The sequence below is a fragment of the Plantactinospora sp. B5E13 genome (assembly GCF_039871775.1).
GTDB lineage: Bacteria > Actinomycetota > Actinomycetes > Mycobacteriales > Micromonosporaceae > Plantactinospora.
Genome location: NZ_JBDPLT010000009.1, coordinates 55,858 through 113,528, shown reverse-complemented (window position 1 = coordinate 113,528; position 57,671 = coordinate 55,858). Strand labels below are relative to the sequence as shown.

Genomic DNA, 57,671 nt, shown 5'->3' with positions numbered 1-57,671 from the left:
TGCGCCAGGAGAGGCTGGACGCGTACCGCGAGGCGGACGAACTGTGGGCGCGCGTGCCGCCGGGGCGGGGAAAGCGGGCGCGACAGGCGGGCGCCGAGTTCCAGGTACGGCTCCAGCAGCTGGCGGATGCGGGGAGAACCGCGCAGGAAAGCGCCGACAGGCACTGGAGCGACCTGCTCGGACGTCTTCGTTTCGCGTACGCCACCGTCCCGGTCGGCGTGACGACCGGTGTCGTCCGCGACGGTTCGCGAGAGCCGGATCGCCCCGATGGGCGCGAGGTTCGTCCGCTCAGGTTCGAGGGGAACCGGGCCAGACTCACCGCGCTGCGGAACCTGATCGTGCAGCGGTGGGTTTCTCCGGACGGACCGGGCGTGCTTCCTCGAGGTGACTCTTTTGTGGACGGGATCCAGGCGCCGGATCCGGTCAGCGGCGACGAGCTGTCCGTCATCGTCTACCTCCGGGGGATCCCGAGGCAGTGGTCACGAGTCGCCGGCACCATCAGGGTGATCGAGCAGGACGGCGACGATTCAGACAAACCCCCGCAGGTCCATCTGACATATCCGCCACGAGCGCCAGAGGAGTTCCAGCTCACCATCTCCCGGCACGGCACCGTCGACGAGCTGCACGACCTGCTCCGCGCCGAACTGGTACGGCTTGGCAGGCGGCTCGCCGAGGACGTCGGAACCGTTGCGTGGACGGACGACGGTTCGGCTTCGAACCGGTCGCCGCTGACCAGGCTCGACGACGAGGAACTGCGTACGATCGCGCGCCTGGAAACGCTGGTGCTGCGGCTGGCCACAGAGCCCGATCAGGACACCCGTGATCGCCTCATGCGGACGGTGCCCGAGTTCCTTCGGCAGGTGCACCTCGATCCGGAAACGAAGAGTCGTTCGCTCCGACCGGAATACCGTGGATACGACCGACGATGGCGGCAGGTCAGCAACACAATCCGGACGGATGAGGCGTCTCCGGCGGTCCGCTACTACCTGGCGACGCTGCCCCGGCGTCCACTCACCATCGACGATCAGATCGCGGCCCGTCTGGCCGACATCACCGGGCAGGAGGTGCGGATCCAGGACGGCGGCATCGTCGTCGGCCACCGTGCCAAGGCGGTGGGGTTCGTCCCCGTCGCCGCCGAGTCGGGCGTGCTGCCGCCGGACACGTGGTCGGAGTTCTTGCGCACGGGTGACCGGAAGTTCACGGTCTGGGCCCGGCCAGCGCTGCGGTCGAACGCGAACGCCCTGGCCTGGGCCATCAAGGAGTTCATCGACGAGCGGTATCCGGACCTCGGGTCGGCTCGGCCCGGGACCGACGCCCCAGCGCGGAAGCGGCCAGAACTGTACGACGGCGCGGCTCGCTCGGCCGTGCTCAGGCTCGAATCACTGGCAGGGCCCGACCAGGAGCAGATCAGCGTGCTCCAGGAGCCCATCACCGGACTGACCGCACGCCAGGCGTACGAATCGCTGCGTGGGGAAGTTGCCCCGGTGCGGCGGCAGATCCTCCGGCAGCACATTGCCCTGGCCGTGATGCGAGACGGCCTCGACGTCGTCCACCCGACGCCTGCCGTGCCCAGCGAGCGCTTTGACCACTGGCTTGCCGCCACCCGCTCGGCAACGGAAGTCGAACGCCCGTCCACGTTGGTCCGTACAGTCCATGAACTCGTGCTCGTCGGCGTGGAGCTCGAGACCGTGCGGGTGATGGTCGTCGCCCGACTCGGCGCCGACCGGATGGCTCCGGAGCCGGGCCTGGTGTCGGATCCGTTCGCGAGGCCCGAACCCGCCGGCCCGGATGCGCTACGCGACGCGAACGAGGCGCTGGATCACCTGCTCGCGACCGATGCTTCGGTCAAACTCTGGACGGCCGTGGCACGCGCGCGTGCGGAACTGCCGGCCCAGCTGCCGGATCCGGTCAACGGCCCGACCCCCCTGTGGTGGCTCGAGGAGGGCGACGCCCCGAACGAGCCCGCGAACATCCAGGAGGCCCTGGAACTCCTGCACGAAGGCTCCCGGTTCCGTCACGGGGCCGGGCATCACCGCGGCCACGTACCGCCGGACCTGGCCGCCGAGGACCCGGAGCCAGGCCAGGCGCACGAGCCCGGAGACCGGTACCGGGCGGCGGTGGACGTGCTGCTCGCGCACTATCGCGACGGCGGGTCGGAGCTGGCGAAACGGCTACGGAAAGCGCGGAACCCGGAGCAGCTGCACATGTTGGCTCTCCGGCATGCCGCTCTCCGCGAGGCGGTCGAGGAGCTGGCGGCGATCCACGACCGGGTATGGCAGGGGACGTCCCGCTCGCCGGAGGAGGACGAGCACGATCGGTCCCGGTACGCGGAACTGGTGGAGTTCGTGCGCTCCACCGTCTCCGAGCACCACCGCTACACCGCCACCGTGATCGACGGCACCGACCTGGCGCAGCGTCAGCCGTCGGTGGCCCCTCGGCAGGTGAAGCTGGAGGCGCTGGAGCAGCAGCTGCGGGCCCGCTGGGAGTCGGGCGGATCCGACGGGCAGCTGCCTCGGGGCGACTCCTTCGTCCGGGGCATCGAACCGCTCACCCTGACCGGCGAGAGCCTGCGGGTTCGGATCGACACCCGCGAGGGAGGGTCGTACCACGCGCAGATCCGGGTCGCAGCTCCGGGTGCGAAGGACCGGGCGGGGAACCGGCTGCGGGCGTACAGCTGGATCGTCACCAACCGCAGGTCGGGCGAGACCGAATTCGAGGTGCGCATCCCGGCGGATCATCCGGACAACGCCGACCTGGTGGTCACGCTCGCCCACGAGGTCGCGGAACTCGTCACCGCGGCCGGCCGGCCGAACCGGAAGCTGACCCCGGAGCAGGACCAGGAGAACCGGCTCACCCCGGACGACCTGCCGGTGCGCTGGCTGCGGCGGGTCCGGCTGAGCCCGCACGACGTCGGCGGTATCGCCGACCTGGAGACGAAGGTCCGACAGCTCGCCATCGAGATCGACCCGGAGAAGCGGGCCCGGCGCGCCAGGGACATCGAGGCGATCCGCCGTGCCCTCGGGTTGGACCCGGTCCGGAACGGCCGGTCGGCCCGGCGACGGTGGAAGATCGTCGACCGGCTGGTCCGGACGAGGGACTTCGACCCGGCCGCCCGCCGCTACTGGGACGCGCTCCACCGGCCGGGATGGCGGAACCTCGTGCTGCGGCACGGCATCGCGGCGTACCTGGACGAGTACGCCGGGCAGCGGGTACGGGTGACCGATGACGGAGTGTTCGAGGTGCCCCGAGGGCTGGGTCGGGAGCCGGTACGGCTGCGGCTCGTGTTCGGGTTCCTGCCGCCGGGGACACTCGTGGAAACCCGTCGGCAGCGCGACGGTTCCTTCCTGGTCCGGGTGCCGCGCGCGCTGGGTGACGACGTCCGGGCCGTCGGGCCACGGGTGGCGATGGCCGTGGCCGAGGCGACCAGCCGCGACGTGCGATGGGGCCGCCGGACGGGGCGGCGGCTCGACAGCCTGGCCGAGGGCGTCACAGTGCCGGAGCGGGTCCGGCGGCTGGGTCGGTCGGCGTCGGCGCAGTGGACGGGGGTCACCGCGCAGGCCCGGGCCTACCAGGCGTTGTCGCGTCGGCAGGCACCCGACCCCGAGACCGCCGCCCGACTGCGCCGGGCCCGGCAGGCCGAACACGCCCGGTTGGTCGAGACGCTGCGGTCGATGGCCGTGCTGGAGGGGCAGCAGGAGTTCGCCGAACGGTGGCGCGTGATCAGCGACTCGAAGCAGGCGGTGCCGCGCGATCCGGGGGTCGCCGCTCTGCTGCACCGCTGGGAGCGACCGGAACCCGACCCGGAGATGGTGCTGGACGCGTTGTCGGACGTCGCCTCCGACATGGCCCGCTATGCCGGCGCCCGTGGTGCCGAGTTGCGCGACGGCGGGCGCACGCTGCGGGTGATGCTCGACGACGACCACTTCACCAGCCACGATCTTCCGGTTCGGACGGACCTGCCGGTCGACAGTTCCCGGTTCGTCGAGCTGGCCGGCGATTCGCAGCAGGGTTGGTCACTGCGGCTGCGTCCGGACGCCGGCATGGACGCGGTCGGGTCGGACGGGACGGCCGCGTTGGCCGACCTGGTGCGGCAGGGACTCGGCGAGTTGGATTCCGGCAACCGGACTGTCGAGGCGGTCGCGGCCCAGTTGCGCTATCTGGCGGACCGGCACCGGGTCTCCGACCAGCTTGTCCGGCAGGCGATCCGGGCGAAGGTCGTCGCGCTGGTCGACACCCTGCGGGTCGGTGACCCGGAGACCTGGTCCGACCGGCGGAATCTTGTCGTCTCGGCCGGCGAGCGACTGGCCGGGCGGATGGCGGACCGGCGGGTCGACCGGGCCCGGGAGCACCTGTTGGGCCTGATGATGGGGCAGCCCGAGGCCCGCCGTGCCCTCGACGAGGCCGTTGCACCGCACGTGCCAGACACCGGTGCGCCGCCGTTGCGGAACTACTTCCCTGGCCGGGTCTTCGGTGCCATGGCGTCGATCGCCGCCACCCTCACCTCGGGCACCATGGGCGGGCGGTCGGCAACCCTGATGACCGCCCAGGTGGTTTCCAGCACGGTGGGGGGTGCCCTCGTGCAGCCGCAGCAGGACCACGCGCTGCGCGGCGTCGAGGAGCGGGCGAAGGCGGCGAAGGCGCACCGGGACCGGTTGGCGAGCCGGGTCCGTTCCGCCGGGCCGACGAACGCGAACCCGGCGCAGCCGTCCGGCCCGGACCGGGTGCCTTGGCCGCACTGGTGGCCCTTCTACCGCAAGCGGACGCTGCCCGCGGTGATCGGGGCCTTCGTCCAGGCCGTCATGATGCTCGGCGAGTACGGCGGTCGGGCGGCGGCCGGTGTGGCCCCGCCGTTGCTCGCGGGAGCCGCGTCCGGGGCGAGCGACCATCTCCCCGAGCGCTCGGAGAAACAGGCGCGGGAGGACCGCAAGCACGAGGTGGGTCAGCGGCCCGAGGGCAAACGTGACGCGAAACTGGCGGAGTTGCACCACGTGGCCGCCGAGGCGCGGGAGCGGCTCGCCCGACAGGTCGGGGCCGGCACGCTGACCCCGACCGGTGGGCAGACCGAAATCGACGGCTGGCGGCAGGTCAAGGCGGATCTCGAACGGGCCCGGCAGGAGCTGCGGGCGGACGCCGAGGGCCACCGGGAGGCGCTGCGGAAGCGGCGCCGGCTGCGTCGGATGCTGTGGAAGGGCACGCTGGCGAGCGAGGTGGTCGGGCGACCGGTCCGGGCCGCCGGCCGCGCGGCGGGTTCGCTGGCCCGGCGGGTTACCCGCCGACAGGCTGCGGTGTCGTCCTCGACCGCCGGCACGCCGCTCCCACCCGGGATGGCCCCGGCCAGCCACTACCGGTGGCGGTCGGTGGCACCCACCACGATCAGCGCGGCGGCCACCGTCGGGATGAACTGGCTGCTCACCACGGACCCGTCCAGCTTCCTCTTCGTCATCACCACCGGGGTCGCGTCGGCGCTGGCCGGGCTCGGTCTCGGCCAGGGCTGGGTGTACCACCGCCAGGATGAGATCGAGGACGAGGCGTCCCTCGCGGCGTTGCGCACGCTCCGGCACGTTGAGGACGGGCTCACCGAGGTGGAGCAGGTCCTCGCACTGCTCGGTGACCCGCAGGCCCGGCCGAGCGGGCCGCCGGCACCGGCCGGTGGTCGGAGCCTGCGGTCGAGTTGGCGGCGCAGGTCGGCCGGGGCGGCCGTGGGCCGGACCTCCACCGATCCGCACGACAGCCACTTCCTGTCCGTGTCGCTGATGAAGCATGGGCCGGCGGCGGTGTTGCGGGTCGCGGCGATCGTCGGCGCCGGTAACCTCCTGCTTCCCGAGACCATGACAAACGGCCTGGACAGCGACGTGCTGATCGCGGTCACCGCCGCGCTCGAGGCGGGCAAGGAGGCGGTCTACGGAGTCGGTGAGGCGCTGTACCGCAGGTGGGCCGCGCGGCGGGGCGTGGAGGGCAAGGCGGTCACCGGACAGGACAGGGCCCGGCTTCTGCCGTACACGCGGGCGGAGCTGGCCGAACACGCCCGGAAGCTCGCGGGCGAGGGTGCCGACCTGGCGGCACAGGCGAAGCTTCCGCCCCGCGTGGCGGGGCCGTCGCTGGCCCGGCGGGCAGCCGGTGCGGTCTCCTCGGGAGCGGTCAGGGCGGCCGGGGCGGCGTCCTCGGCGGCCCGGCGCGGCACCGCCGTGGGGTCCTCGGCGGCGCGGCGCGGGGCGGACCTGGCGTCGTCGGTGGCGCAGCACGGGAAGGACGCTGCCTCCGCGGTGGCGCAGCACGGAAAGGACGCTGCCTCCGCGGTGGCCACCCGGGCCCGCAAGATGGCCTCGGTGGCCCGGTGGGGGCTGGCCGACCCCCGGGCCAACGGGATCGAGGCGATCAAGCGACTCGTCCGGTTCGACCCGATCGACGTCGCCTCTGGCGACATGGTGTTGACCCAGACCGACGTGGAGCTGCCCGGCGTACTGCCGCTGCTGCTGAGCCGCACCCACCTGTCGTCGTACCGGGTGGGAGGTTGGTTCGGGCGCTCCTGGGCATCCACGCTGGACCAGCGGCTGGAGGTCGACGAGACCGGGGCGTACTTCGCCACCGCGGACGGCATGATCCTCATCTACCCGGCCGAGAACGGGCACCCGGCGCCGTTGCCGGTCGAGGGTCCGCGTTGGCCACTGAGGCGGGAGCCGGACGGGACGTACGCGGTCACCGACCGGGTCCGGGGCTGGAGCTGGCACTTCGCCCCGGTCACCGACGACGACCCGGTGGCCCCGCTGCCACTGGTGGCGATCACCGACCGGAACGGCCACCGGATCGACCTGGAGTACGACGAAGCTGGCACGCTGACCGGGGTCACCCACTCCGGCGGCTACCGGATCCGGGTGGATGTCGAGCGGGACCGGATCGTCGGGCTGGGGTTGCCGGCCGACGACAACCCGGCCGGGACCACGTTGGTCCGGTTCCGGTACGACGACGGTGGGGACCTGACCGAGGTGGTCAACTCCTCCGGGCTGCCGCTGCGCTTCGACTACGACGCGGACGGGCGGATCGTCCGCTGGACCGACCGGAACCGGACCGAGTACCGCTACACGTACGCGCCCGACGGCCGGTGCGTGGCGACCGGCGGCACCGGCGACTTCCTGGCCGGCCGACTCGACTACGACCCCGAGGCCCGGACCACCACCGTGGTCGACTCGCTCGGCCACCGCACCTGTTACCGGTTCAACGAGCTGGTGCAGGTCGAGTCGGTCATCGACCCGTTGGGCAACGAGACGCGCTTCGTATGGGACCGCTACGACCGCAAACTCGCCGAGACGGACTCGTCGGGCCGGACCACCCGGTACGGGTACGACGAGGCCGGCAACCTGGTCGAGGTCGTCCGTCCGGACGGGTCCCGGGCGACCGTCGGCTACAACGAGTCGCACCGGCCGGTCGTCGTGACCGACTTCGACGGCGCGGTCTGGCGGCGAGGGTACGACGCCCGGGGCAACCTGACCGAGGTCACCGACCCCACCGGGGCGACCACCCGGTACCGGTACGACGGGTCCGGGCACCTGGCCGGGGTCGTCGACCCGCTCGGCGCCTCGCTGCGGGTGCGTACCGATGCGACCGGTCTGGTCAGCGAGGTGGTGGATCCGACCGGTGCGGTGACCGGCTACCGGCGGGATTCGGCTGGTCGGATTGTCGAGGTGACCGATCCGCTCGGCGGTAGCACCCACCTGGGGTGGACGGCGGAGGGGCGCCTGGCGTGGCGGCGGGCACCGGACGGCACCGGCGAGGAGTGGAGCTACGACCCGGAGGGGAACCTGGTCGGTTACACCGATCCGACCGGGGCGACCACCGAGTTCGAGATCGGCCCCTTCGACCTGCCGGTGGCGCGCACCGGTCCGGACGGCGGCCGGCTGACCTTCGGTTACGACACCGAGTTGCGGCTGGTCACGGTCACCAACCCGCAGGGGCTGTGCTGGCGCTACGACTACGACCCGGCCGGGCGGCTGGTCGCCGAGACGGACTTCAACGGCCGGATTCAGACGTACACCCTGGACGCCGCCGGGCAACTGGTGGCCCGGGACAACGGTGCCGGGCAGCGGGTCGGGCTGGTGCGGGACATCCTCGGCCGGGTGGTGGAGAAGGTGACCGCCGAGGGGGTCACCAGCTTCGGGTACGACCCGGTGGGGCGGCTGGTGCACGCCGTCACCGGCGAGGTCGAGCTGCGGCTGGAGCGGGATCCGCTGGGCCGGGTGCTCGCCGAGATCCGTGACGGACAGGTGGTCGCCTCGACGTACGACCAGCTGGGACGGCGGATCAGGCGGCGTACCCCGTCGGGGGTGGAAAGCGTCTGGGAGTACGACGCCGGTCACCGGCCGATGGCGCTGCACACCGGTGGCGAAACGGTCCGGTTCGGTCACGACGCGAATGGGCGGGAGGTCCGGCGTACCGTCGGGGATCTGGTGCTGGCCCAGGCATGGGACGCGAACCACCGGCTGTTGTCGCAGATCCTCACCGCGAACCCGGCGGTTCCCTCCGCGGATCCGACGGGGATGTCGGACCAGTCGACCGGCTCGCCGTGGCTGGTCGCCCAGCGGACCTACCAGTACCGGACCGACGGGCACCTCGTCGGCGTCGCTGACCAGCTCACCGGCGAGCGCCGGCTGGAACTGGACCTCGCCGGACGGATCACCGCCGTCCGGGCCGCCAGCTGGACCGAGCGGTACGCGTACGACGAGGCCGGCAACCTCGCCCGGGCGAGCTGGTCCGGCGTCGAGGCGAGCGGCGATGCGCAGGGGGAGCGGCGGTACACCGGCACCCTGCTACGGCGGGCCGGCGACGTCCGCTACGAGTACGACGGCGCGGGCCGGGTCACGCTGCGGCAACGTAAACAGAACTCGACCAGGCCGCTGACCTGGCGGTACACCTGGGACAGCGAGGACCGGCTGGTGGCGGTCACCACCCCGGACGGCGCCCAGTGGCGTTACCGGTACGACGCGCTCGGCCGCCGGGTGGGCAAGCAGCGGTTGAACGCCGCCGGCGGGGTGGTCGAGCGGATCGACTACCACTGGGACGGCCTGCTGCTGGTCGAGCAGAACCAGAACGGGCCGACCGGATCACGGACCAGCACCTGGGAGTACGTCCCAGGCTCGTTCACCCCGGTGAGCCAGACCGACGCGCTGGCGGATCCGGTCGATGTGGACCGGCGTTTCTACGCGATCGTCGCCGACCTGACCGGCACGCCGACCGAGCTGGTCACGCCCGGCGGTGACGTGGCCTGGCAGCGGCGGACCACCATCTGGGGCGTCCCGACGTACGTCAGCACCACCGGAGCCGACTGCCCGCTGCGTTTTCCGGGTCAGATCCACGATCCGGAAACCGGTATGTCGTACAATTTCCAACGTTACTACGACCCGGACATCGGTAGATACCAGTCGATCGACCCACTCGGCCTGGCCCCCGGGCCGAATCCGCACAGCTACGTCCCGAACCCCACCCATGCGATCGATCCACTCGGCCTCGCCCCGTATGCCAGCCATGGTTGGTCGACGCGTATGGAGAGGGCTGGTGATCTCGCCGGGAAATACCTCCCTGGACAGGCGACCCGGGATCCGGCGTCGCAGTGGTACCACGAGGAACTGAGTGAGAGGGAACTTCTGGACGGGATCAACAAGGCCGCAGAGGGAGACGGCATCGTCGTTTCACTCCGCGGAAAGATCCTTGGAGGTCATCACCGCTGGGACGAACTCCTGAGGAGGGTCAGCGACGGTCGCGTTTCGCCGGACGAGCTGATCCGGATCGACGTCTACGGCGGGGGGTGAGGCTCTCGTGCCTGTGATCCGTTCGACCGACCCCGACTTCCGGGTGTGTCAGATCAGTTTTGACACGCTGCTCCAGATCCAGTTGGAAGCGGAGGAACGAGGCTGGGCCACCAGGTGGACCTCCGTGGATGTCCTTCGTAGTCAGGTCAAGGAGGAAACCGTCCTCCTTCAGTCGCTGATGCGTGAGGAGCGGGGAGGGGCTGTGCGGGCCTACCGATGCCTCCTGCTGTTCTCGACGGTGGACGACGTGGATGCTGGTGGACTCGCCACAATCGATCTTGATCCGGCCAGGTTCGAGTCGCTGGAGCGACTGGATCGGGACCCGGATGTTCGCAGGGCGTTCGCCCGGATGTTCTCCCTCGCGGCGGGCGGGATTTCGATGATCTCCAAGAGGTAGTGGTCCGCAGATCCCCCGGAAGGGCCGAGCGGACCATGAGACCGGCCGGCTACGAGCGCGCCTCGTCGAGATAACCGGCGCTGTTGGCGAGCAGTGCCTGGAGCCCGCCGAGTACGTCACCCAGCACCAGATGCGGATCGCCCGGCCGCCCGCCCGGCTCCGCGTCGATCTCGACGAGCGCCCGGCAGACGTCCCAGATGTTGCCGTGCAGCGGTGCCCACTGCCAGAGTTCGTAGGTCGGCTCGTCGACCACCGCCAGCGGCTGCCCGATCAGACCGAGGAGGAACCGGCCCGGGTCGTCCGGGCTGATCCCCAGCCCGGTCAGCAGCGACCGGAAGCGGTGGGCGCGGGCGAAGGCGACCGCCTCCTCGGTGCCGGGCGTCACCACGGCCAGCGCCCCCTCGGCCAGCAACTCGTGCAGGAGCGGCGTCACGTCGCGCCCGTCGCGCCGGCGTACCGACTCGGCGAGGGCGGAAGGCGTCCACGGCTGGTCGACCGGACGGCCGGGCAGGCCGTGGGCCAGCACCCACAACCCGAACTCCTCCTCGGAGAAGAGCCGGACCACACTGTCCCCGATGCGCAGGCGATGGTGGGCGAGCGGTTCGCCCGGGCCGGGGTACACGGCGCCGAGGTAGTGCCCGACCGGCAACAGCAGCCCGCCCGGTGCGCCCCTACCGGCGGTCGCCACGTCACCCGTATTCATCGCAACCCCTCCAGGACGCTGTTGCCGCGTACCACGTCGAGGTGGGCGGCCTCGGTGGCGAGCAGCCCGGTCAGCGCCCCGAGGAAGCCGGTCAGCACCCGGCGGGGATCACCCAACTCGGGGTCGTCGCCGCCGGCGTCGCGTTCCTGTTCGGCGAACGACTCGCAGGCAGACCAGAGGTTGTCGTCCACCTCGGACCAGGCCCACAACTCGAACACCGGTCGGGTCACCCGGAGCTGTTCGGAGCCGAACAGACCGATCGAGTACAGGTCCGGCTCCTCCGGCGAGTTGCCGAGACCGTACATCGTCGGGACGACCCGGTGCGTGCGGGCGAACTCCACCGCCGCAGCCTCGTCCGCGGGAACCGTCACGAGCAGGCCCCGGTCGAACAGCCCGTCGAGGATCCGCTCCGGGTCGGCGACGTCCCGGTCGCGCAGTTCCCGCTCCAGCAGGTCCCGGCCCGGCGGCCCGCCGTCGGCGGTCCCGTCCGTACCGTGCGCCGCGACCCAGCTGACGAACTCCTCGTCCGAGAGCGCGTGGATGTCGGCGCCGCGCCGGACCTCGTGCCGCAGCTCCGCGTCGTCGTCGACGTCACCGGGAAAGCTGCCGACGAAGAGGCCGATCGGCAGCACGGTCACCGGTTCGTCTGGGCCAGTTGCCACCGGCACATGCTAGTGCCGACCGGTGTTGCCGGACACGTCCGGCCGGGCAGTAGGGTCGAGCCATGACACTGCGGCTGGCCCGGACCAGCGCCGAGGCCTACCTCTACATGGAGTTGCACCCCTGCGACGTGTGCGGCGAGGCCGATTTCGAGCCCGACAACGCGGTGGTCTCGGCCGAGGAGGACCTGGCCAGCCGGTACACCGGTGCCTGCCCGAGCTGCGGCACCGAGCGGGAGTTCATGTTCCGGATTCCGCAGCAGCCGAGCCTGCCCGATCCGGAGGAACCCCAGTTCGGCGCCGACCGCCCGTCAGAACTGCTCGATCCGGGGGAGTGGCTCTGGGTGGCCGACCTGATCGCCCGGAGTGTCCCGGCGGACCCGGCCGGGCTCAGCGTTCAGCAGCGCCGGGACGCGCGGGTCGACCTGCGCGGCGCCGCCGCCGCGGTCGGCGAGGTGCTGAAGTTCGTCCCGCCTGGTGCGGAGGCCGTACCACCGGAGGCGTTCCGCACCGACCGGGGACGGGAGGTCTACCAGGCCGAGCCGGGACGGTTCCGGACGGCCCGGTTGCAGGTGGTCGCGCGGACGTATCGCGAGCTGGCCGAGCGCTTTCCGGGCTGAGTGCCGCCGGCCGGGCGGTACACCCGTTCCGGCGGGACGGCACCGCGGGCTCCGGTTCAACAGGAGGACGGCCGGGACGCGGTGCCGGACTTGGTCAGCGTCCCTCCGTCCTCGAGTCGTACCGTCACGCTCCAGCTCACCGACGGCTGGGTCAGCTCCGGGTTGTCGCCGAGGTTCGGCGGCAGCTCACCGGAGTACGACGTACCTCCGCCGGAGAGCTGGTACGTCCCGGATCCGCCGACGTTCCGGTCGTAGCCGTGGGTGCCGGACGCGGACCTGCCCCGTCCGTTGCGGACGGTCACGTCCACCACGATGGTCCAGCCGTTGCCGGCGTCCCAGCCCGTGCAGTGGCTCCGGCTGGTGGAGACGGTGATCGAGGGCTTCGGTGCCGTGGTCGTACGCGGTGGCGGTGGCGGTGGTGCGGGCTTCGTGTCGCGGGGCGCCGGCTGCCTCGGCTGGCCGGGCTGGCCGGCGCCGCCCCGAGTCGTCGGCGCGGTACGTTTCGGGGTCGTCGTGGTGGGTGCCACCCTCGGAGTGGCCGACGGCGTGCCCGGTAGCAGCGGTACAACCGGCGCCGGAACCATCGCCTGGGTGGGCGGCTGCGCCGGTGGCTCGTCGTCGCCGATGATCCAGGGCACGGCCACGCCGAGGCCGGCCACCAGGGCCAGCGCCGCCGCGGCCGGCAACCAGCGGGCGCCATTGCCGGGAGCCGGCGCCGCGGACCCGTCCGCGGCGTCGGTGGCGGGCTGTTCCGGCCGCCGGTCGCCGGAGCGGGACTCGCGGGCAGGCGTCGCCCGGACGGATCGGAGCCGGGACGGCAGAGAGCGGACCGCGGCGAAACCGCCGGCCACCGCGCCGAGGACCGTCGTCGGCGCCGCGCCGCCGGCGACCGTCGTTCCCGTACCGGATGCCGCAGGTGGCGCGGCAGGCGCCGCGGTACCGCCCGGTGACGCGATACCGCCCGGTGCCGCGGCGGCGATGCCGGAACCGGCCGCTGCGCCGTCCACCGCGGGCGCCTCTGCACCGCGCGCTGTCACCGACCCGGCCGATCCCTCGTCGGCCTCCCCGGTGCGCGGTGTCGTGCCGGTCGCCTTGTCGGCTTTACCGGCTCGCGGCGTTGTGCCGGTCGTCCCAGCGGGCTTCCGGGGTTCTGCCGGCGTGCCGGTCGCCCCGGCCGACTCCCCGGGGTCCGGCGCCGTGTCCGCGGGTGTGCCGGCCGACTCCCCGGGGTCCGGCGCCGTGTCCGCGGGTGTGCCGGCCGACTCCCCGGCCTTCACCGCGGCCGACTCTCCGGCCCGGGGCGCGCTGGTTGCGGTCTGGCCGGCTGCCGGTGTGGCCGTCGGTTCGGCCGTGCCGTCGTTCGGTGTAAGGGTCTCGGCGGTCGCTGCCGCTGCCGCGCCGGCGGCAGTGGCCGCGACGTCGGTATCGGAGTCGGGCGTCCCGGTCGCCTCCTCCTCGGCAACCGTGGCCAACCGGGCGCCGCAGCCGGGATTGAGGCAGTACGGGCTGTCGCTGTCGTCCTCGGTACCGCACGACCGGCAGGTCACCGTCACGCGATCTCCCTCTGGTTGGGATCGGCAATGATCCGCGATCGTACTCGCGTATGGTCGCTCCACACGGTACGTCGGGTGCGGCCGACGTGACCGGCAGCCTCTTCCGCAGGGCTTGAGCCGAACGGGCAGCCGCAGACGTATTAGGTAAACCACGTCTGTCGTGCACCGGCATCGACCGGTGCAGGTTCGTTGCCTGGAGGAGACGCCGATGGCCCCCCGCGCCGCTCGACGTAGGGCCGTGGTCGGGACGGATGGGATCGTATCTCCGCTCGCCGGCTTCTCGGTGGCGGTGGCGACCGAACGGCGTCAGCACCCGTTGCTGCCCGTGCTCGAGGAGGCCGGTGCCCGGATCGTCCAGGCGCAGGCGCTCCGGGTCGCCCCCCAGCCCGACCGGGACGTGCTGACCGAGGCGACGGTCCGCTGTCTGTCGGCCCCGCTTGACGAGGTCGTGGTCTCCTCGGCCTTCGGGTTCCGTGCCTGGATGGCCGCGGCCCAGGCCGCCGGCCTCGGCAAACGGCTCATCTCGGCACTGTCCGAGGGGCGCCTGCTCGCGCGGGACGCCGCGGCTGCGGACGCGATGCGGGAATTCGGTCTCACCGAGATCTGGTCCACCGCGGCAGCGTCCACCGAGGAACTGTTCCGCTACCTGCTGGCCCATCCGACACCCGGGGGCCGGGTAGCGGTGGAGATCGGTACTCCGGCCCTGTCGGAGCTGTGCGACGCGTTGACCGAGCACGGCGTCGAGGCGGTGGAGCTGCGGACGTACCGCACCTTTCCCGCGCATCCCGAGCCGCTACGCAGGTTGGTCGACCAGGTCATCCGCCGGCTGGTCGACGCGTTGGTGCTGACCAACCCGGTGGCCACCGGGCAGTTGACGGCCGCGGCGACCCGGGACGGCAGACTGGACGACCTGCTCAATGCGTTGTGTGACGACGTCGCGGCGGTCTGTCTGGGCAGGCGGACCGCCGAACCGCTGCGGGCGCTCGGAGTTCCGGCCCTGGCCGGGGCCAACGGCTTCGTCGAGGAGCTCGCCGCCGGCGTGCACAGCCAGGTGCGGGCCCGGGCTCTCCGGTTCACCAGGGCGGCCCGCTCGGTGGAGGTGCGGGGACACGGTGTCGTGATCGACGGGCGGTTTCGCCCGGTCCCGCCGGGGCCGATCGCCGTGCTGCGCGTGCTCGCCGCCCGCCCCGGGCAGGTGGTCTCGTACGACGAGATCCGCCGTGCCTCACCCGGATGGTCCGAGGTAGACAACCACGCGCTCGAGATGGCGGTGTTCCGGCTCCGCCGGCACCTCGACGACATGGACGTGGTCCAGACCATCACCAGGCGCGGCTACCGGCTCGCCGCCGACAACCGCTGAACCCTGCCGGTCGGCCGGCCCGGGGCGTACGTCCCGGCGTCCAGGGTGCCGACAACCGGGGTCGGGCGTCCGGCTCGGGTGGGTGACGTCGCCGTCGAGTCCGCGACCGGCTCTCCGATGCCGGCTCTCCGATTCCGGTCGCCTGACGCGTGGAATCCGTCGACGGTTGTCACGATTGAATAAAGTTCCGCTCACCACTTTGCCCGCCCGGTCAGGTGGATGGGCACAATGAGTCTGCTGCGGATTGGCAGTCGGTGTTCTGCATCCTCGTGTGGGCAGAATTGGCCGGGCAGACCATCCGCAAACGGGCATTCCTCCGCGTGTCGCAGCTTACGTACGCGCGCTTTTTGTGAGCGAGGTTTCGGCTTCGTTTCGTAACCGCGGCGGCCATGGAAATCGCGTCCCTCAATCGACAAACATCTCAGGGACCAGCGGTGGAGAACGGGCCCGCCAAGCCGACCGGCACGGTCGGTTCGTCAATGCGGGGCCTGCCGACAGATCCGGGAGATGCGTCGTGGCCGAGGTCGTGCTCGACAAGGTGGGAAAGCTCTACGCAGATGGCACGAGGGCGGTCGACAGCCTGAGCCTCAACATCGCCGAGGGGGAGTTCCTCGTGCTCGTCGGGCCGTCCGGCTGTGGCAAGACGACCGCGCTCCGCATGATCGCCGGCCTCGAGGAGATCAGCGAGGGCACGGTCAGGATCGGCAACCGGGTGGTGAACAACGTACCGGCCCGGGACCGGGACCTGGCGATGGTGTTCCAGAGCTACGCCCTCTACCCGCACCTCGACGTGTACGACAACATCGCGTTCGGACTGCGGTTGCGCAAGGTCGACCGAACCCGGGTCGAGGAGCGGGTCACCAGCGCCGCCGCCTCGCTCGGGTTGCGGGAGCACCTGCGGCGCAGGCCGGGAGCGCTGTCCGGTGGCCAGCGGCAGCGAGTGGCGATGGGCCGGGCCATCGTCCGCAACCCCTCCGCCTTCCTGATGGACGAGCCGCTGTCCAACCTCGACGCCAAGCTTCGGGTGCAGATGCGGACCGAGATCGCCCGGACCACCCGGCAGATGGGAGTCACGACGGTCTACGTGACGCACGACCAGACCGAGGCGATGACCCTCGGCAACCGGGTCGCCGTGATGCGCAAGGGCATCCTCAACCAGGTCGCGCCACCCCAGGAGCTCTACGACCGGCCGGCCAACCTCTTCGTCGCCGGCTTCATCGGCTCACCGGCGATGAATCTGGTCGAGGGAACCTTCCACCTCGAGGGCGACGACCTCGTACTCCAGCTCGGCGACCAGCGGCTGCCGGTCTCCCGGGAGGTGCTGGCGGCCCGACCCGGGCTTCGCGGGTACCTCGGCCGCCCGGTGGCGGTGGGAATCCGTCCCGAGGACATGGAGGACCGGCAGCTGCTGTCCGACGAGGACCGGGCGGAACTGCACGCCGTCGCCGACCTCGTCGAGTCGCTCGGTTCCGACGTACTGGTGCACTTCACGATCCAGGCGGACCCGGTGATCACGGACGACACCCGCGAACTCGCCGAGGACGCGGGCGGGCCGGCCCCCGAGACGCCGACGACCCGGTCCTGCCTGATGGTGGCCCGGTGCGGCTCGCGGAGCCGGATCAGCGCCGGCGAGGGGGTGGTCATCGCGGTGGACACCCGCCGACTACACGTCTTCGACCTCGAGACCGGCCAATCGATCTGGTGACCGGTGACCGTCACCGGCGGGCCGGCGACGACAACCTTCTCCCGGACCGCCCGGTATTCACACCCAGTAACCCCACCCGTCCCACCGTACGAAGGAGTGACATGTCACGTGTATTGAGATCCGGTGCGGCCGCGCTGGCCACCGCCGTCGCGCTCGGTGCGGCCGGCTGCGGCGGCGGCACCGAGGTTCCGGGGTCGGGGTCTGCCGCCGGCTCGTCAACGAGCCTCTCCGGGCAGACCGTCGAGGTCGCCGCGACCTGGTCCGGCACCGAGCAGGCGAACTTCCAGGCGGTGCTGGACGCCTTCGCCAAGAAGACCGGCGCCACGGTGAAGTACACCTCCGGCGGTGACGACATGGCCGCGCTGATCAACAGCCGACTGGCCGGTGGCGCACCGCCGGACGTCGCCCTGATCGCCCAGCCGGGCGTGATCGCCGAGTTCGCCCGCAAGGGTGCGATCAAGCCGGTGACCGGCGCGGCGGCCACCGCCATGGACGCCAACTACTCGCCCGCGTGGAAGCAGCTGGGCATGGTGGACGGCCAGCTCTACGGCATCCCGTTCAAGGTCGCGAACAAGTCGGTGGTCTGGTACCGCACGGAGCAGTTCGCACAGGCCGGAGTGCAGCCGCCGACAACCTGGGAGGAGTTCGTCACGGTGACGAGGACGCTCGCTGACGCGGGCATCAACCCGATGGCGGTCCCGGGGGGCGACGGCTGGACGCTGACCGACTGGTTCGAGAACGTCTACCTGCGGGTCGCCGGCCCGGAGAAGTACGCCCAACTGGCCGCGCACAAACTGCCGTGGACCGACCCGACGGTGGTCGAGGCGCTGAAGATCCTCGGTGAGTACTGGGCCATGCCACGGACCGTGCAGGGCGGCAGCAGCGGCGCGTTGCAGCTCGGCTTCACCCAGTCGGTCGCGGACGTCTTCGGAGAGAAGCCGAAGTCGGCCATGCTCTTCGAGGGCGACTTCGTCGGCGCCGAGATCACCAAACTCGGCAAGGTGAAGGTGGGCGAGACCGCGAAGTTCTTCGACTGGCCGTCGATCAAGGGCTCCGGACCGGCCGTGGTGACCGCCGGGGACCAGGCTGTCGCGTTCAAGGACACCCCCGGCGCCGTCGCGCTGATGGAGTTCCTCGCGTCGCCCGAAGCAGCCGCGCAGATGGCCGCCAAGGGTGGCTTCCTCTCCGCCAACAAGAACCTGGACCTGGCGCAGTACCCGGACGACACCATCCGGGCGCTCGCCACCTCGGTGGTCAAGGCCGACCTGCTCCAGTTCGACCTCTCCGACCTGACCCCGCAGGCGTTCGGCGGAGGAACCAGCGCCAGTATGTGGAAGCTGCTGCAGGACTTCCTCGCCGCGCCGACGGACGCGGCCGGTATCGCGCAGAAGCTGGAAGACGCCGCCAAGCGGGACTTCGGGAGCAAGTGATGACGCGCACGTCCGAACCGGTCGACGGCGAGCGTACCGCCGCCACCACGACCGCCGACCCTCAGCCGGCGGAAGCGCCGGCCGCGCGGTCGGAGACGGCTGCCGCCGACCGGTCGGGCGTGCCCGGCGCGGCCCGCGGCGGCCGGCCCCGGTGGGAGGGGCGGACCATCGCCGTCCTCTTCCTCGCCCCGGCGCTGCTCACCCTCGCCGCCCTGGTGGTCTACCCGATCCTCTACACGATCTGGTTGAGCCTGCACAATGCGGACGGATCGCGGTTTGTCGGGCTCGACAACTACGTCACGATGTTCACCGCCGCCGACGTCCGCAAGGCGATCACGAACAACGTGATCTGGGTGGTGGTGGCGCCGAGTCTGGTCACCATCATCGGGCTCATCCTGGCCGTGCTGACCGAACGGGTCCGGATGGCCACCGCGTTCAAGACCATCCTCTTCATGCCGATGGCGATCTCGTTCCTCGCGGCCGGGGTGACCTTCCGGATGGTGTACGACGAGAGCCCGGACCGGGGTGCGGCCAACGCCTTCGCGGTCGCGGTGCACGACATGTTCCGGTCGCCGTCGCCGTACCACGGGACGTCGGTCCGGGAGGGCTCGCTCCTGGTCGCCGACGCGGACGGCGCGCTGCGTACCGCCGGCAACGTCGACGCCAACCAGCCCGTGCTGCTCCCGCTGGTCGGTCTGCCGGAGGACCGGATCCCCTCCGCTGCCGCCCCCGCCGCGGCGACCGACGCCGGCCAGGGGCTGCGCGGGGTGGTGTGGCTCGACTTCACCCGGGGCGGCGGCGGCACCGCCGGAGTCGTCGACCCCACCGAACGGGGACTGCCGGCGATGGCGGTGGAGGCGCTGCGCGACGGCGCGGTGGTCGGACGTACGACAACCGCTGCCGACGGTCGGTTCAGCTTCCCGGACCTCACCGGCGACGGCTACCAGATCCGGCTCGCCGGGTCGAACTTCACCGAACCGTTCGCCGGGGTTACCTGGCTCGGTCCGTCGCTGGTCACGCCGGCGATCATCGGGGCGTACATCTGGATCTGGGCGGGTTTCGCCATGGTGCTCATCTCGGCCGGGCTGGCCGCGATCCCACGGGACGCACTGGAGGCGGCCAGGATGGACGGCGCGACCGAGTGGCAGGTCTTCCGGCTGGTCACCGCGCCGCTGGTCCGGCCGGTTCTGACCGTCGTGTTCGTCACACTGGTCATCAACGTACTGAAGATCTTCGACCTGATCCTGGTCATCGCCCCAGAGTCGTCTCAGGACGACGCGAACGTGGTCGCGCTGGAGATGTACCGGGTCTCCTTCGGCGGAGGGCTCGACTTCGGGCTCGGCAGCGCCCTCGGCGTGCTGCTGTTCCTGCTGGTGCTGCCGGCGATGCTGCTGCGGATCAGGTCGATGCGAAAGGGAGTCTCGTGAGCATCAGTGTCCCGATGCGGGTGCCGGAACTCGAACCGGCGGGCACGGTCGTCGTCGGACCGCCCAGACGCAGCCTGCTCTCCCGGGTGGTCGGTCGGACCGGCGGTGTGCTGGTGCAGGTCGCGGTGGTGGCGATCGCACTGTTCTGGCTCTTTCCGACGGTCGGCCTGGCGGTGGCCAGCCTCCGAGACACCGCCGACAACAGCGCGAGCGGGTGGTGGACCGTCTTCACCGCCCCCTCCCAGCTCACCCTCGACAACTACGCCAGCCTCCTGCAGAACGAGACGATCCTGCGGTCGTTGTGGAACACCATACTGATCACGGTTCCGTCCACCCTGCTCGTGGTGATCATCGGGGCGTTCGGCGCGTACGCCCTGGCCTGGCTGGAATTCCCTGGCCGGGACTGGGTGTTCGTCATCGTCGTCGCGCTGATCGTGGTGCCGGTGCAGGTGGCGATCATCCCGGACGCCAGGCTTTTCGGCGCTCTCGGCATGTACGGCACGATCCCCGCCGTGGTTGCCTTCCACGTCGCCTTCGGGCTGCCGTTCGCGATCTTCCTGCTCCGCAACTTCTTCGCCGCCATCCCGCGTGACCTGCTGGAGGCTGCCCGGATGGACGGCGGCAGCGAATTCACCATCTTCCGGAAGGTGGTGCTGCCGATCGGCTGGCCGGCCGTGGCGTCGCTGGGCATCTTCCAGTTCCTCTGGGTCTGGAACGACCTGCTCGTCGCGCTGGTCTTCGCGACCTCCGACAACGCGCCGATCACGTACGCCCTGCGCGAGCAGATGCGGGCCTTCTCGTCCAACGTGGATGTGATCGGCCCCGGCGCGTTCGTCTCCATGGCGGTTCCGTTGATCGTCTTCTTCGCCTTCCAACGCTACTTCGTGCAGGGCGTGCTGGCGGGGTCGGTGAAATGACGACGGCGACCCGGGTCCGGCCCGGTGCCGGCACCGGGAACACCGGTACCGACGCGGACGCCGGTGCCGATGCCGCCGGCACGCAGACCGCGGACGACCTGCTGCGCACGCTCTTCGCCGAGTACGGCCAGGCGCTGCTCGGGTACGTCACCGGGCTGACCGGCGACTGGTTCCGGGCCGAGGACATCGTCCAGGAAACGCTGCTGCGCGCCTGGCGCAACGCGGACCAGCTCCGACGGCAACCACCGGCGCTGCGGGCGTGGTTGTTCCGGGTGGCCCGCAACCTGGTCGTCGACCATGCGCGGGCCCGGCGGGCGCGGCCGCAGGAAGTCAGCGCCGGCGCCTGCCAGGTGCCGGCCGTGGACGACCACGCCGACGACGTGCTCACCGCGGTCGAGGTGAACCGTGCGCTGGAACTGCTGACGCCGTCGCACCGGCTCATCCTGATCGAGGTCTACCTGCGCGGACACTCGGTCAACGAGGCCGCCCGGTCGCTCCGCATCCCGGTTGGCACGGCCAAGTCCCGGCTCTACTACGCCGCGCGCTGCTTTCGGCACTCGGTGCGACTGGACCGGCCACGGCGTCCGATCGAGGATTGCGAAGCTGAGATGACCTGACGGGAGAATTCGGTCCGATGCGGAAAGGGGGTGGACCAGTTCCCGGGTACCCTCCGGCTCGGCTCGCCGGACCTGGCGGGTGGTCTTATTGCGCGAGTCGGGCCGGAAAACCGCCGGTGGCGATCGGGCCCCAGCTGTCGATGGTGACCCGGATCAGGGACTTGCCCTGCCGGACCATCGCCTCCCGGTACTCGTCCCAGTTCGGGTGCTCGCCGGAGATGCAGCGGAAGTACTCCACCAGCGGCTCCAGTGCCTCGGGCAGGTCGAGCACCTCGGCGGTGCCGTCGATCTGCACCCAGGGACCGTTCCAGTCGTCGGAGAGCACGCACGCCGACAGCCGCGGATCGCGCCGGATGTTGACCACCTTGGCCCGCTCCGGGTAGGTCGAGACGACAAGTCGGCCGCCGGTGTCGATCCCGCAGGCCACCGGGGAGGACTGCGGTCGGCCGTCCGCCCGGGTGGTCAGCAGGACGGCGCGGTGTCGGGGGCGCAGGAACTCCAGTAGCTCCGACCGGTCGACACGGGTGTTGGTCGCGATGGTGCGGCTCATCCGTTGTTTGTACCAGGTGCGGGTGTCGCGGCGGTGGTGGAGGTCGCTCCGCACAACGCTGCTGGCGCCCCCCATCAGGTCGGGGCCGGGTCGGTGGGGGAACGGCACATCGAGGGCCGTTGTCGACCCGGGTCGCCGGGGTTACCGTGAAGGAGGAATTTCATCGCCTGTTGAATAAGGAGGCGTGATGGCCGAGCGTACGACCTGCGTCGTCATCGGCGGTGGCCCGGCCGGTCTGGTGCTGGGGCTGCTGCTGGCCCGGGCCGGTGTCGCGGTCACCGTGCTGGAGAAACACGGTGACTTCCTGCGTGACTTCCGGGGTGACACGGTGCACCCGTCGACCCTGCGGCTGCTCGACGAACTCGGTCTGGGGGAGCAGTTCGCCCAACTGCCGCAGAGCCGGGTGGACGAGGTTGCCTTCCCGCTCGACGGCGGTCGACGGATCGTCGTCGCGGACTTCCGCCGGCTGCGCACCGCGTACCCGTACATCGCGATGGTGCCGCAGTGGGACCTGCTCGACCTGCTCGCCCGGGCCGGCGCCGAGGAGCCCACGTTCACCCTGCGGATGCGCACCGAGGTGACCGGGCTGATCCGCGAGGACGGACGCGTCCGGGGCGTCCGCTACCGGGGGCCGGAGGGCGGGACCGGCGAGATCCGCGCCGACCTGACCGTTGCCTGCGACGGGCGCTGGTCGATCGCCCGCCAGCAGGCCGACCTGGTGCCCCGGGAGTATCCGGTGCCGATCGACGCCTGGTGGTTCCGGCTGCCCCGCGACCCGTCGGACGACCCGGCCGGGCTGACCCCCCGGGTCGGCAAGGGCCGGTTCGCGGTGGTCATCCCCCGGGAGGGCTACCTGCAGGTCGCCTACATCGCGGCCAAGGGCGGCGACGCCCGGCTGCGGGCCCGGGGGGTGGAGGCCTTCCGCCGGGACATCGCGGAGCTGGGGCCCGGGTTCGCCGACCGGGTCGACACCATCGCCTCGATGGACGACGTCAAGCACCTCGACGTACGCCTGAACCGGCTCGACCGCTGGCACGTCGACGGCCTGCTCTGCCTCGGCGACGCCGCACACGCGATGTCCCCGGTCGGCGGGGTCGGCATCAACCTCGCGGTGCAGGACGCGGTGGCCGCCGCGACCCTGCTCGCCGGGCCGTTGCGGCGCGGCGGAGTCACCCCGGCCGAACTGGCTGCGGTCCGGGCCCGCCGCCTGTTGCCGACGGTGCTGACCCAGCTGCTGCAGCGGCTGCTGCACCGCAACCTGGTCGAGCCGATCCTGCGGGGTCGCCGGGCCGGACCACCCGGGCCGGTGCTCGCCGTGCTGCGCCGCCTGCCGTTGCTCGCCGTGGTCCCGGCCCGCGTCATCGGCGTCGGCGTACGCCCCGAGCACGCCCCACCCTTCGCTCGGCGGACTCCGGCCACTCCCTGACCTGACGGTTGCCGTCGCTGGCGGCGTCGAACGGCAGCGCCGCCGGACCGGCCTCGGCCCTAGAAACCGCCCGTTCCGGCGTACCGCACGAGCCCGCCGGCGAGCAGGTCGAACGCGTGCCGGGCGGCGGCGACCGCCGCTGGGTGCAGGTCGTCCGCCTTCCGTCCGCCGGTTAACTGGCGCCAGTTCTCCCTGGCCAGGACACGGTGTACCGCGATGATCTGGCTCGCGGCGAGCCGGGCGGTGAGGTCCGTGGGTGCCGGTGAGCCGCCGGGCGCCGGCGAGGAGTCGTCCGGCGACGGCCGGGTCGGCGACGCCTCGGCGAGCGTCTCGGCGAGAGCGGTCTCGTCGTGCGCGGCGTACTGGGCGAGGCGGGCCGCCAGGCTGGGCGTCCCGAAGACCATGCCGTGGTAGGCGAGGACCTCCCGGTCGTCGTTGAGCCCGGTCACCGGGTCCCGACGGTCGAGGCCGGCCACGAAGTGTCGGCACAACGCGGTGAGCGGAGCCTCGTCCGGCGCCCGCTCCCGGACCACCCGGGCGGCCTCGCCCCGGTGGTCGAGGATCCGGTGCAGGACCAGGTCCTCCTTGCTCGCGAAGTACTTGAAGAGCGTGGGCTTGGAGACCTCGGCGGCGGCGGCCACGTCGGCGACGGAGACGCGGTCGTAACCACGCTCCAGGAAGAGCGCGACGGCGGCGGCGGAGAGTGCGTCGTGGGTGCGCTGCCGCTTGCGCTCCCGCAGCCCGGGCCGTTCGGTCATGTGGTCGATCCTAGCATTTCCCTGACTTGGTCAATTCTTTTCCTCAGTTGTAATCTTTACCAAGTTAAGTCAACTGTCAGAGAGGGGCACCATGGTTCCGCCCGAACTCGCCGAGGAGCGGGCCCGGTTGGCTGTCGTCCGCGCCGCGCTCGCCGGCATGCTGGCCACCGCCCGGATGCGGGTGGCCACCGGAGAGGACGTCGCCGGGGACCGGTACACCGCCGAGACCCTCGGTCGGACACTCAAGACCCACGCCAAGGAACTTGCCGAGGATCCCGACGGGCCGCTGTACTTCGGGCGGCTCTGGTTCGGCACCGCCCCGGCCGCCGGAGAGCACCAGGGTCAGTGTTACTACCTCGGCCGTCGGCAGGTCACCGACGAGTCCGGACATCCGTTGGTGATCGACTGGCGGGCCCCCCTCTCCCGAACCTTCTACCGGGCCAGCGTGCGGGAGCCACTCGGCGTACGGGAGCGCCGGCGGTACGGCTGGACCGGCAGCCAGCCCGCCGAACTGAGCGGCTTCGAGGACGAGCGGTTCGAGGCCGGTGCGACGGCGCAGAACCCGAGCCTGCTCGTCGCCGCCGAGATCGAACGGCCCCGGGTCGGACCGATGCGGGACATCGTCGCGACCATCCAGCCGGAGCAGGACGAACTCGTCCGCCTCGACCTCGACCGGACGGTCTGCGTACAGGGCGGGCCGGGCAGCGGCAAGACTGCCGTCGGCCTGCACCGGGCCGCCTACCTCTTCTACGCCCACCGGCGCCGGCTACGGCGTGACGGCGTCCTGGTGGTCGGACCGAACCCGGCCTTCCTGCGGTACATCGCGGCGGTGCTGCCCGCGCTCGGCGAGGTCGAGGTGGAGCAGCGCACCCTGGCGGAGTTGCTCGGCGCACACCCGGTCACCTCCGTGGACAGCGAGGCCGCCGCCCTGGTCAAGCATGATCCACGGATGGCCACCGTGCTGCGCCGGGCCGTGTGGGACCGGGTCCGCGAACCGACCGAACCGCTTGTCGTGCCGGATGGTTCGTACCGTTGGCGGCTGCCGGTCGAGTCGCTGCGCCGGCTGGTCGACGCCGTACGCCGGGAGGACCTGCCGTACGGCATCGCGCGGGAGCGGCTCCGGGCCCGCGTCGTCGACCGGTTGCAACGTCAGGCCGAGAGTCGGGCGGAAACCCCGTCCGCCGCCTGGCTACGGCGGACGGCCCGCTGTCGACCCGTCGCCACGTTCGTCGACACCGTCTGGCCGGTCATCCGCCCCGAGGAGTTACTGACCCAACTCCTCGACGGTCCCGCCACCCTGGCCCGGGCCGCGGACGGCATTCTCGACCCCACCGAGCAGACGGCGATCATCCGGTCCCCGACCGCGCCGGGCGGTGGCGGCCGGTCATCCCGGAGTACCAGCGGCCGGACGACCCGGGGTGCGCACTGGTCCGAAGCGGACCTGGTGCTTCTCGACGAGATCGCCGGACTGCTCGACCACCCGTCCGGATACGGGCACATCGTCGTCGACGAGGCCCAGGATCTCTCCCCGATGCAGTGTCGGGCCATCGCCCGCCGCTGCCGGCACGGCTCCCTGACGGTGCTCGGCGACCTCGCCCAGGGCACCACCGGTTGGGCCGCCTCCGACTGGCGGCAGCAGTTGGCGTACCTCGGCCGGCCGGACGCGACGGTGATGCCACTGACCGCCGGTTTCCGGGTACCGGCGGCCATCCTCGACCTGGCCAACCGGCTCCTGCCCGAACTGGGGGCCGAGGTTCCGGTCACCCGCTCGGTCCGTACCGACGGAGAACTGCGGATCCGGGCGGCGACCGACCTGGCCGCGGCGACCGCCACGGCGGTCCGGACCGCGCTCGTCCGGGAGGGCTCCGTCGCGGTCATCGCCACCGACCGGCGGCTCGCCTCGCTGGCGGCGGCCCTGGCCGACGCCGGAATCACCGCGACCGAAGTAGCCGAGGAGGTCGACGGCGTCCGGGTGACGCTGCTGCCGACCACCCTGGCCAAGGGCCTGGAGTACGACCACGTGGTCGTCGTGGAGCCGGCCGAGATCGTCGAGGCGGAACCGCGCGGCCTCCATCGCCTCTACGTCGTGCTGACCCGGGCGGTCTCCCGCCTCGACGTCCTGCACCACCGTCCACTCCCGGCAGCTCTGGTACCGCCCGCAGGCTGGAACGACGACGGGTCCGGTCAGGTCGATCCGGGACGGTGACGGTCCCGGTCAGGCCATCCCGCCGGGGCGCCCGGCCGGGGCGACGGCGGCCGGACACAACCAGGGACCCAGCCGCGGTGCGGTGAGGACGGCGCCGACCGCGGCCAGCGTGATGACCGCGTGCCCCACCCGGGACAGCGCCGAACCGGCGGGCAGCAGGTAGTTCGCGTACCCGTTCGCGATGGCGTCGGTGACCAGGACCAGGCAGCCGAGGTAGAGGCCGGACCGGCGCCGGAACGCGAGCAGGGTAGCGGCGAGCGGATCCCACAGGGTCAGCGAGGCGAAGTAGAGCGCGAGCCAGGTCGGCGCCCACGGGTACGGGTCCCCGGATGCCGACGCCAACTGGACGACGTGGACGACGGTGCCGTACCCGAACAGGATGACGTACCCAACAGAACGTCCGGCCGCCCCTCGCGAAGAAGACGGCGCAGCCAGACCACGTCATCCGGTACGCATCCGCTGTGGACGAAGGCGGACTTGTCCCACTTTCTGCGTCGTATTGCATCGCATCGACCAACCGGACTACGGTCGACCCGGCTTGTGGCGAACTGGACGAAGACGACGGACGGGATGATGGTGAACCTTCTCGACCAATGGCGTACCCGAACTGTTGGCGCGCTGGCCCTGGCGGGCGTGGTTGTCCTGCCGTCCCTGGCCGGCTGCGGCGGTGACGGTGGTACCGGTACCGGGGCACCACGCTGGGAGGACGGGCTGACGGCCTCGGCCGCCCCCATCCCGTCCGCGACGCAGACCGGGCCGGAACCGACCCCGACCGTGAGCTCTGCCGGCCCGACCCGGAGCACCCGGCCGCCGGCCACCACCTCCGCCCCGGCCAACCGACCTCGCACCATGGCCCAGCGGTCGACGGTGACGGTCAGCCTGACCGGCGGGTTGGGACAGTCCCAGGACTCGGCCGGCCTGCAACAGGACGGCTGCGGAGAACCGAGCTGGGCGCTGGTCACCATCCGGGTGGGCGGCTCCGGTGACGTCCGGACGGTGGAGTTCCACTACGAGGTACGTACCCCGGTGCCGTTGAGCGGTACCCGACCGGCCCGCAGCCTCGGCGGAGACGGCGAATCCTGGCTCGGCAGCCTCGGACCGTTCCGCGCCGAACCGCGCAACGCGGCCGGCGGTCAGATCGTCGTCACCGCCGAGGTCGGCTTCCGGGACGGCTCCGAGCGCACCGCCCGTACCACCAGCACGCTCCTGCCCTGTCGGCGCTGAGCACCGACGGTCCACCGGACTCGGTAGGGTACCCGCGGCGGGCGGCTCGTTCCGGATACCGCTCCGGGTGCGCCGGGCGCCGACACCGTCGACGCCCGGGCCGGTCGGAGCGACGGTTCAGGGTGCGCTGCCGAAAGGAGTGCACGTGATGGACGATCCGACGTGGACCGGACCGGGATCGACGGCGGCGGCGGCGCGGCGGCCGGCCGGGCGGTGGGTGACCAGTTGGGCGGCGATGCCGCAGCTGACCGAGCCGGCCAACCTGCCACCGCCGCCGTTTGCCGGCGAAAACCTGGTGATGGTGGACAGCACGCTGCGTCAGACGGTACGGGTCTCGGTCGGCGGCGAGCGCCTGCGGCTCCGACTGTCCAACACCTTCGGCCGGGCGCCGCTGGTGATCGCGGCGACCGCGGTGGCGTTGCCCGCCGGCGGCCGGGCCGGAGCCAGCGGCACCGAACCCGGCACCACCCGACCGGTCACGTTCGGCGGCCGGCGCTGCGCCACCGTCCCGGCCGGCGCGCAGCTGGTCTCGGATCCGGTCGACCTGCCGATCCCCGCCCGGTCGAACCTGACCGTCACCCTCCACCTGGCGCAGGGGCACCCGGCGACCGAGGTGACCTCACACCCGGGCTCCCGGACCACCTCGCATCTGCTCGGCGGCCACCACGTCGAGGAGACCGACCTGCCCGGGGCCACTCCGGTCGAACACTGGTACTTCCTCGGCGGCCTGGAGGTGTCCGGGTCGCCAGCCACCGCCGTCGTGATGCTCGGTGACTCGCTGACCGACGGCCGGGGATCCACGACCAACGGCAACGACCGCTGGCCGGACCAGCTGCTCGACCGGCTGCAGGCGTACCACGGCACCGCCGACGTCGCGGTGGTCAACCAGGGCGCCGGCGGCAACCGGATCCTCAACGACGGCCTGGGCCCGAACGCCCTGGCCCGGCTCGACCGGGACGTGCTGGCGCAGACCGGGGTGCGGTGGCTGGTCGTCTTCGAGGGGATCAACGACATCGGCACCGCCGCCGCCACCGAGGCCGCGCAGAAGGCGGTCACCGACGACCTGATCTGCGCGTACGACCAGATCGTCACCCGGGCTCACGCGCAGGGGATCCGGGTCTACGGCGGCACCCTGGCCCCGTTCGGCGGCCACGGTGACTACGACGACCCGACCGGCCTCCGGGAGGCATCCCGACAGGCGGTCAACGGCTGGATCCGGACCAGCGGCCGGTTCGACGAGGTGCTCGACTTCGACGTGGCCGTCCGGGATCCCGGCCACCCCGGTCGACTGCGCGCCGCCGTCGACACCGGTGACCACCTGCACCTCAATCCCACCGGTTACCGGCTGCTCGCCGAAGCGGTACCGGTGGAACTGTTCCGGGGATGATCCCGGCCGGCTGTTGTCGACCTCGCTCGGGGGCTGGCTGTTGACGGTCAACCGCCGGGTCGGATCCGGCGGAGGATGGACGGGCCGGCGGCGATCGAGGTGACCCCGACCAAGCGGCGGATGGCGCTACTTTTTGTCCTTGTCCTTGTCCTTGTCCTTGTCCTTGTCCTTGTCCTTCGGTTTGCCGTTGCCGTTGCCGTTGCCGTTGCCCGTGTCACTGTCGAGAAGCTCACGGCAGTACGCGCCGACCCGCTCGGGTCCGCCGGCGGCGGCGACCAGTTCGGTTACCGGCGGCTTGCCGCTTGCCGCGCCATCCCGGGCGAGGTAACTGCGGCACTTTCCCCGGATCGAGGGCGGCGGCTGGCCGGCGGGGTTCGGGGCGGTCCCGGGCGTTCCGGTCGGCCCGGTCCGGGCCGCGGTGGACGGGGTGCTGGCGGGCGTTGTCGGGACCGGAGCCGAGGTGTCCGCCGAGGCGGTGACCGGCGCCGGACCGGCAGGCGGAGTACTGGCAGGTATCCCGAGGTCGGCCGCGAGCGCCACTCCCATCGTCACCGTGACGACGGCGGCGGCGGCCCAGGCCGTCGCGCCGAGGGTCGGTCGGCGGCGTGGCCGGGGACCGCTCCACCACCCTCGCCAGGCGGCGCCGCCGTCGGCCGTCAGGCGGTCGGGGACCGGCGACACGGTTGGCGCCCCCGTCGCGCGGCGGTCCGGTCGTGCGGCCCGGAAGGCGGCGAGCGCCGCGTCCTCGCCGCCGAGTTCACCAGGCCGGGCCGGCGCCGCCGCGGCCGAGAGCAGAGCGGTCAGCGGGCTCGCCGGCTCGTCGCCCGGCCGGCGGTCCGGGGCGTCGCCGGCAGACGGGCGGACGGTCCGCGAGGCGCCGGCAGCGGCGTCCAACAGGCGTTCCGCCGTCTCTTCCCCGAGCCGACCGCGTCGGCGGAACCCCATTCCCATCCCTCTCAGCGCCATGCCGGTCCGGCCTCGACATCCTCGCGCGAGCGTACGTCAGTGGGCGTGCCGGCCATCCCGTCGACCGGCTCGGCCGGCGGGGCGCCGCCGACGGGGACGCCGGCCTGGGCGTCCTGTTCCAGGAGGCGGGCCAGTCGGCGCAGGCCACGGTGGGCGGCCGTACGGACGGCTCCGGGGCGCTTGCCCAGCACACGGGCCGTACTCTCGGCGTCTAGGCCGATGACGGCGCGTAACAGGACTGCCTCAGCCTCGGTCTGGGGGAGGGTGGCGATCAGCGCGATGGCGGCGTCGGTGCCTAGCCCCTCACTGGCCCGTTCGGCGGTGTCCTCGACGGAGGGCAGGTCGGCGAGCGCCTCGACCGGCACCGACAGGGTCGGACGACGTCGCTGGTGCCGTAGGTGGTCCAGCGCCCGGTTACGGGCGATCCGGGTCGCCCAGGCCCGGAAGCCCGGGCCGCCGACAAAGGTGCCGAGGTCTCGGGCGATCTGTAGCCAGGTCTCGGAGGCCACGTCCTCGGCGTCGGCGCCGACCAGCACGGTCAGATACCGTAGTAATCCCGGCTGGAGAGTGCGGTAGAGCAGGCGGAAGGCATCCTCGTCGCCGTCCTGCGCCGACCGGACCGTCTCGGCCAGGTCGTTCGGGACGATCGGCACCGGTTGCTTCCTTGTCTATGGTGATGGCGATCCTACGCTAGGTGCCGACCGCTCATCCAGGCAAGTCGCCGGCCCTCCAGCCGTTCAGTGACAAATCTCCACACGTCAAATCGGCGGGTTCGTGTAACACGATCCAGCCCGCTGCCGCTCCCCCGCTGGCCAGCGGAAACCCGGGGTCGCGGCAGAGTCGATCACCCGCTAGCCTCGGCACCCGTCATCAACGGGGAGGAGATGCTGATGTGGCCGTTCCGCAGGAGGCGGGCGGAGGCGGGCGCCACCAGCGCCGCCACCGGCGCCGCCGCCACGCCGCCCGCGCCGCCGATCGACAAGGACCGGGGGGATCCGGCCGCTCGGCACCTGCGTACGGCGCTGGAGCGGCGGGACTGGGTGACTGCCCGTGATTTCCTGAACACCGTCACACATCCGGACGACCGGGCGTTCTACCTGGGCATCTGCGCCGGCGTCGATGACGTACAGGACTGGATCGAGGAGTGGATCAAGGCCGAGCCGCACTCCACGTTGCCGCTGCTGGTCCGGGGTTGCCACGCCGTCTACTGGGCCTGGGAGGCCCGGGGTGGTGCCACGGCGAGCAACACCAGCCAGCGCCAGTTCGAGGGCTTCTTCGATCGGCTGCGGTTGGCGGAGAACTGTCTCGACGAGGTGGTGGAGCGGGATCCGGACGACACGACGGCGTGGACATTCCTGGTGACCTCGGCCCGAGGCCGGCAGGTCGGCCGGGACGAGGCAATGCACCGGTTCGACCAGGTGGTGCGCCGACACCCGACGCACCAGGTCGCCCACCAGCAGATGTTGCAGTTCCTCTGCCGGAAGTGGTCCGGCAGCACCGAGGAGATGTTCGACTTCGCCCGTACGGCGGCCGAGAAGGCGCCGGTCGGGAGCCTACTGCCCGAACTCGTCGTGGTGGCGCACATCGAACACTGGCTGGACCTACCCAGCGAGGAGAAGGACCCGTACATCATGAGCCCGCAGGTGCGGGCCGAGCTGCGGGCGGCGGCCGGAAAGTCGATCTGGCACCCCGACTACCGGCGCCGCCCGGGCTGGCCCAGCCCGTTCAACTCGTTCGCGCTCGCGTTCTCCTTCGCTGAGGACTACCCGGCGGCGGCTGCCGTCTTCGACGTCATCGGGGACAGGGTGACGGACTGGCCCTGGTACTACTCCAGCGGCCGCGACCCGGCCGGGCGGTTCGCTACCTGGCGGGACATCGCGATCGCGAACCGACACGAAGAACCACAGTAACCCCTCTTTCAACCCGTACCGGTCCGGCCGCCTCCCGGCCGGCCCGATCGATCCTGACGGAGTCACACACAGATGTCCGAGTTCTCCGGGCCGCCCCAGCAACAGAAGAAGTCGTTCGGCACCTGGTTCCGTAACCTTCGGCCGGTCAGCAAGTTCCGGGTGATCCTCTTCGGGATCGCCATCCTGGTGGCACCGTTCGCCATCTACTTCGGACTGGACGAGCCCAACCAGGCCAAGGTCGGTGACTGCATGGCGGGCGAGACGGCCGAGACCCTGCACACCGTCGAGTGCACCGACGCCGCCGCGCAGTGGAAGGTGCTGGCCCGGCTGGGGGACAAGACCGAGGCCGACTACACCGAGGACTCCTGCGCCGACCACCCCACCGCCGAGATGTCCTTCTTCCAGGACGGCCGGCGGTTCAGCAAGGGCTTCATCCTGTGCCTGGGCCCGGCCGCGGGGTGACACCGACTCGGGCGGGCCACCGGTCAGTCGTCCTGGGCGGATTGACCGGCGGTCTGGCGGTGGCGCTGCTCGTCGCCGGCTGCGGCGGCGACGGCACCCCGGCCGGGCCGTCCTGGGTGGCTGCCGCGCCGTCGGCCACCCCGGAGTCGGGTCCTACCAGCGCTCCGGTCGCGCTCAGCCTGGGCCGGGCCAGGGCCCGTTACCTCGAAATCGTGCGGCCGTACAACACCGCGTTGGAGGCGTTCGAGTCGGCGGCCCAGGCCGGTCGGGCCTGGACGGCGTTGCGCCCGTTGGCGGCGAAGGTGGCGGCGGCGAACAGGACGCACGGCCGGGCGCTGCGGGACACCACCTGGCCGGCCCGGGTCCGGGAACCGGTGACGGCGCTGCTGCGGGAAACCGACGCGGCCCAACGTGAGTGGGAACGAGCGGCCCGGGCGGAAACCGCGGCCGAGTTGCTCGACGCGGTCAACGCCGCGATCCGGCACAGCGGAGCGAAGCAGGCCGGCGCGGTCCGCTCCGCGCTCGGCCTGGCCGCGTACACCGAGTCCTGACCGGGGTTCCTGGCCGCGCGGCTATCCCCGGGCGAGCAGCGCCTTCTGGGCGGCCTCGAGTGGTCCCTGGGCGAAGCGGCGCAGCCATAGCCGGGCGGTGCCGACGAGCCCGGCGCAGACCGCCGCCCACAGTCCCAGGACCCACCACGGGCCGGCGTCGGAGAAGGTCGCGGCGAGCCCGAGACCCCAGCCGTAGCAGAGGACCGCGCAGACCAGGTTCTGCAGGACGTAGCAGGAGAGGGCGGTACGCCCGACCGCGGTGAGTCCGGTGGCAACCGGCCCGGGGCGGGTCGCCCGGTCCAGCAGGGTGCCCACCAGCCCCAGGTAGCCGAGGGTGACCAGGGGTGGCAGGACGTACCGGTCGATCAGGAACAGGTCCGGTCCGGCGAGGGTGGTCGCGAGGTTCAGCGGCAGGCCGAGACCGAGCCCGTACCAGGCCAGCCGGCGGCGGATCCGGCGCCCGGCCTCGTCGGTGCCGAACGCGCCGGCCCGGAACAGGCGTACGCCGAGCAGGAAGAGGAAGAGCAGCAGACCGAAGGTGATGATCGGCTCGATCCGCAGCGCGAGCATGTTGTCCAGTCGGAATCTGACCTGGTCGGGGTAGCTTCCGGAGCTGAACAACGTGGCCAGCCTGCCGTCCGTCGTCGGTGTCGAGGTCGGGGCGGTGATCAGTGCGACGGTGCCGAGCAGCATCAGCGCCAGGTGCAGTCCGCCGGCGACCCACATCGCCGCCGCCTGGATCCGTGCGGAGCGGGCCAGCAACCGGGCCACCACGAGCGCGGCGACGGCGTACCCCATCAGCACGTCGAAGGCGAAGACCAGCAGGAAGTGCAGGGTCCCCTCGAGGAAGAGTAGCCCGGCCCGGAGCGGATAGCGGCCGGGCCAGCGGTCGCCGCGGCGTGCCGCCGAGTCGTACTGGATTGCCAGCCCGACCCCGAACAGGATCGTCAGCATCGCCAGGAACTTGCCGTTGGCGAGGAACCGGAACGCCGTCTCGACCGGATTGTCGGCCAGCGTCGCCACGCTGCCGGTGTCGACGAGTACGCCGTACTCGCCGGCCGGATGCGTGAAGATCCAGACGTTCGTGCCGAGCGTGCCGAGGATGGCCACCCCGCGCAGGACGTCCAACAGCACCAGCCGGCTGGTGCCTGACCGCTCGTGGCGGGTGGTCGGCAGGGTGGCTTCCATCGTCACACTCCCCGTTGGTTACGTCCGCCCAGCGTCGCCTGCCGATCGGTCCGGTACGTCGTCCGGAGCACCGAATCCGACGTACCGCTTTCGACGGATGTCCGGCGGGCGTCGGGTGCCTGGGGTGGAGGACGGAAGTGTGGGGTGGGGCCCTTCCCGGAAACGACGGGAAGGGCCCCCACCGGTCAGTTGACGGTGATGGTGAAGGTGGACGTCGTGTTGCGGATGTTCTGGTGGTTGTTGCTCATCCGCAGGTTGTTGAAGACCGCGGTGCCGACCGCCGGGCCCTGGCCCGGCTCGGGCATCTCGTTGGCCCAGATCCCGAAGCCGGACTTGGCGTCGTACGCGTCCCCGCTGCGTTGCGCCCCGCTGATCGAGATGTTGGTGAAGATGGTGTCGGTGACCGCGTTCTCCGGCTGGCTGCCGTTGTACTTGGTCTGGAACATGATGCCGTGGTACGTCGGGTCGACGATGTCCACGTCGGTGACCCGGATGCCGCGCATCTCCTTCGAGGCGGCGAAGACCCAGATCGCCGGGAAGGTCTGCGCTCCCCAGAAGTGACCGCCGGCCCGGACGATCGAGGCGTTCTCGACCCGGGTCAGCCCCGGCCCGAACCCGATGAACGGATATCCGAAGTCCAGCGAGCTGATGGTGATGCCGGAGTAGGTGAGCTGGTCGGCGATGTACATGTTGCGGAAGATGTTGTTCTGGCCGCCGTACACCGCCACTCCGGCCGCCCGCCAGGTCAGCGTCGCGGTCAGGTTCTCGAAGACGTTGCCGGTGTTGGCCCCGCCGCCGGAGTCGGTGGCCGAGAACAGCGCGAAGGCGTCGTCGCCGTTGCCCCGCCCCTCGACGTTGCTGACCAGGTTGTTCGTGCTGCCGTTGGTCATGTTGATCGCGTCGGCGAAGGTGTTGCGGATCCGCGAGTTGGTGATCGTGATGTTGCTGACGTGCACACCCCAGAACATGCAGACGGTGTGCTCGACCCAGACGTTGTCGAAGGTCAGGTCCGAGACGTTGGTCAGCTCGCCCCAGACCTTGCCGGGGCCGTCGATCCGGCTCACGTAGTTGCCGAAGAAGGCGAGGTGTTCGAAGGAGGAGCCGTTCGCCGAGCCCTCCACCCGGAAGCCGGCGTCGGTGTTCTCCTGCCCGGACGGGGTGGTGAAGCGGGTGTACCAGATGCCCGCGCCGACCACCTTGACCGCCTTGCCGTACACCTGGAACTTCTGGGCGGTGCTGTAGGTGCCCGCCGGCAGGTAGACGCCGACCAGGTTGCCGGTGGTGTCCATCCGTACCCGGTCCAGGGCGTTCTGCACGTCCTGGTGGCCGAAACCGGTCGGCGTGACGTAGCGGGCCGGGTCCGGGTTGGCGCGCGGCGAGACCTGCTCGGTGTTGATGAAGTCGATCGCGTACGTGGTGGTGTTCGCCGGGTCCTTCTGCAGTCGGATCCGACTGCCGGCCGGGACCGACGAGTCGAGCATGATGTTCGCCTCGTCGTAGATGTGCCGGGGCCCGCCGGAACCGGGCGAGTTGTTCGGGCTCGCCTCGTTGCCGTAGAGCCAGGCGTACCGGGAGGTCAGCGGCAGGGCCTTGTGGAAGGCGCCGTCGACGTAGATGTTGATCGTCGAGTTCTGCCCGCCGCCACCCGGGGCGTCCGGGATGGAGAAGCGGGTGACCAGGGTGTTCGTCGCCGCCCGGGTGGTCCACTCGACGTACGCGCCGGTGGTGTTGAGGGTTACCGCCCGCCGGCCGGACGCCTCACCGGCGAGGTCGCCGATGGTCCGGTTCGGTCCGACGACCGCCGCCCCGCCGCCGAGTACGCCGTCCTCGGCCTCGTACATCTCGTACGGCAGGTTGGCGCCCCGGCCGACGAAGAACGGGCTCTCGCTTGTGTTGTTGCCCTGCTTGACCGGCAGTTCGTTGCCGTCGGCGGCGAGTACGGTCCGGACGGTGTACCGGCCGTTCGCGGCGGTCCAGGTGCCGAGGTTGACCGGGGTGCTGCCGCCCCCGGCCGCGATCGCCCCGGTGTACGACCCGGTCAGGGTGCGTACCGTGCCGCCGGTGGCGTTGAGCAGGGTGACGGTGATGCCGTGCGCCCCGCCGGCCGAGGCGACGGTGCCCTGGTTGCGGATGGTCACCGAGAAGGTCACCGTGGCGCCGGGTGACGGATTGCTCGGCGTCCAGCTGACCGTGCCGACCAGGTCGGAGCTGGCGACCGGGTTCACCGTCAGGCTCGACGGGTTGGTGTAGCCGTTGTTGCTGTCGTTCAGTTCGACGACGGTGTTGTCCTCGTCGACCCGGGCGGTGAGCTGGTGGGCGCCGGCGGTGCGGGGGCCGATGTTCGCGGTGACGGTGCTGGTCGCCCCGGCCGCCAGGCCGCCGACGGTGGCGGTGCCGACCCGGGTCGTACCCAGGTAGAAGTTGACGTTGCTGGCGGCGGACGCGGCGCTGCCGGCGTTGCGGACCGTCGCCGACACGGTGATGTTGTCGGTCTCGACCGGGGTCGCCGGGCTCCAGGTGGCGGCGGTGACGGTCAGGTCCGGGTTCGGTGCCGGGGTGCCGAGGACGACGAACTCGGCGACCTGTCCGGCCGGCGCGCCCGAGTTCGAGGTGATCGAGAGCCGGACGTCGGCGGCGGTGGCGCTGACCGGGATGGTCACGCTGTTGCCGCTGGCCGGGTCGAAGTTGTAGAGGGTGGCGGGGGAGAGGCTGGTGAGGCTGCTGGCGTTCTGCTCCCGGCCGAGCACCTGGATGGTCTGGCTCCGTGGGCCCCAGGACGCGTCGGGGTTCAGCCGGACCTGGACCGAGGTGATCGAGGCGTTCGCGCCGAGTTGCACGGTGAGCTGGCTCGGGTATGCCCCGCCGGCCCCCTCCCAGTACGTCGAGACGCTGTTGTCGTTGGCGTTCGCCGCGACGAAGGTGTGCACGGTCGACGACGCGGTGATCGGCTTGCCGAGCGCCAGGTTCGTGCCGCCGTCACCGCTGCCGGTCCGGGTGACGGTGTTGCTCGGCGGCGAGAGGTTGCCGGCCGCGTCCCGGGCCCGGACGTGGTACGAGACCGTGGCGCTCGCCGGCTGGCTGTCGGTGTACGTCAGCACGCTGCCGCCGACGTTGCCGCGCAGCGCCCCGTTGGCGTAGACGTCGTAACCGACGACGCCGACGTTGTCGCTTGACGCGTTCCAGCTGAGCCGGATCTGCCCGCTGGCCGGCTGGGTGTAGGCGAGGTTCGTCGGCTGACTGGGCGGCTGGGTGTCGGTGCCGCCGGTCGGGCCGTGCACCTCGAACTCGGCGAGCTGCGCGGCCGGCCAGCCGGTGTTGGCGGTGATCTGCAGCCGCAGGTAGCGGGTGGTGGTCGTGGGCAGCGTGATGCTGACCGTGTTGCCGCTGTCCGGGTTGAAGGTGTAGCCGGCGGCGGCGACCAGGGTGGCGAGGTTGTTGGGGTTGTCGCCGGACTGGACGGAGAGGGTCTGGGTCCGGGTGCCCCAGTTGGCGGCCGGCAGCTTGAGCACGATGCGGTTCGCGGTGCTCGGCGCACCGAGGTCGGCCTGGATCCAGTGCGGGAAGTTGCCGCCGCCGCTCTCCCAGTAGCTGGCCTGGTTGCCGTCAGCCGCGTTGCTCACCGGGTATTCGGGGTGCGAGCTGCTGGCGGTGAGGGTGGCGGCGACCGCGATCTGGGCCCGCTGCGGTGAGCCGTTGCCGGGGTCGGGGCGGGCGGAGGCCGGGCTGGCGGTGAGGACCCCGGCCAGCATCGTCACCGCCGCGAGGGGGGCGGCGAGCAGGCGTGGCCGGATCCGTGGCCGGCTCGTTCGGTGGGGCGGACGGGGCTGCGGTGGTGGTTGGTGGCTCATGGCCTTCCTTCGGCGCTGGTCGGAACCGACGCGGGGTGGTGCGCGGGGACCGGACCTGGTCGGCGTCTGGTCCGGTCGCCGCTCGCCGCCCGGGGGGCCGGCGAGGGCGCCGCCCGTCCGCCTGTCCACCGCCGCCGCGGCCCCGCGAGGCCAGGTCCTCCCGCGCGGCCAGGGAAGGCGTACGGAGCGACTGTACGAGAATTACGGAGGTTGAAGCGTTATGGAGCAGCCCTGTGTCTGGAACTTGCGTGGGCTCGTTCAAATGTTGCAGACATGCTATCGATGAGTCAACAGTGGAGACACCTGCATTCATCAATCCCGGACGGACGTCGGTCCTTGCCTCCGGCCGTGCCGGGCGCGCCCCGCTACGCGCTGGTCGCGAAGGTCATCCAGGGCGCGATGTGGCTGCAGCGGACCGGGGCGACGTACGGCCCCGGCCGCTGGTTCCCGATCGGCGCCGAGAGCGGGTGCATGCTCTTCCTCGGCTCGGCCGACCTCGACGCCGACCTGGTCTTCTCGTTCAACGACGGGAGTCTCGGCGACAACGGTGGCGGGGCGACGGTCCAGGTCCGGCAGTGGTTCTGACCGACCACCGACCTGGGGAGGGAGCCGATCCCTACGCCCGTGCCCGGCGGGACTCGGCCAGGCGGCCGGCGGTGAGCAGGAGCGCCGCCCAGGCCGCGCCGCTGACCAGCATCGTGATGACGAACGCCCCGCCGTGATCACCGAGGGAGGAGCGGATCACCGCGGGGATGACCGGCGCCGGCGGCAGGAGCGCGAGCGCGCCGAACAGCGCGACGGGCTCGTCGTCCTCGGTCGCGGCGACGATACCGAAGATCAGGGTGAGCACGCTGTACGGTGTCACGGTGACGATGGCGAGCAGGGTCGTGGCGACTGCCGGCCCGCGGAGCAGTGGGGCGGCCAGTGTGCCGAGGCCCACGCCGGCGACCGCCGCGAGCGGGTAGCCGGCCAGCGTGGCGGTCAACATGTGCGGAAAGCCGTTGTCGGCGAGCGGATCCGCGGAGAGTCCCCAGGCCGGGACGTTCTCCGCGTACCAGGCGAGTGAGTCCCGGGTGTCGGAGGCGGTCCACCAAGCGACCACGAGGTTCGCCGCGGCGAGCAGTACACCGGCCGGCACAGCCGCCGCCAACGCCCGGGACGTGCCGGGCAGGCGTGCCGCGAGGAACACACCGAGGAACAGTGCGACGAACTGACCCCAGAAGAAGCCGGACGTGTGGGCCATGAACAGACCCATCTTCAGGTCCTTGTACCTTTCCTCGTCGGTCTGCAGGTCGCTGTAGGACATGAGCGGATAGAAGTTGGCGTTCGGTGACGCCAGGGTCGCCGCGACGACCGCGACCAGGATGACCGCGCCGAGCACCACCAGCCACGGTGCGGACAACCGCCACCGGCGGGAGGTCCGGACGGGGCTCGGCGGCAGCGGACCGGTCGCCTGCTCGGACATGGTCCCCCCCGGTCTGTTGTGGTCGTCGGTAACCGATACGCCGCCGTCCGGGGCGCGAGCTCGAACCGTTCCGGAATCAGGATACGAAGGACCGTCCATCGACTCGCGCCACTGAGGCACAAGATTCACTCAAGGTTGCCGTCGGGCCGGAGACATTCGCTCGGGCAGATGGTTCAGTGTGTTCCACGCCGACGCGGCCGCGTCGGCGACGTGGTCCAGCCCGTGGCTGCGACACTCTACATCGGAGTCCTATCGTGCCTGCCACCTGGAAGTTTCTGCGCCCGAGTCCCAGAACCGCCGCCCTGCTCACCACCCCGCTGCTGGCCCTGTCGGCGGTCGCCGCCACCGCCACTCCGGCCGCCGCCGCACCGACGACACGGTGTTCCGCGTACCAGTACCAGACAGCGCCGGTGGTCACCAACGTCGCGATGAAGACGTGTGTGGTGAAGAACGGCAACTCGCGTTACGCGTACGTGCTCATCGAGCAGGCCAGTGCGTACAAGGGATCCACCTGGGACCTGTTCAAGGTGCACGCCCGACTGGAAAAGAACGACGCCAACAAGGCCACCAGGTGGTGCGACTTCACGGACACCATGAACCGCTACCAGAACCCCCGGGTCACCTGCACCACCGCGACGGTGACGTCGTCCTCGACCGGGGGCTGGACCAGCGACGCGGTGGTCATCTTCAACTTCAACCTGGACGGCAAGGGTGACAAGTCCCGGGCCCTGACCGGATCGCCCGCGGTGAGTTGAGCCTGTCCGCGTGGCGTGCCGGCGGTTGTCCGGGACGTCACGGCCCGGCGGTCGGACCGGCGGATGGCGACCGGTTCGACCGCCGACATCACCGTTCCGAGACATCACGCCGGGCCGGCGTCCGGCCACGCCGATTCACACTGACCACACATCCCTTTCCGACTGGAGGGAGTCCCCGATGTGGCACCTCTCGATTCCGATGTTCGTCTGGGCGTACCTCGGGGTCGCCGGTGCGGTCTTCGCCGCCGGGCTGGCCCACCGCCGGCGAACGGTCAGCCGGCCGGTCCGGCTGGATGTCGACCAGCTACGGCCCGAGCAGGTCGGCTATCTCAACGCCGGTGAGCAGCTCGCCATCTACACCTCGCTCGCCGGGTTGCGGGCAGCCGGGGTGGTCCGGCTCGGCGACGACCGGCGTACGTTGGTGACGGCCCGGCCACTGCCGTACGACGCGACCCGACTCGACGCGGCGGTATACGAGGCGGCGGAGACCGCCACGGCGTCGCGGTCGCTGGCGACGCACCTCAAGGCACGGACGGCGGCCCGCGAGATCCACGACGAGCTCGAGGCGGCCGGCCTGCTGTTGGACCCGAAGACGCGACGCTCCGCCGGTCGGGGCGCCTGGGTGATGCTGGCCGTGCTGGCGGTCGGCATCGGCCGGCTCGCGATCGGCATCGGCAACGGCCTGCCGGTCGGCTACCTCTTCCTCGCGTCGCTGCTGGTCGCGGCCGGGTACTGCGTACTCGTCGCCCGGATGCCCGCGAAGAACGGCGCGGTCGGGGCACTGGTGGACCAGTTGCGCGAGCGTCACCGGCATCTGCGGCCCGACCAGCGCCCGGCGTTGGGGACCTACGGTCCGGCGGCGGCAGCGATGGGAGTGGCGCTCTTCGGCGCCGGTCTGCTCCAGCACCTCGACCCGGAGTTGGCGGCCGAGGTGTACGCCAGCCAGCAGGCCGCCGCTGCCACGTCGACCGGCAGTTCCGGGGTCTGGGGTGGCGGTGACGCCGGCAGCGGCGGCGCGGACCACGGGAGCCTCGGTGGCGGCTGCGGCGGTGGCAGCAGCGGCGGTGGCGGCGGTGGCTGTGGTGGTGGCGGAGGAGGAGGCTGACCCCACACGCCGGCATGATCGGATTAGACTCCGCCCCCATGCGACCCGCGAAAGTCCATCCGGTCTTCATCGTGCTGATGCTGCTGGCGTTCCTCGGCCCACCGATCGGATTCGCCATGACGGTTGCCGCGGCCGACAGCTGTGACAACTTCGGACCGCAGTCCCACCCGTTCGCCGGGGTCGCCTGCGAGCGCGAGGGGCAGGCGTTGGAGACCGGGGCGCTGGTGCTGGCGCTCGGCGGACTGACCACGATGGTCGCGGCGGTCGGTTTCCAGGTGACCCGGGCCGGGGTACGGTTCGACGGCACCGCGCCGATGCCGCCGGCCGTGCCGGGAGCCGGTGTGCCGGGCGCGGGTGTGCCGGGCGCGGGTGTGCCGGGGCACGCTGCACCCGGACATGGTGCGCCCGCGCAGATTCCGCCGGTCGGGCCCGGCGGGTACGCACCGGGCTATCCGCCCCCGGCGCATCCCACCTCGGGCGCGGGCCAGCCGCCGTACGCGTGATCGATGCGTACCGTGGCGGGACCGGACGGCGGGACGAGCCACGTGATCATCCGGGTGCACGACCGCCTCCACGAGACCCGGCCCGGCTCCCGTTAGCATTGCCGGGTCCCGAGGCGGCTGCGGAAACGAGGCGACATGCGGTGGCTCCAGCGTCTGCTGGGTGGTAAGAAGCAGGTCGAGTTTGACCCGGCCCGGCAGGAGGCGCTGCTCCAGGACGTCCGGCAGCGGTTCGGCGCGCGGGCCCAGGTGCGGTTTCCCGACCAGGTCGACACGGTCACCCGGTTGCTCGGCGACGACGGCGACGACGGCCTGCTCGTGGCGGCCAGGGTCGTCCGCGAGTTCGCCGACGAGGCGCACACGGACCTGCTCGGCCAAGCCGCCGAACTGTACCGGCGTACCGGTTACCGGTTGGTGGTCGACCGGCGGAACTACCGGCCGCTGGGACGGGAGGCGGGAGCGCACCTGCGCTGGCCGCTGTTCGGGCTGCGCTGCGGTCTCCACCCGTACGCGCAGGTCGCGGCGGCGGTCACGGTGCTCGGCCAACGGGCGGAGCGGCTGGTCAAGGTGACCGACCCGTTCCCGCCGCTGGCCCAGGTCTTCGAGGTGCTCGACCTGAACACGAACGGCTGGGAACACGGCCGGGTACGGGTGGACACCGACGCCGCCGGCCTGGCGCACCGGCTGATCGCGGCCGCCCGGGACATCCGGGCGGCGATGGACGACCCGCCGCCGATCCCGCCCTCGGCCCGGGAGATGATGCGCCGCAACAACAGCGTGCACGTCTTCGACCCGCAGGCCGACCGGGTGGTCGGTGCGATCAACCTGGGCGGTGAGCTGCGACCGGCCCTGCTGACCTGAGCCGGGACGGGAGACAACGCGTGGACGGGGCGCTTCCCCGGGTGGTGGGAACGGCGGAGCTGACCGTTTTCACCGCCGCCCAGTTGCTGGACGTGACGTCAGCGATCATGGCGATCCTGGCGCTGCCGCGCTCGGTCAACAAACTCGACGCGGTGGTGGTGCCGACCGGGCAGGGCGAACAGTGGCGGTTGACCCATGCCATCGACCGCTGGGAGACCGACCCTGACCTCCGCTGCCTGCTGGTGGCGAACGGGAACCCGGCGGAGCGGACCTATCAGGAAATCACCATGTCCTACCTGGGCGGTCTCGGGCTGCGTCGGCTCGACGGGGTGCACGTCCAGGCCGAACCGGCACCGAACACCGGCCTGCAGGCCGAGTGGATCGCCGACCGGGCCAGGGCCCTGGGCATCACCAGCCTCGCGATCTCGGTGTCGGCGTACCACCTGCCCCGGGTCTACCTGACCGTCCTCAGCGCACTCGAGCGGCGTGACCTGCGCGTACGCCTGATCCCGGACCCGGTGCCGGTCCCAGCCGACGCGGCCGCACCGGAGACCGGGGCGACCGGCTACGCCCTGCTGCCCGGCGAAATCGAGCGCATCCTCACCTATGCCGGCAAGGGCTGGCTGGCCACGCCCGAGCAGTTGCGGCACTATCTGCGCTGGTGGTGGGCCGAATACAGCGGCCAGGCCGACCGGATCGCGACACTGACACCGGCGAATGGTGGCGAGGAAACCTTCCTGTCATCGTGACCGGATGCTGCTCTACAAGATCCTGCTGCCCGCCGAGTGGGACGAGTTCCAGTCCGCCGGGCTGTTCGGGGAGACGCTGCGGTGGGAGCCCGCACCCAACGGCGGCCCGTTCCCCCACGTCTACGCGTCACTGCCGCTGCGCGCGGTGGTCAGCGTCCACCAGGTCGCCGGTGCCGCGCAGGTGGACAGCGCCCTGCCGTCCGACTGACCGGACCGGCGGGCGGTGACGATCCGGTCAGGCTCAGTGGTCGGCGAGGTCGCGGACGAAGACCCGCCAGGCGTACGGCGTGAAGCGCAGCAGCCCACCGGCCCGGTCCTTGCTGTCCCGGACCAGCACCACCCCGGGCAGGTTGTCGGCGACCTCGACGCAGTCGTTGCCGCTGGATCCGCTGCGGCTCGACGTGCGCCACCGGGCTCCGGTCACGGTGTCCACGGTTTCATCACATCCTTGATCAGTTGGATCGACTGCCAGGTGGGCAGGGCGACGCTCCGGACACTCTCCCATCTAACCAGCAGGGTCTCCACCTCCACGGTCCGCTCCGCCACCGTGCCGCCGAGCTGGTTGTCCTGGAAGCCGACCCAGCCGCCCTCCTCCGACCAGGCGAGCACGAACGGGCCCTCCAGGCCGACGTGCAGGCCGACCTGGCGTGGGATCACGTGCACGTTCACGTTCGGCTGTCGGGCCCGGTCGATCAGGTGGGTGAGCTGCTCGACCATCATCGCGGCGTGCTCCTCGGTGAACCGGTGCAGCGCCGCCTCGTCGATCACGGCGGTGAACTGCGGCGGCTGCTCCCGGTCCAGGATCGCCTGCCGGGCCAGCCGGGCGGCGACCAGGGTCTCCACCTGCTCGTCGGTGAGCGTGACGTCGCCCCGGATCACCGCACGGGCGTACGCCTCGGTCTGCAACAGCCCGGGGATCAGGTTCGGCTGGAACGAGCGGAGTTGGGTCGCGGCGCGTTCCGCGTCCAACCAGGGCCGGAACCAGATCGGTTCGCCGTCCCGGGCGGCCAGCCGCAGCAGCGAGACGAAGAGGTCTCCGGTGCCGAGCACCATGTCGGCCCGGGTCAGATAGAGCTCCTCCAGTGGCCGGGTGCCCAACTCGACCGCCGACACCGTCGAGGGTGCGTAGTTGGCCCGCCGGCCGTACTCCTCCTGGGTCAGCCCGGCGGCGGTACGCATCCGGCGGAGCTGCTCACGGATCAGGTCTGACGTGGGTTTCGGGTCGGTCGCCACAGTTCCTCCACAGTCTTCCGATGGTCACCACCAGGAACACGCCGTGATCACGCCGCTGACACCGGTACGCCGTGAGCACGGTCGATGCCTTCCGACCGTAGGGCACCGGACAGCAGAGTGTCACCAAGCGGGACCGTTCGGATCCAGTACCGGCACGAGGACGGGCGGGACCGCGCGGGGGCCGTCGGAGACCCTTCCCCACACCCGAGGCGGCCCCCGCCCCCACCCACAGCAGTCGAACAGTCAGGAGGTCGGCCATGCCGGACAGCGCACCGGAGGAGCGGCACCGCGTCGACCCGGCCCGGGACCGGAGCCGACACCAGGGCCGGTGGGCGGACCAGGTGGGGCGGGCCGGTCGACGTACCCCGGAGGTGGTCGAGTCGGGCGGAGCCCGCCACCAGCCGCGCAGGCCGACCTGGTTGTGCCGGGTCTGCGGCACCGACTGGCCGTGCCTGACCGCGCGGACCCTGCTGCCGCTCGACTACGTCGCCGACCCGGTCGGACTGTCGGTACTGCTCGCCACCATGCTCCAGGAGGCAATGGCCGACCTGCGCGAACTCAACCCGGACCCCGGACCGGACCCGGCCGTGCTGCACGCCCGCTTCCTCGGCTGGGTCCGGCCCCGACCGCGCATCGCCCAGCATCGACGTGGCCTAGGCTGGGCGGCCGGAGAGAGGAGACCGGTGGAACGCAGCACAGTGGATCTATGGTTCGACCCGTCCTGCCCGTACACCTGGACCACCTCACGCTGGCTGCTGGAGGTGGCGAAGGTCCGACCGGTCGAACTGCGGTGGCACCTGATGAGCCTCTCCGTGCTCAACGAGGGCCGCGACGACGACCCGGAGGGTGACCCCGAGGGCTACCTCTGGGTGCCGGTACGGATCTGCGCGGCGGTCGCCGACCGGTACGGCCAGGAGGCGCTCGCCCGGTTCTACACCGCACTCTGGACCGTGGGTCGGGACGCCGGACAGGACTGGCTTGGCGACCTGCACGCCGCGCTGGCTTCCGCCGGCCTGCCGACCGACCTCGCCGACCTCGGCCAGACCACCGAGTACGACGACGCCGTCCGCGCCTCGCACGCCGAGGCGATCGCCCTGGTCGGCGAGCACGTCGGCACCCCGATCGTCGCCGCGACCGGCCCGGACGGGCGGCGGGTGGCGTTCTTTGGCCCGGTGATCTCCCGGATCCCGGTGGGGGAGGAGGCCGGCCGACTCTGGGACGGCACGCTGCTGGTGGCCGGGGTGCCCGGCTTTCACGAGCTGAAGGGCCCACCACACGCCCCGCCGCAGCTCGACCTGCCCGGCTGACTCAGTTACGTCCCGCCGGGTAGGCGCGGGTCTCGGTGGCCTTGACGGCGGCCCAGACCGGCTGCCCGGGACCGATCCGGAGCTGGGCGGCGGCGGCCGGGGTGATGTCCGCGGCCACCTCGACCGGACCGGTGAGCTGGACCCGCAGGTTGTCGCCCTGCCGTTGGATGCCGGAGATCGTCGCCGGCCAGGTGTTGCGCGGGCTGCCGTCCGGGCGGTCCGGGTGCAGCGCGACCGCCGACGGCGGGAACGCCACAAAAACCGCACCCTGCGGTGCCTCGGCGACGGTGAGCGCGAAGTCGTCGGTGATCCGGACCAGGGAGCCGTCGGCCCGGCCCCGATAGAGGTTGAGCCCGACCAGCCGGGCCACGTAGTCGGTACGCGGCTGGGCGGTGATGCTCGCCGCGTCACCCTCCTGCACCAGTCGACCGTCCTCGACGATGACCAGCCGGTCGGCCAGCACCAGCGCGTCCAACGGATCGTGGGTGACCAGCAGCGTCGCCCCCGGGTGGGCGGTCAGGTGCCGCTGGAGCTCGGCCCGGGTCTCCAGCCGGGTCCGGGCGTCGAGCGCGGCGAGCGGTTCGTCGAGCAGCAGCAGCGCTGGCTCGACCGCCAGCGCCCGGGCCAGCGCCACCCGCTGCGCCTGCCCACCGGAGAGCTGCCGGGGCTTGCGCCGGGCCTGGTCGGCCAGCCCCATCCGGTCCAGCCAGCCGGCGGCGAGTTCACGGGCCCGCCGCCGGTCGACGCCGTGCCGCCGGGGCCCGAACCCCACGTTGTCGAGTGCGGTGAGGTGTGGAAAGAGCAGGTAGTCCTGGAACACCACGCCGATCGGGCGACGTTCGGTCGGCGTCCAGTGTCGGGCGTCCGGCCGGTCGAGATCCTGGCCGGCGAGGGTGACGTGCCCGGCGTGCAACGGGGTGAGGCCGGCGAGGGTCCGCAGCGCGGTGCTCTTGCCCGCCCCGTTCGGCCCGAGCAGCGCCACCACCTCACCCGGGTTGATGGTCAACCGCAGGTCGAGCCGGAACGTTCCCCGGTCCACCACCAGGTGGGCGTCGAGCAGCGGCGTATCCGCCTCGGCCTCGGCGCGGCGTACCGTCAGCTCGGTGGTCACGGGCCGCTGACCCATCGGTCACGCAGGCTCGCCAGGATCACCACCGAGACGGTGAGCAGCACCAGACTGAGCACGATCGCCGCCTCCAGGTCGGTCTCCAGGGCCAGGTAGACGGCGAGCGGCATGGTCTGGGTGCGCCCCGGGAAATTGCCGGCGAAGGTGATGGTGGCGCCGAACTCGCCGAGCGCCCGGGCCCAGCAGAGCACCGTACCGGCGGCGATGCCCGGGGCGACCAGCGGCAGTGTGACGTGGGTGAAGGTGGTCCACCGGCTCGCGCCCAGCGTCGCCGCCGCCTCCTCGTACCGGACGTCGGCGCCGCGTAGCGCCCCCTCCACCGCGATGACCAGGAACGGCATCGCCACGAACGCCTCGGCGAGCACCACCCCGGCGGTGGTGAACGGCAGGGTCACCCCGAACGTCGAGTCGAGCCACGAGCCGACCAGCCCCCGACGGCCGAAGACCAGCAGCAGCGCCACACCACCGACCACCGGCGGCAGCACCAGCGGCACGGTGACCAGCGCGCGGACGATCCGGCGGCCGGGAAACTCGACCCGGGCCAGCAGCCAGGACAGCGGTACCCCGAGGACGAGGCAGAGCAGCGTGGCCAGGGTCGCGCTCTGCACCGACAGTCGCAGCGCGGTGAGCACGGCCGGTTCGGCGAGCCGCTGCGGCAGCGTGGTCCAGGGGGTCCGGAGCAGCAGCCCGGCGACCGGCAGGACGAGGAGGACCAGCCCGAGTACGGCCGGGACGAGCAGCGCGACCGGGATCCGGCCGGTACGGCGGCGGGGTCGCCGTGACCCGGCCGGCGCCGGCCGGGTCACCTCGACATCGGGTACGGCCACCGGCTACGGCACCTGGAACCCGGCGGCGGTGAGCACGCCACGACCGGAGTCGGAGAGCACGTGGTCGACAAACGCCCGGGCGGCCGCCCTGTTGGGGGCGTCCCTCAGTACGACGATCGGATAGTCGTTGACCGCGCCGGCCGACTCGGGAAACTCGACGCCGTCCACGTCGGTGGTGGCCGCCCGCGCGTCGGTGCGGTAGACCAGCGCGGCGTCGACCTCCCCGAGTCGCACCTTCGACAGGGCCGCCCTGACGTCCTGCTCCAGGGTCACCGGGGTCAGCTTCACCCCGGCGCTGTCGAGGGCCTTTTCCGCGGCCGCCCCGCACGGCACCTGCGTGGCGCAGAGCGCGACCTTCGTCTCCGGCTTCGTCAGGTCGGCAAGCCCGGTCACCCCGGCGGGGTTCCCCTTCGGTACGGCGATGACCAGTTGATTGCGGACGAAGGTGGTCGGCGTCCCGTCGCCGTGGCCGGCGTCGGTGACCGTCTGCATGGTGGCGGGGGCGGCGGAGGCGAAGACGTCGGCGGGTGCGCCCTGGTTGATCTGGGTGGCCAACGCGGAACTGCCGGCGAAGCTGAACGTCACCTCGACCCCGGGATTGGCCGCCTCGAAGTCCTTGCCGAGCTGGGTGAACGTCTCGGTCAGCGAGGCGGCGGCGAAGACGGTCAGCGGGCCGGTGACCGTCGCGCCGCCGCCACCCGGTGCGGGACCGCCGGTGCTGTCCCCGGTACCGCAGCCGACGAGGCCGGCGAAGACGGCCAGCGCGGTGAACACGGTCAGGGTGGTGCGTACCCGTCGTACCCTCACGAGCTGGTCCTCCCTCGGACAGCCACCGGTGCCGGGGGTTTCTCCACGACAACCGTGGTCGACTTGATCACCGCGACCGCCACCGAACCGACCTCCAGACCGAGGTCGTCGACGGCTTCTCGACTCATCAGCGACACCAGTCGGAACGGCCCGGCCTGGATGTCCACCTGTGCCATCACCGCGTCCTTGACCACGGCGGTGACGATGCCGCGCAGTCGGTTGCGTGCCGACGACTCGTCGGCGCGATTCTCCGGGTCGGCGGCCTGGGCCCGGGCGAACGCGGCCAGCGCGACGCCCTCGACGACCCGGTGGCCCTGCCCGTCCCGGACTGCCGTCAGACGCCCGGCGTCGACCCAGCGCCGCACGGTGTCGACGCTGACCCCGAGCAGTTCCGCCGCCTCACCCATCCGAAACATCGTCACGAGGGCACCATAGTCCGCCGCAACTGCAAGCGCTAATGGCTACTTCGGGCCGAAGGTTCGACCCGGGTTCCCATACTGGTGCCGCATCTGCATGATGAGCTGATGACTGTCGACGCCACCTCGTTTCCCGACCGGCCGGACCTGACCGACGCGCAGCGCCGGCGTTGGACGCAGGTCCTCGACCGGATCGTCGAGGTGTTGCCGGCGGGCGCGGTCGCGGTCGTGGTCGACAGCGGTGCGTCGCCGGTGGCCGACGACGGTCCGGCCCCGGCCGCCGCCAACGGCCCGTCTCCGGCGAGCCTCGTCGCCGACCGGCTGGCCGAGGTACTGCGGGCCGTCGGCCGGCCGTGTGTCCGGCTCACCGACGGGGCGCCGCTGGCCGACGAGGACCGGTGGCGGGCGGAGCGGACCGCGCATACGGTGGCGCTCGCCGACGGGCCGCGGTGGCGCCGGCACCCACCCGGCCGGCACTGGGACGTGGTCGTCCGGCTGCGTATTCCGGCCGACCGGGGCGGCGGTGACCGGGGCCGCGACGGGCGCGGCGCCGTCCCGCCTGCCAGCGCCGGGGACCGTAGCCGGGACGGCGACATCGTCGTCGACCTGCACGAGGCGAACTGGCCGGTGATCCGGCACATCGCCGACCGGCTCGCTCCCGGCGAATCCTGGCACCTGCGCGAGTCGCAGGCGTTCTTCGCCGTCCGGGCGCCACGCTGGGACAGCAGGTTCGGCGGCGACCTACCGGTCTACGCCCAGGCGGTCGCGGACACGGACCTGCCGACCGGCGGCACGGTGGTCGACGTCGGCTGCGGCACCGGCCGGGCACTGCCCGCCCTGCGGGACGCGGTCGGGCCGGACGGCACGGTCGTCGGCCTCGACGTCACCCCGGAGATGCTCGCGGTCGCCCGGGCGCCCGCCGCACGGGCGAACGCCACCCTGCTGCTGGCCGACGCCCGGCACCTGCCGTTCCCCGACGCCCGGGTCGACGCCGTCCTCGCCGCCGGCCTGCTCACCCACCTCCCGGACAGCGACGTCGGCCTCCGGGAACTCGCCCGGATCACCCGTCCCGGCGGCCGGCTGGTGCTGTTCCACCCCTCCGGACGGGCCGCGCTCGCCGCCCGGCACGGCCGCCGGCTGCGCCCCGACGAACCGCTCGCCGAGACACCGCTGCGCGAGGCGACCGCCCGGACCGGCTGGCGGCTCGACCGGTACGACGACGCGCCGCACCGCTTCCTCGCCATCGCGGTCCGGATGCCCGCCGTTGCCGGATGACCTCCGGCCAGCAGCGCGGATAACAGGGTCAGGGGCGTGTTTCCGACTCCTCGGTGCGCCGCGCGCGCATCCGGTGGTACGCCTCCAGCCCGTCCGGCACCCACGTCCACTCGGACAGCCGTTGTGTCAACTCCGCCTCGGTGAGGAAGGCGTGCCAGGCGACCTCCTCCGGCTGCGGATTCACCGGCCCGTCCCAGCGCACCTCGTAGACCGCCGACCACCAGGTGTGTTCCGGTGTCTCGTAGAGGAACCGGAACAGCGGCGTCGGGGCGGGCAGTCCGGAGACACCCAGTTCCTCCTCGGCCTCGCGCAGCGCCGCGTCGTCGTACGTCTCGCCGGCGCCGAGCACCCCGCCGACGAACATGTCGTACGCCGAGGGGAAGACCAGTTTCTGTGCGGTGCGCCGGTGCACCAGGATCCGGTCCTGTGCGTCCCGGACCAGGACAAACGCGGCCCGGTGCCGCAGCCGGCGGGCGTACACGTCGGCGCGCCGCGCCTGCCCGACCACCCGGTCCTGCTCGTCGACGATGTCCAGGATCTCGTCCGCGGAACGCGGGGTCTGCTCGGTCACCAGCTCATCAAAGCAGAGCGACGGACCGGCCCGGTCGTGGCCGGCCCGGCGGACGCTCGCCACCGGCGCACAGTCACGGCAGGATCGGCCCTTGCGGCTCAGGTAGCTTGAGGATGCAGAGTGTCGACATGCGTCGAGACGGGCTCTACCCCATCGGGGACGTGGCGCGCCGGACCGGGTTGACGGTCAGCGCCATCCGCTTCTATTCCGACGAGGGCATCGTGCGACCGGCGGGTGCGACCGACGCCGGCCACCGACTGTACGACCTGCGGGGCATCGCCCGGTTGGAACTCATCCGTACGCTCCGGGACCTCGGCACCGGGTTGGACGACATCCGTCGGCTGCTCGAGGGTGAGATGACCCTGCCGGATCTCCTCGCCGAGCACCTGGCGGCCGTCGAGCGTCAGGAGCGCGAACTGCGGGCCCGGCGGGCCGTGCTCAGAGCCCTGAACCGGCAGGACGGTCCCGCCGCCCGGGCCGCCCTGATGCACCGACTCGTCGCGATGGCCGACGGCGAGCGGGAGCGGCTCGTCGACGAGTTCTGGACCGACGTCGGTGCCGACCTGCCCGACGACTTCGTCGAGCGGCTCCGGACCATGCGGCCGCGGCTGCCGGACGATCCCACCACCGCCCAGTTGGAGGCGTGGATCGAGTTGGCCGACCTGCTGCGGGACCCGGAGTTCCGCGACGCCGTCCGCTCGTACCTCCGCGACACGTACGCCGGTGACCCGGGGCAGCGGCTGACCGTCGCGCCGGTGCAGGACTTCATTCACGGGACCGGGTCGCGGATCATGGAGGAGATCGTCGCGGCGCACCGGTGCGGGCTGCCGCCGGAGACGCCACATGCCCAACAACTCGCCGCCCGCCTCGCGGCCGGAGCCGCCGAGGCCGCCGGCGTACCGGCCAGCGCGGCACTCCGGGACCGGCTGGCCGCCGGTTACCTCGTCATCGGCGAGGGGTACGAGGAGGTGGGGGCCGATCCGCGATACGAGGCGACGCACGGCCGGTACCTGTCTCTGGTCGCGGTGATCAACGGGTCGCCGCCGGAGTCCCGGGTCTGTTTCGACGTCGACCTCGGCGAACTGGGCGGCTGGCTCGCGGCGGCGCTCCGTGCGTCGGCCACGGCGACGCCGTAGGACGGCCGGACGGTGCGGCCCAGGTCCGCCGTTCCCGGGTTCCCGGCGCGCTGACCCGCCGGCCGGACCACGGCCCGTGCGGTGGCCGGTTCACAGCGGCCGTGACCAGACCTGTTCGACCACCTCGAAGCCGAAGCTGTCGTGCCGGTTCTGCTCACGCAGTTCGAAGCCGGCCTTCTCGTAGATCCGTCGGGCGTCGGTCAGCACGTCGTTGGTCCAGAGCATGATCTCGCGGTAGCCGGCCCGCCGGGCGAACCGCAGGCACTCGTCGACCAGTCGGCCGCCGATGCCCAGGCCGCGGGCGCCCGGCTCCACCAGCAGCAGCCGGAGCTGCGCCACCTCCTCGTCCCGGCGTACGCAGAAGATGCTGCCCACCGGCTGGCCGTCGACCTCGGCGATCCAGGCGTTCTCCCGGCGGCTGTCGGGTCCGTCGAGGTAGTCGGCGACGATCCGGGCCACGAACGCCTCGAACCGCAGGTCGTAGCCGTACTCCGCGGCGTACCGTACGCCGTGCCGGTGGACGACCCAGCCGGCGTCACCCGGTCGGAGCTCGCGGAGCAGGTAGCCGCGCGGCGGTGGCGGCGGGCCGAGTACCGTCCGGATGGTCCGCATCGCCTCGACCAGTCGCCGGACGTCCTCGTCGGACAGCCCGGAGAGCAGCGAGCCGACCTGCTCGTCGGACCGCTCGTTGAGCATCGTGTACACCGCGCGGCCGGCCTCGGTCAGTTCGACCACCTGACGCCGGCCGTCGGTCACCGACGGAGTCCGGGTGACCAGGCCGTCGGCGGTGAACCGGGCGAGGATGCGGCTGAGGTAGCCGGGGTCGAGGGCGAGGTCACGGCGGAGGTCCGGCACCTCGGTCGGACCCCGGCCGGCCAGTTCGACGATCACCCTGGCTTCGGTCAGCGAGTACGACGTGCGCAGTAGTCCCTCGTCGAGGAGCCCGACGACCCGGGTGTAGAAGCGGTTGAAGTCTCGGACGGCACCGACGGGAGTGGACGTGTTCATGTGACCACCTCAACTGAATCATTGACTCAGTCAAAGATGTCTGTGGGTGGCCGGGATTGTCAAGGTCTGGTCGTGGCGCGCGCTGACCCGCCGGCGCCGCTGCCGAAACTCCGGCGGTCACCGCTCGGCTTCGGTGACCGCCGGAAGTCGCGCACACCGCCTCGGAAGCGGGTCGCGCACACCGCTTCGGAAGCAGGTCGCGTACGCCGCCCCGGGGGGCGGGTTGCTCACACCGTCGGGATCAGGGGGTGTTGACGCCGATGGTGTAGGTGCCGCTGCCCCGGTTGGCCACGGCCGTGACCCGGTAGGCGCTGAGGCCCGGTCCGGCGTACGTGAGGGTCTTGTCGGCCCCCGGCGTCGGGCTGGTGACGACCTCCGGGCCGTTCTCGATGAACCGCCACAGGATCAGGTCGACCTCGGCGCCGTCCGGGCCGTCCAGACACACCTCCACCGGGCCGGGCCCGAAGGCGAAGAAGTACGACCACGGGATGGCGGGGTGGCCTTCGAACAGGTGCCCGGTGTGGGTGAGCTCGTAGCCTGCGCAGCCGGGCGTGGCTGCGGCGGCCGGTGACCCGACGGACGTCAGACCGGCGGCCAGTACGGCGACGCCGGCGGTGGCGAGCAGTCGATGACGCCTCAACATATTTCCACCTTTCGATAGTTGAGCGTTCATCTTCTACTACGTGCGGAACGGCGGCAACCGTCGCGCCGGTCTTCACCGCTGGCGCCAGTCGGCGACCATCGGGTGGTCCTCGCCGTACGTGCGGGTGTGGTCGCGGCATTCCTGCCGGGCGTCGACCATCGCCTGCCGAAGGTGCGCGGCGGTGGCACCGAGCTGCGGGACCCGGTCGATGACGTCGATGACGAGGTGGAAACGGTCGAGGTCGTTGAGCATGACCATGTCGAAGGGCGTGGTGGTGGTGCCCTCCTCCTTGTAGCCCCGGACGTGCAGGTTGGGGTGGTTGGTGCGACGGTAGGTGAGCCGGTGGATGAGCCACGGGTAGCCGTGGTACGCGAAGATGATCGGCTTGTCGGTGGTGAAGATCGTGTTGAACTCGGAGTCGGGCAGCCCGTGCGGATGCTCGGCCTCCGGTTGCAGGCGCATCAGGTCGACCACGTTGACCACCCGGACCCGGAGCTCGGGCAGGTGGTGACGGAGCAGTTCGGCGGCGGCGAGCGTCTCCAGGGTGGGTACGTCACCCGCGCAGGCGAGGACAACGTCCGGTTCGCTGCCGGTGTCGGTGCTGGCCCAGTCCCAGATGCCCAGTCCCCGGCGGCAGTGCATGACCGCGTCCGCCATGCTCAGCCAGGTCGGCGCGCCCTGTTTGCCGGCGATGACCACGTTGATGTAGTGCCGGCTGCGCAGGCAGTGGTCCATCGTGCAGAGCAGCGTGTTGGCGTCCGGCGGCAGATAGACCCGGACGACCTCGGCCTTCTTGTTGACGACGTGGTCGATGAAACCGGGGTCCTGGTGCGAGAAGCCGTTGTGGTCCTGCCGCCAGACGTGGCTGGAGAGCAGGTAGTTCAGCGAGGCGATCGGGCGGCGCCAGGGGATGTCCCGGGTCACCTTCAGCCACTTCGCGTGCTGGTTCAGCATCGAGTCGACGATGTGGATGAAGGCCTCGTAGCTGGTGAAGATGCCGTGCCGGCCGGTCAGCAGGTAACCCTCCAGCCAGCCCTGGCACAGGTGCTCGGAGAGCACCTCCATGACCCGGCCCTGCGGCGCCAGGTGTTCGTCACCGGGCTCGATGGCCCCGAGAAAGACCCGGTCGGTCACCTCGAACGCGGCGGACAGCCCGTTCGACTCGACCTCGTCCGGGCCGAGCAGCCGGAACCGGTCCGGGTTCGCCCGGATCACGTCCCGCACCCAGGGGCCGAGCACCCCGGTCGCGCCGATTACCGGTTCACCGCGCTCGCCGACCGGTACGCCGTACGTCCGGTAGTCGGGGAGTACCAGGTCGCGGAGGAGTTCACCACCGTTGGTGTGCGGGTTGGCGCCCATCCGCCGGTGGCCGCGGGGGACCAGGTCGGCGAGCGCCGGCACCGGGGCGCCGGTCGGGTCGAAGAGTTCCTCCGGCCGGTACGACCGCAGCCAGCGTTCCAGCTCGGCCCGGTGCTGCGGATTCTCCCGCACCTCGGGCAGCGGCACCTGGTGGGAGCGGAAGGTCCCCTCGACCGGTACGCCGTCGACCTCGGCCGGGCCGGTCCAGCCCTTCGGCGTACGGAGCACGATCATCGGCCAGCGGGGGCGTTCCACCCGGCCACCCCGGCGGGCCTGACGTTGGATCTCGGCGATCTCGTCGAGTGCGCGGTCGAGGGTGCCGGCGAGGGCCTGGTGCACCTCCCTCGGCTGGTCACCGGCGACGACGTACGGCTGGTAGCCGTAGCCGTGCAGGATCGACAGCAGGTCGGTCTCGGGGATCCGGGCGTACACCGTCGGGTTTGCGATCTTGAAGCCGTTGAGGTGCAGGATCGGCAGCACCGCGCCGTCGCGGGCGGGGTTGAGGAAGACGTTGGAGAGCCAGCTGCCGGCCAGCGGCCCGGTCTCCGCCTCCCCGTCCCCGACCACACAGGCGACCACCAGGTCGGGGTTGTCGTACGCGGCGCCGTACGCGTGCATCAGCGCGTAGCCGAGCTCGCCGCCCTCGTGGATCGAACCCGGTACGTCCGCCGCCACGTGGCTCGGCACCCCACCCGGGAAGGAGAACTGCCGGAACAGCTCGGCCATCCCGGGCTCGTCCCGGCCCACCGACGGGTACCGCTCGGTGAAGGTCCCCTCCAGCCAGGTGTTCGCGATGATCGCCGGAGCGCCGTGGCCCGGCCCGGTCACCAGCATCATGTCCAGGTCGCGTGCCACGATGGCCCGGTTCAGGTGTACGTACACCAGGTTCAACCCCGGGTCGGTGCCCCAGTGGCCGAGCAGCCGGGGCTTGACGTGTTCCGGCGCCAGCGGCTCGCGCAGCAGCGGGTTCGCCAGCAGGTAGATCTGCCCGACGCTGAGATAGTTGGCCGCCCGCCAGTACGCGTCGATCCGGTCCAGCTCCCCGTCGCTGAGCCGGACCCGTGGGTCCGTCGACGTCTTCACCATCTGCGCCTCCTGACCCTGCGGGGCCGCCTCGTTGCCTGGATGTGTCCGCCCACCGCGGAACGTGCCCCGTCCACGCCCGGTTCACTCCTGGATGTACAGGCCGTGCGAGCTGCGTACGACGATCACCGGTGCCGGGGAGTGGTAGAGCATCGCCTGACTGACCGCGCCGAGCATGCCCCGCCACGGCTCGTCGCCCCGGGCGCTGACCACCACGATCTCGGCCCGGCGTGCCTCCTTCAGCAGAGCCGACTCCGGAGCACCGGTCCGTACCTCCTGCCGGACCGCGACCGACGGGTACTTGCGCTGCCACGGCGCCACCGACTCGGCCAACTGCTCGGCCGCCTCCGGTGGCACCGCACCGGTCCGGACGTCCGGATCCCAGACCTGCACCACCACCAGTTCGGTGGACCGGCGGGTCGCCGTGTCGAAGGCGAAGTCCAGGGCACACAGTGAGCTGGCGGAGCCGTCGACGCCGACCATCACCGGGCCGGGGGCCGGCAGTTCCTCCCGGACGACCAGCACACTGCATCCGGCCCGGGCGGCGAGCTGCACGGCGGTCGCGTCGGAGTCGGCCGGTACGTCCGGGTTCAGGGTCAGCCCGCCGTCGCCGATGACCAGCAGCGCGGCCGAACCGGACTCGCGGAGCAGGGTGGTGAGCACGGGCCCCTCGATCAGCGCCGTGCTGACCGGTACCTCCGGCCGGGTCCGGGTGGCGACGACGATCGCGTGGTCGAGCAGCTCCTCGGCCGGGCGTCGGGGTTCGGCCGGCATCGGCTCGGCGGGGTCGGCGACCCAGTTGAACGCGTGCACGATCCGCAGCGGCCGGGAGTGCCGGGCGGCCTCCTGGGTGGCGAGCCGGACCGCGGACAGGCTCAGCGGCGAGCCGTCGACCCCGACCACGACGAAGGGCGTCTCGGTCGGATCCTGCACGGCGTCCACCGGATCAGCCCGCCGGTCAGCGGTGTCGTGCCGGGGCGGGGTAACCAGTCACAGGCCGAGGATATCGAGGCGGCTTGCCGGATGTGCCCGGTTTTGGTGGGTGGGCTACCGGGCCCGGTGGGGTACCGGCTCAGCCGGACCGGACCCGCAGCACCGCGACGGTGGCGTTGTCCCGACCACCGGCGGCGAGGGTGTCGGCGAGGATGCCCCGGACCGACTCGCCCGGGCTGCCCGCGGTGCCGAGCCGGTTGGCCAGCCGCTGGTAGTCGAGCTGTTCGGCGACCCCGTCGGTGCAGACGCAGTAGATGTCGCCGGGGCGCAGCGAGACGTGCAGCAGGTCCGGTTCCGGGGCGCTCGGATGGCCGACGTACCGGGTGAGCTGGTAGCGGGCCGCGGCGGCCTCCGCCGAGTCGGCCGGGTACCAGCCGTAGACGGCGCCGAGCCAGGCCGCGGTGTGGTCGACGGTGAGCAGTTCGAGCAGCCCGTCCCGGAGTCGGTAGGCGCGTGAGTCGCCGAGCTGCACGATCCAGGCGTACGCCTCGACCGGCCCGCCCCACTCGCCGTACGTCTCCGGCGCCGCGATCAACCCGGTGAAGGTGCACCCGGTCAACTCGCCCAGTTCGCGGCCGGCGGCCCGGACCCGGGTCTGTGCTTCGGCGACCGCGGCGCGCAGTTCGGCGGGGCCGACGTCGGGGCCTGCCGCCCGTACCGCCGCCACGATCGTCTCCATCGTGGTGTCGCCGGCGACGGTGCTGCCCCGGCCGTCCCCCATCCCGTCGGCCACCGCCACGAACGGCAGTTTCGGGTCGACGTGCAGGACGTCGAAGTTCGCCCGGTAG

The 57,671-nt window shown here is 71.8% G+C and carries 49 protein-coding genes (2 of these 49 only partly in view); 26 read left to right on the top strand and 23 right to left on the bottom strand.

Translation table 11 applies throughout. The features are described from left to right. Both ABGB05_RS11190 and ABGB05_RS11185 read left to right on the top strand, forming a co-directional pair. On the top strand, positions 1 to 9,800 hold the 3' end of the coding sequence (locus ABGB05_RS11190; protein WP_347653172.1) for a DUF6531 domain-containing protein. It extends 16,207 nt beyond the left edge of the window; 9,800 of the gene's 26,007 nt are visible here — the last part of the coding sequence; the start codon falls outside the window, past its left edge; it ends in the stop codon at positions 9,798 to 9,800. Positions 9,801 to 9,807: 7 nt separating this feature from the next. Further along, positions 9,808 to 10,197 carry a hypothetical protein gene (locus ABGB05_RS11185; protein WP_347653171.1) on the top strand — a complete coding sequence of 130 codons (390 nt, stop codon included), beginning with the start codon at positions 9,808 to 9,810 and terminating at the stop codon, positions 10,195 to 10,197. Between the two features lie 49 nt (positions 10,198 to 10,246). Here the strand turns inward: ABGB05_RS11185 and ABGB05_RS11180 are convergent, their stop codons facing one another. Together ABGB05_RS11180 and ABGB05_RS11175 are read right to left on the bottom strand one after the other, a co-directional pair. Next, positions 10,247 to 10,900, bottom strand: coding sequence for a hypothetical protein (locus ABGB05_RS11180; RefSeq protein WP_347653170.1), 654 nt, complete (start codon positions 10,898 to 10,900; stop codon positions 10,247 to 10,249). Continuing rightward, a complete protein-coding gene (locus ABGB05_RS11175; protein WP_347653169.1) occupies positions 10,897 to 11,562 on the bottom strand; it encodes a hypothetical protein in 666 nt (221 codons plus the stop codon). Before ABGB05_RS11175 ends, ABGB05_RS11180 begins: the two co-directional genes overlap by 4 nt. A gap of 62 nt (positions 11,563 to 11,624) precedes the next feature. Between ABGB05_RS11175 and ABGB05_RS11170 the strand changes: the two genes are divergently transcribed. Then, a complete protein-coding gene (locus ABGB05_RS11170) occupies positions 11,625 to 12,179 on the top strand; it encodes a hypothetical protein (protein WP_347653168.1) in 555 nt (184 codons plus the stop codon). 56 nt (positions 12,180 to 12,235) lie between these two features. Here the strand turns inward: ABGB05_RS11170 and ABGB05_RS11165 are convergent, their stop codons facing one another. Further along, on the bottom strand, positions 12,236 to 13,186 hold the full coding sequence (locus ABGB05_RS11165; RefSeq protein WP_347653167.1) for a hypothetical protein: 951 nt from the start codon (positions 13,184 to 13,186) through the stop codon (positions 12,236 to 12,238). A gap of 784 nt (positions 13,187 to 13,970) precedes the next feature. On the opposite strand from ABGB05_RS11165, the gene ABGB05_RS11160 reads away from it, so the two are divergent. From ABGB05_RS11160 to ABGB05_RS11135, 6 genes are all read left to right on the top strand, one after another. Beyond that, positions 13,971 to 15,092: a uroporphyrinogen-III synthase gene (locus ABGB05_RS11160; RefSeq protein WP_347653166.1), complete on the top strand. Its 1,122-nt coding sequence runs from the start codon at positions 13,971 to 13,973 to the stop codon at positions 15,090 to 15,092. A 514-nt stretch (positions 15,093 to 15,606) separates the two neighbouring features. Further along, the gene (ugpC, locus tag ABGB05_RS11155) at positions 15,607 to 16,797 is read left to right on the top strand and encodes a sn-glycerol-3-phosphate ABC transporter ATP-binding protein UgpC (RefSeq protein WP_347653165.1); all 1,191 of its coding nucleotides are present in this window, start codon (positions 15,607 to 15,609) and stop codon (positions 16,795 to 16,797) included. Between the two features lie 101 nt (positions 16,798 to 16,898). Further along, a complete protein-coding gene (locus tag ABGB05_RS11150; RefSeq protein WP_347653164.1) occupies positions 16,899 to 18,227 on the top strand; it encodes an extracellular solute-binding protein in 1,329 nt (442 codons plus the stop codon). After that, a complete protein-coding gene (locus ABGB05_RS11145; protein ID WP_347653163.1) occupies positions 18,227 to 19,654 on the top strand; it encodes an ABC transporter permease subunit in 1,428 nt (475 codons plus the stop codon). Before ABGB05_RS11150 ends, ABGB05_RS11145 begins: the two co-directional genes overlap by 1 nt. Next, positions 19,651 to 20,571, top strand: a complete 921-nt coding sequence (locus ABGB05_RS11140; protein WP_347653162.1) for a carbohydrate ABC transporter permease — start codon at positions 19,651 to 19,653, stop codon at positions 20,569 to 20,571. Before ABGB05_RS11145 ends, ABGB05_RS11140 begins: the two co-directional genes overlap by 4 nt. Further along, positions 20,568 to 21,188: a sigma-70 family RNA polymerase sigma factor gene (locus tag ABGB05_RS11135; RefSeq protein ID WP_347653161.1), complete on the top strand. Its 621-nt coding sequence runs from the start codon at positions 20,568 to 20,570 to the stop codon at positions 21,186 to 21,188. Before ABGB05_RS11140 ends, ABGB05_RS11135 begins: the two co-directional genes overlap by 4 nt. A gap of 85 nt (positions 21,189 to 21,273) precedes the next feature. On the opposite strand, the gene ABGB05_RS11130 is transcribed toward ABGB05_RS11135, so the two are convergent. Then, on the bottom strand, positions 21,274 to 21,738 hold the full coding sequence (locus tag ABGB05_RS11130) for a PPOX class F420-dependent oxidoreductase (RefSeq protein WP_347653160.1): 465 nt from the start codon (positions 21,736 to 21,738) through the stop codon (positions 21,274 to 21,276). A gap of 187 nt (positions 21,739 to 21,925) precedes the next feature. On the opposite strand from ABGB05_RS11130, the gene ABGB05_RS11125 reads away from it, so the two are divergent. Next, entirely contained in the window at positions 21,926 to 23,164 is a 1,239-nt protein-coding gene (locus tag ABGB05_RS11125) for an FAD-dependent oxidoreductase (protein WP_347653159.1), read from the top strand. Between the two features lie 59 nt (positions 23,165 to 23,223). On the opposite strand, the gene ABGB05_RS11120 is transcribed toward ABGB05_RS11125, so the two are convergent. Further along, positions 23,224 to 23,922: a TetR/AcrR family transcriptional regulator gene (locus ABGB05_RS11120; protein WP_347653158.1), complete on the bottom strand. Its 699-nt coding sequence runs from the start codon at positions 23,920 to 23,922 to the stop codon at positions 23,224 to 23,226. Positions 23,923 to 24,013: 91 nt separating this feature from the next. On the opposite strand from ABGB05_RS11120, the gene ABGB05_RS11115 reads away from it, so the two are divergent. Further along, positions 24,014 to 26,128, top strand: a complete 2,115-nt coding sequence (locus ABGB05_RS11115) for an AAA family ATPase (RefSeq protein WP_347653157.1) — start codon at positions 24,014 to 24,016, stop codon at positions 26,126 to 26,128. A gap of 9 nt (positions 26,129 to 26,137) precedes the next feature. Here ABGB05_RS11115 and ABGB05_RS11110 read toward each other — a convergent pair whose 3' ends face one another. After that, complete coding sequence (locus ABGB05_RS11110) at positions 26,138 to 26,470, bottom strand: hypothetical protein (RefSeq protein ID WP_347653156.1); 333 nt, start codon at positions 26,468 to 26,470, stop codon at positions 26,138 to 26,140. Between the two features lie 198 nt (positions 26,471 to 26,668). Between ABGB05_RS11110 and ABGB05_RS11105 the strand changes: the two genes are divergently transcribed. Continuing rightward, positions 26,669 to 27,352 (top strand): hypothetical protein, encoded by a 684-nt coding sequence (locus ABGB05_RS11105; protein WP_347653155.1) that lies wholly within the window; start codon positions 26,669 to 26,671, stop codon positions 27,350 to 27,352. Positions 27,353 to 27,500: 148 nt separating this feature from the next. After that, positions 27,501 to 28,739, top strand: coding sequence for an SGNH/GDSL hydrolase family protein (locus ABGB05_RS11100; protein WP_347653154.1), 1,239 nt, complete (start codon positions 27,501 to 27,503; stop codon positions 28,737 to 28,739). Positions 28,740 to 28,865: 126 nt separating this feature from the next. Here the strand turns inward: ABGB05_RS11100 and ABGB05_RS11095 are convergent, their stop codons facing one another. Both ABGB05_RS11095 and ABGB05_RS11090 read right to left on the bottom strand, forming a co-directional pair. After that, positions 28,866 to 29,633 (bottom strand): hypothetical protein, encoded by a 768-nt coding sequence (locus ABGB05_RS11095; protein ID WP_347653153.1) that lies wholly within the window; start codon positions 29,631 to 29,633, stop codon positions 28,866 to 28,868. A 62-nt stretch (positions 29,634 to 29,695) separates the two neighbouring features. Beyond that, positions 29,696 to 30,358 carry an RNA polymerase sigma factor gene (locus tag ABGB05_RS11090; protein ID WP_347653152.1) on the bottom strand — a complete coding sequence of 221 codons (663 nt, stop codon included), beginning with the start codon at positions 30,356 to 30,358 and terminating at the stop codon, positions 29,696 to 29,698. Between the two features lie 237 nt (positions 30,359 to 30,595). On the opposite strand from ABGB05_RS11090, the gene ABGB05_RS11085 reads away from it, so the two are divergent. From ABGB05_RS11085 to ABGB05_RS11075, 3 genes are all read left to right on the top strand, one after another. Next, positions 30,596 to 31,615 (top strand): DUF4034 domain-containing protein, encoded by a 1,020-nt coding sequence (locus ABGB05_RS11085; RefSeq protein WP_347653151.1) that lies wholly within the window; start codon positions 30,596 to 30,598, stop codon positions 31,613 to 31,615. Positions 31,616 to 31,687: 72 nt separating this feature from the next. Then, the gene (locus tag ABGB05_RS11080) at positions 31,688 to 32,077 is read left to right on the top strand and encodes a hypothetical protein (protein WP_347653150.1); all 390 of its coding nucleotides are present in this window, start codon (positions 31,688 to 31,690) and stop codon (positions 32,075 to 32,077) included. 41 nt (positions 32,078 to 32,118) lie between these two features. Beyond that, the gene (locus ABGB05_RS11075; RefSeq protein WP_347653149.1) at positions 32,119 to 32,628 is read left to right on the top strand and encodes a hypothetical protein; all 510 of its coding nucleotides are present in this window, start codon (positions 32,119 to 32,121) and stop codon (positions 32,626 to 32,628) included. A gap of 21 nt (positions 32,629 to 32,649) precedes the next feature. On the opposite strand, the gene ABGB05_RS11070 is transcribed toward ABGB05_RS11075, so the two are convergent. After that, positions 32,650 to 33,816, bottom strand: coding sequence for a DUF418 domain-containing protein (locus ABGB05_RS11070; RefSeq protein WP_347653148.1), 1,167 nt, complete (start codon positions 33,814 to 33,816; stop codon positions 32,650 to 32,652). 185 nt (positions 33,817 to 34,001) lie between these two features. Then, complete coding sequence (locus ABGB05_RS11065; RefSeq protein WP_347653147.1) at positions 34,002 to 37,664, bottom strand: discoidin domain-containing protein; 3,663 nt, start codon at positions 37,662 to 37,664, stop codon at positions 34,002 to 34,004. A gap of 348 nt (positions 37,665 to 38,012) precedes the next feature. Between ABGB05_RS11065 and ABGB05_RS11060 the strand changes: the two genes are divergently transcribed. After that, positions 38,013 to 38,249, top strand: coding sequence for a hypothetical protein (locus tag ABGB05_RS11060; protein ID WP_347653146.1), 237 nt, complete (start codon positions 38,013 to 38,015; stop codon positions 38,247 to 38,249). 31 nt (positions 38,250 to 38,280) lie between these two features. On the opposite strand, the gene ABGB05_RS11055 is transcribed toward ABGB05_RS11060, so the two are convergent. Further along, a complete protein-coding gene (locus ABGB05_RS11055) occupies positions 38,281 to 39,129 on the bottom strand; it encodes a hypothetical protein (protein WP_347653145.1) in 849 nt (282 codons plus the stop codon). Between the two features lie 254 nt (positions 39,130 to 39,383). Between ABGB05_RS11055 and ABGB05_RS11050 the strand changes: the two genes are divergently transcribed. The 6 genes from ABGB05_RS11050 to ABGB05_RS11025 all read left to right on the top strand — a co-directional run bounded on the left by ABGB05_RS11050 (position 39,384) and on the right by ABGB05_RS11025 (position 43,307). Beyond that, entirely contained in the window at positions 39,384 to 39,884 is a 501-nt protein-coding gene (locus ABGB05_RS11050; RefSeq protein ID WP_347653144.1) for a hypothetical protein, read from the top strand. 178 nt (positions 39,885 to 40,062) lie between these two features. Continuing rightward, positions 40,063 to 40,989 carry a TIGR04222 domain-containing membrane protein gene (locus ABGB05_RS11045; RefSeq protein WP_347653143.1) on the top strand — a complete coding sequence of 309 codons (927 nt, stop codon included), beginning with the start codon at positions 40,063 to 40,065 and terminating at the stop codon, positions 40,987 to 40,989. A 38-nt stretch (positions 40,990 to 41,027) separates the two neighbouring features. Continuing rightward, on the top strand, positions 41,028 to 41,492 hold the full coding sequence (locus ABGB05_RS11040; RefSeq protein WP_347653142.1) for a hypothetical protein: 465 nt from the start codon (positions 41,028 to 41,030) through the stop codon (positions 41,490 to 41,492). A gap of 135 nt (positions 41,493 to 41,627) precedes the next feature. Beyond that, positions 41,628 to 42,350 carry a hypothetical protein gene (locus tag ABGB05_RS11035; protein ID WP_347653141.1) on the top strand — a complete coding sequence of 241 codons (723 nt, stop codon included), beginning with the start codon at positions 41,628 to 41,630 and terminating at the stop codon, positions 42,348 to 42,350. Positions 42,351 to 42,370: 20 nt separating this feature from the next. Beyond that, complete coding sequence (locus ABGB05_RS11030) at positions 42,371 to 43,099, top strand: hypothetical protein (RefSeq protein ID WP_347653140.1); 729 nt, start codon at positions 42,371 to 42,373, stop codon at positions 43,097 to 43,099. Positions 43,100 to 43,103: 4 nt separating this feature from the next. Then, positions 43,104 to 43,307, top strand: a complete 204-nt coding sequence (locus ABGB05_RS11025; protein ID WP_347653139.1) for a DUF952 domain-containing protein — start codon at positions 43,104 to 43,106, stop codon at positions 43,305 to 43,307. A 33-nt stretch (positions 43,308 to 43,340) separates the two neighbouring features. Here the strand turns inward: ABGB05_RS11025 and ABGB05_RS11020 are convergent, their stop codons facing one another. Together ABGB05_RS11020 and ABGB05_RS11015 are read right to left on the bottom strand one after the other, a co-directional pair. Then, positions 43,341 to 43,523, bottom strand: coding sequence for a DUF397 domain-containing protein (locus ABGB05_RS11020; protein ID WP_347653246.1), 183 nt, complete (start codon positions 43,521 to 43,523; stop codon positions 43,341 to 43,343). Next, positions 43,520 to 44,332 (bottom strand): helix-turn-helix transcriptional regulator, encoded by an 813-nt coding sequence (locus ABGB05_RS11015; protein WP_347653138.1) that lies wholly within the window; start codon positions 44,330 to 44,332, stop codon positions 43,520 to 43,522. The genes ABGB05_RS11020 and ABGB05_RS11015 overlap by 4 nt, the downstream gene beginning before the upstream one ends. Positions 44,333 to 45,015: 683 nt before the next feature. Here ABGB05_RS11015 and ABGB05_RS11010 point away from each other — a divergent pair. Beyond that, the gene (locus ABGB05_RS11010; RefSeq protein WP_347653245.1) at positions 45,016 to 45,639 is read left to right on the top strand and encodes a disulfide bond formation protein DsbA; all 624 of its coding nucleotides are present in this window, start codon (positions 45,016 to 45,018) and stop codon (positions 45,637 to 45,639) included. 1 nt (position 45,640) lies between these two features. Here the strand turns inward: ABGB05_RS11010 and ABGB05_RS11005 are convergent, their stop codons facing one another. From ABGB05_RS11005 to ABGB05_RS10990, 4 genes are read right to left on the bottom strand one after another with little or no spacing between them, the layout of a single operon-like run. Beyond that, positions 45,641 to 46,750 carry an ABC transporter ATP-binding protein gene (locus ABGB05_RS11005; RefSeq protein WP_347653137.1) on the bottom strand — a complete coding sequence of 370 codons (1,110 nt, stop codon included), beginning with the start codon at positions 46,748 to 46,750 and terminating at the stop codon, positions 45,641 to 45,643. Continuing rightward, a complete protein-coding gene (modB, locus tag ABGB05_RS11000) occupies positions 46,747 to 47,592 on the bottom strand; it encodes a molybdate ABC transporter permease subunit (protein ID WP_347653136.1) in 846 nt (281 codons plus the stop codon). Before modB ends, ABGB05_RS11005 begins: the two co-directional genes overlap by 4 nt. Positions 47,593 to 47,595: 3 nt before the next feature. Beyond that, positions 47,596 to 48,372 (bottom strand): molybdate ABC transporter substrate-binding protein, encoded by a 777-nt coding sequence (gene modA / locus ABGB05_RS10995; RefSeq protein ID WP_347653244.1) that lies wholly within the window; start codon positions 48,370 to 48,372, stop codon positions 47,596 to 47,598. 23 nt (positions 48,373 to 48,395) lie between these two features. Further along, positions 48,396 to 48,821 (bottom strand): TOBE domain-containing protein, encoded by a 426-nt coding sequence (locus tag ABGB05_RS10990; RefSeq protein WP_347653135.1) that lies wholly within the window; start codon positions 48,819 to 48,821, stop codon positions 48,396 to 48,398. A 102-nt stretch (positions 48,822 to 48,923) separates the two neighbouring features. Between ABGB05_RS10990 and ABGB05_RS10985 the strand changes: the two genes are divergently transcribed. Continuing rightward, positions 48,924 to 50,090 (top strand): methyltransferase domain-containing protein, encoded by a 1,167-nt coding sequence (locus ABGB05_RS10985; RefSeq protein ID WP_347653134.1) that lies wholly within the window; start codon positions 48,924 to 48,926, stop codon positions 50,088 to 50,090. Between the two features lie 28 nt (positions 50,091 to 50,118). Here ABGB05_RS10985 and ABGB05_RS10980 read toward each other — a convergent pair whose 3' ends face one another. After that, positions 50,119 to 50,724, bottom strand: a complete 606-nt coding sequence (locus ABGB05_RS10980; RefSeq protein WP_347653133.1) for an NUDIX domain-containing protein — start codon at positions 50,722 to 50,724, stop codon at positions 50,119 to 50,121. Between the two features lie 65 nt (positions 50,725 to 50,789). On the opposite strand from ABGB05_RS10980, the gene ABGB05_RS10975 reads away from it, so the two are divergent. Then, on the top strand, positions 50,790 to 51,797 hold the full coding sequence (locus ABGB05_RS10975) for a MerR family transcriptional regulator (protein ID WP_347653132.1): 1,008 nt from the start codon (positions 50,790 to 50,792) through the stop codon (positions 51,795 to 51,797). A 90-nt stretch (positions 51,798 to 51,887) separates the two neighbouring features. On the opposite strand, the gene ABGB05_RS10970 is transcribed toward ABGB05_RS10975, so the two are convergent. From ABGB05_RS10970 to ABGB05_RS10950, 5 genes are all read right to left on the bottom strand, one after another. Then, positions 51,888 to 52,805 (bottom strand): helix-turn-helix domain-containing GNAT family N-acetyltransferase, encoded by a 918-nt coding sequence (locus ABGB05_RS10970; RefSeq protein ID WP_347653131.1) that lies wholly within the window; start codon positions 52,803 to 52,805, stop codon positions 51,888 to 51,890. A gap of 241 nt (positions 52,806 to 53,046) precedes the next feature. Continuing rightward, positions 53,047 to 53,448, bottom strand: coding sequence for a hypothetical protein (locus tag ABGB05_RS10965; RefSeq protein WP_347653130.1), 402 nt, complete (start codon positions 53,446 to 53,448; stop codon positions 53,047 to 53,049). A 72-nt stretch (positions 53,449 to 53,520) separates the two neighbouring features. Further along, positions 53,521 to 55,893, bottom strand: coding sequence for a phosphoketolase family protein (locus ABGB05_RS10960; RefSeq protein ID WP_347653129.1), 2,373 nt, complete (start codon positions 55,891 to 55,893; stop codon positions 53,521 to 53,523). Between the two features lie 81 nt (positions 55,894 to 55,974). Beyond that, positions 55,975 to 56,823: a universal stress protein gene (locus ABGB05_RS10955; RefSeq protein WP_347653128.1), complete on the bottom strand. Its 849-nt coding sequence runs from the start codon at positions 56,821 to 56,823 to the stop codon at positions 55,975 to 55,977. 139 nt (positions 56,824 to 56,962) lie between these two features. Further along, a protein-coding gene (locus tag ABGB05_RS10950) for a protein phosphatase 2C domain-containing protein (RefSeq protein WP_347653127.1) crosses the window boundary here: on the bottom strand, positions 56,963 to 57,671 show its 3' portion. Its footprint extends 119 nt past the window's final position; only the last 709 of its 828 coding nucleotides appear in the window; its start codon lies beyond the right edge, outside the window — the gene reads right to left on this strand; its stop codon occupies positions 56,963 to 56,965.

What these genes read in the sequence shown, in the direction of transcription:
- ABGB05_RS11145 (WP_347653163.1), top strand. Translation starts at nt 18,227, where the DNA reads ATGACGCGCACGTCCGAACCGGTCGACGGCGAGCGTACCGCCGCCACC.
- ABGB05_RS11055 (WP_347653145.1), bottom strand. Translation starts at nt 39,129, where the DNA reads ATGTCCGAGCAGGCGACCGGTCCGCTGCCGCCGAGCCCCGTCCGGACC.
- ABGB05_RS10975 (WP_347653132.1), top strand. Translation starts at nt 50,790, where the DNA reads ATGCGTCGAGACGGGCTCTACCCCATCGGGGACGTGGCGCGCCGGACC.
- ABGB05_RS11080 (WP_347653150.1), top strand. Translation starts at nt 31,688, where the DNA reads ATGTCCGAGTTCTCCGGGCCGCCCCAGCAACAGAAGAAGTCGTTCGGC.
- ABGB05_RS11040 (WP_347653142.1), top strand. Translation starts at nt 41,028, where the DNA reads ATGCGACCCGCGAAAGTCCATCCGGTCTTCATCGTGCTGATGCTGCTG.
- ABGB05_RS10960 (WP_347653129.1), bottom strand. Translation starts at nt 55,893, where the DNA reads ATGGTGAAGACGTCGACGGACCCACGGGTCCGGCTCAGCGACGGGGAG.
- ABGB05_RS11130 (WP_347653160.1), bottom strand. Translation starts at nt 21,738, where the DNA reads ATGAGCCGCACCATCGCGACCAACACCCGTGTCGACCGGTCGGAGCTA.
- ABGB05_RS11065 (WP_347653147.1), bottom strand. Translation starts at nt 37,664, where the DNA reads ATGAGCCACCAACCACCACCGCAGCCCCGTCCGCCCCACCGAACGAGC.
- ABGB05_RS11070 (WP_347653148.1), bottom strand. Translation starts at nt 33,816, where the DNA reads ATGGAAGCCACCCTGCCGACCACCCGCCACGAGCGGTCAGGCACCAGC.
- ABGB05_RS11025 (WP_347653139.1), top strand. Translation starts at nt 43,104, where the DNA reads ATGCTGCTCTACAAGATCCTGCTGCCCGCCGAGTGGGACGAGTTCCAG.
- ABGB05_RS11150 (WP_347653164.1), top strand. Translation starts at nt 16,899, where the DNA reads ATGTCACGTGTATTGAGATCCGGTGCGGCCGCGCTGGCCACCGCCGTC.
- ABGB05_RS10965 (WP_347653130.1), bottom strand. Translation starts at nt 53,448, where the DNA reads ATGTTGAGGCGTCATCGACTGCTCGCCACCGCCGGCGTCGCCGTACTG.
- ABGB05_RS11100 (WP_347653154.1), top strand. Translation starts at nt 27,501, where the DNA reads ATGGACGATCCGACGTGGACCGGACCGGGATCGACGGCGGCGGCGGCG.
- ABGB05_RS11045 (WP_347653143.1), top strand. Translation starts at nt 40,063, where the DNA reads ATGTGGCACCTCTCGATTCCGATGTTCGTCTGGGCGTACCTCGGGGTC.
- ABGB05_RS10985 (WP_347653134.1), top strand. Translation starts at nt 48,924, where the DNA reads ATGACTGTCGACGCCACCTCGTTTCCCGACCGGCCGGACCTGACCGAC.
- ABGB05_RS11180 (WP_347653170.1), bottom strand. Translation starts at nt 10,900, where the DNA reads ATGAATACGGGTGACGTGGCGACCGCCGGTAGGGGCGCACCGGGCGGG.
- ABGB05_RS11120 (WP_347653158.1), bottom strand. Translation starts at nt 23,922, where the DNA reads ATGACCGAACGGCCCGGGCTGCGGGAGCGCAAGCGGCAGCGCACCCAC.
- ABGB05_RS11135 (WP_347653161.1), top strand. Translation starts at nt 20,568, where the DNA reads ATGACGACGGCGACCCGGGTCCGGCCCGGTGCCGGCACCGGGAACACC.
- ABGB05_RS11085 (WP_347653151.1), top strand. Translation starts at nt 30,596, where the DNA reads ATGTGGCCGTTCCGCAGGAGGCGGGCGGAGGCGGGCGCCACCAGCGCC.
- ABGB05_RS11115 (WP_347653157.1), top strand. Translation starts at nt 24,014, where the DNA reads ATGGTTCCGCCCGAACTCGCCGAGGAGCGGGCCCGGTTGGCTGTCGTC.
- ABGB05_RS11125 (WP_347653159.1), top strand. Translation starts at nt 21,926, where the DNA reads ATGGCCGAGCGTACGACCTGCGTCGTCATCGGCGGTGGCCCGGCCGGT.
- ABGB05_RS10970 (WP_347653131.1), bottom strand. Translation starts at nt 52,805, where the DNA reads ATGAACACGTCCACTCCCGTCGGTGCCGTCCGAGACTTCAACCGCTTC.
- ABGB05_RS11035 (WP_347653141.1), top strand. Translation starts at nt 41,628, where the DNA reads ATGCGGTGGCTCCAGCGTCTGCTGGGTGGTAAGAAGCAGGTCGAGTTT.
- ABGB05_RS11170 (WP_347653168.1), top strand. Translation starts at nt 11,625, where the DNA reads ATGACACTGCGGCTGGCCCGGACCAGCGCCGAGGCCTACCTCTACATG.